The organism is Pseudomonas sp. CFBP 5748 (assembly GCF_053850495.1).
Genome location: NZ_JBSPTN010000007.1, coordinates 226,965 through 284,635, shown reverse-complemented (window position 1 = coordinate 284,635; position 57,671 = coordinate 226,965). Strand labels below are relative to the sequence as shown.

Genomic DNA, 57,671 nt, shown 5'->3' with positions numbered 1-57,671 from the left:
CAATCGCGCTGATCCAGGCGCCGCGTCAGGCGCTGTTGACCAAGCGGCGTAGCGGCTTGCAGACGCAGCTCACTCAGTTGGTTATCCGCCAGCCAGACGCCCAACAGACGGTCCTCGAGCCCGGCGCTTTGTTTGAGTACGAACTGGCTGGCCGACAGCACTGCGGCCGCCAACGTCGCGAAAATCGCCAGGGCGATCATCACCTCCAACAGCGTGAATCCCTGGCAATCGGCGGCCAGCCTGCGAGCGTTACCCATCGATCAGCGGTCCCGCGATGCCATCACTCACGACCTGGGAAATAGTCTGGCCAGCGACTTTGATGAACAGCCTGAACGGACTGATCTCGTCACTGCTGAGCATCAGCAACTGTGGCGGGCCTTGGGTATCATCGAGCGTCAGCACATGACCGTCCTGCTCCAGCCCAAGCGTCAGGTTTTCTGGCAACCGCTGCAACGCCGACACCGCGGTCCAACCCAAGGACTCCAGGCGCAACGCCTGATAACCGCGAGGCTGAACGCGCACACCGTATTCCTGGCCATCCAATACCGCCCGTTCGCGCAACTGCTGGACCACACGGATGAAGTCCTCGGCTTGCTGCCGGGCTTCACGCGCCGGGTTCGGCCCCATGGCGAAGCTGACCATGCCCGCCAATACCCCGATCAACACAATGACGACCATCAGTTCCAGCAAGGTAAAACCCCGGCAATAACGGCCCATGCTCACTCGGCCCAATTGCCGATATCGGCGGCAAACCCATCGCCGCCTGGTACGCCATCGGCGCCCAGCGAGTACAGGTCATAGCTGCCATCGGGGGATTTGAGGCCAGGGTTGATGAACTGGTAGGGCGTGCCCCAAGGATCGATCGGCAGGCTTTTCAGATAACCCTGGGGGTTCCAGCTTTTTGCCACGGGCGTACCGGACGGCCGCTTGCTCAGCGCCTCCAAGCCTTGCTGGGTCGAAGGGTAATGAGCGTTGTCGAGACGGTACATTTCCAGGGCCGTGGCAATCGCCTGGATGTCGGTGCGGGCGGCCGTGACCTTGGCTTGATCGGGCCGGCTCATGAACTGCGGTACGACAATGGCGCCGAGGACGCCGATGATGACCACCACCACCATGATTTCGATCAGGGTGAAGCCGCGCTGAAGGCGTGCAGGTCGGTTGCTTTGAAGTTTCATGGGTCAATTCACCAATTGGTTGAGGCTCAAGATAGGAAGCAGAATGGCCATGACGATCAGCAGCACCACGCCGCCCATCAACACCAACATGGCCGGTTCGAAAAGGCTCACCACCAGCGCGATGCGCGCCGCGAGGCTGGCCTCCTGTTGTTCGGCGGCCCGGGCCAGCATGCGGTCGAGTTCGCCGACACGCTCGCCGCTGGCGATCATGTGCAACATCAGGGGCGGGATATCACCGCCAAGCTCCAGGCCACGGGTCAGGGTCCCGCCCTCGCGGACCGAACGGGCGACGTCGGCCATGCGCGCGCGAATGGTCAGGTTGCCGATCACCTGCGCGGCGATGTGCAGGGCGTCCACCAACGGCACTGCGCTTTTACTCAGGATCGCCAGGGTGCTGGCAAAGCGCGCCGCTTCCATTGCCCGCAGCACCTCGCCCAACAACGGCAGCCTGAGCAACAAGCGATGCCAGCGCAGGCGCCACGCCGATTGGCGCAGGCTCCAGCGCCACAGCCCGAGCAGCCCGGCCAACGCGCCGAGCAGCAGCAGACCGTAGCGGCGCAAGCCGTCGCTCACCGCGATCAGCGCCTGGGTCAGCCAAGGCAAAGGTTGGCCGCTGTCGATGAAAATCTTCACCACGTCCGGCACCACGTAGCCCAACAGAAAAGCGACAATCGTCACGCAGGCCAGCAGCAGAATCAGCGGATACACCAAGGCCAGTTGGATGCGCTGGCGCGACGCCTGGCGCGCCTGGGTGTAGGTCGCCAGTTGCTCCAGCACCTGGCCCAAGTGGCCGGATTGCTCGCCGGCCGCAACGGTGGCGCAGAACAGCTCGGGAAACGCCTGGGGAAATGCCCCCAGGGCGGTCGCCAACGCGTGGCCTTCCATCACACGACCGCGCACCGCCGACAGTAGATGGGCGACACGGCGCTTCTGGCTCTGTTGCGCCACCGCCCCCAGCGCCTCATCGAGGGGCAGGCCGGCCTGGATCAAGGTGGACAGCTGTAACGTCAGCAACGCCAGGTCAGCGGGGCTCAACCGCCCTCCGGCAGGCCGAGCTCCTATGATTCGCTGCTCCCTGGTTTCGTGCAGCTCACTGGGCAGCAAGCCACGCTCGCGCAACAACTGACGGGCATGGCGGGGGCTGTCGCCTTCCACGCGGCCCTTGCAGCGCCGGCCCTGGGCATCTTCGGCCCGGTAGTCGAAGGTCGCCATGGTGCTAATCCTCCTGGGTGATGCGCAGCAGTTCATCGACGCTGGTCAGGCCTTCCAGCACCCGCTGGCGTCCATCCTGAAACAGGCTCCGGGAGGTCTTGCGTGCCTCAAGAGCCAGCGCCTGCTCGGTGGCCCCCTGATGGATCAGCTGCGAGAACGCGGCGCTGACACTCACCAGCTCATAGATGCCGAAGCGCCCGCGATAACCTTTCTGGCATTGATCGCAACCCTGGGCCTTGAACAGCCGTGGCGCAGTGGCGGCGTCGAGTCCCAGGCGTCGGCAGGTGGCGGCGTCGGCCACGTAGGGGGTCTTGCAGGACGGGCACAAGGTCCGCAGCAAACGCTGGGCCACGATGCCGGCCAGGGACGACGCCAGCAGATAGGCGTCCACGCCCATGTCCACCAGCCGCGTGACCGCGCCGACGGCGGTGTTGGTGTGCAAGGTCGAAAGCACCAGATGCCCGGTCAGGGACGCCTGGACCGCGATTTCGGCGGTCTCGCGGTCGCGGATTTCACCGACCATCACCACGTCCGGGTCCTGGCGCAGAATGGCCCGCAAGCCACGGGCAAAAGTCATATCGACTTTCGAGTTGACCGGCATCTGGCCGATGCCCGGCAAGTGATATTCGATCGGGTCTTCGACGGTGAGGATGTTGCGGCTCTGGTCGTTGATGCTGCTCAGCGCCGCGTACAGGCTGGTGGTTTTCCCGGAACCCGTGGGACCGGTCACCAACACGATGCCGTGGGGTTTGCCAAGCAATTGGCGCAGCCCTGCCAGGGTGTCGTCGGGCAAGCCCAGGCGTTGCAGCTCCAGGCGTCCGGCCTGCTTGTCGAGCAGGCGCAACACCACGCGCTCGCCATGGGCCGACGGCAGGGTCGAGACCCGCACATCGACTTCGTGCCCGGCCAATCGCAACGCCATTCGCCCGTCCTGGGGCACGCGCTTTTCGGCGATGTCCAAACGGGCCATGACCTTGATCCGCGACACCAGCAGGCTCGCCAGTTCCCGGCGTGGACGGAGCATTTCCTGCAACTGACCGTCGATGCGCATGCGCACCGACAGGTAGTGCTCGAACGTTTCCAGGTGCACATCCGAAGCGTGTTCACGAACCGCTTCGCTGAGCAAGGCATTGATCAGCCGGATGATCGGCGCATCGCCCTGCTGCTCCAGCAGGTCAGTGGTTTGCGGCACCTGATCGGCCAGGCTGAGCAGGTCCAGTTCCTCGTCCAGCCCTTGGGCAACCTGCTCGGCGGCGCTCTGGCCCTGGCGGTATACGCTGGCCAGACGCGCGGCGAACGGGGCCGGTTCCAAGACCTGGATCGGCAGTTCGCGACCACACAGGCGCCGAACCTCAGCCAGTGCTGTCAGCGGCGCATCACGACGCATCACCAGACTCAAGGCCGCCCCTTCGCCTTCCAGCAGCACGCCAAAGCGTCTGGCGAAACCAAAGGGCAGCGGCGCCTGCGGGTCACTCACAAGTCACCCGAATGCTGTTGGTCCAAATCGGTCATCGGCGCATCCGCAGACGGCTCGAACAACTGGCGCGCCTCCCGAGGCAACAACAGCGAATTGTTCTTTCGCGAGCCCGGCTTGCTCAGCTCCCGTAGTGCGTCGTAGCGCTGGCGACTCACATCGGCCAGGTCTTCCCTGCTGCGTACGATGGTCGGACGCAGGAACACCATCAAATTGCTTTTGGTCTGGGTGTCTCGGTTCCAGCGAAACAGCGCGCCGAGGTACGGAATACTGCGCAGCAGCGGCACGCCGCTTTCCTGGGTCCGGACGCTGTCGCGGATCAGGCCGCCGATCACAATGATTTCGCCATCGTCCGCCAGGATCGTGCTCTTCAAGGCCCGCTTGTTGGTGATCAGGTCCGAGGAGTCCACGCCGGAGACCGACGGCGCGATGTCCGAGACTTCCTGCTGGACTTCAAGGCGCAAGGTGGAGCCCTCGTTGATGTAGGGCTTGATCTTGAGGCTGATGCCGACGTCCTTGCGCTCCACGGTGGTGAATGGATTGTCCGCACCGCTGCTGTTGGTGGCGTAGGAACCGGTCTTGAACGGGACGTTCTGGCCAACGATGATTTCCGCTTCCTGGTTATCCAGGGTCAGCAAGCTGGGCGTGGAAAGCAGGTTGCTGCGGGTATTGCTCGCCAGCGCCGACACCAGCGCACTGAAGCGGTCACCACCCAGGCGCAGGAGCGCGCCTTCCGTCGATTTATCCAGTTTGGCGGCGTCCATCCCGCCGATGATCGGGATGTCGGTTCCCGGGAAATTGATAAAACCTGTCGCGCTGCCACGGTTGAGACCCCACTGCACCCCCAGCGCTTCGGCAGTGTCCCCGGAAATCTCGACGATGGCCGCGTGGATAAGCACTTGGGCGCGGGGCTGGTCCAATTCGCGAACGATGTTTTCGATGGTGCGTACCTGGGCCGGTTCAGCGATCAGCACCAGGGCATTCTGGCTTTCATCGGCCTTGATCATGAACGAACTGGCCGGGGTACTTTCCCGCAGGCCGGTCAGTGCCGGTGTGGTTTTTTTATCCTGGCCGACGGCTTCCAGGACCTCGGCCAGTTGCTTGGCATCGCTGTGGCGCAGGCGGATGACCCGCGCGTTGTCCTGGGAGGCGGTGGCCGGGACGTCGAGGGTCCGGGCCAGGTCGACCAGGCGTTGGCGCACCGTCGGCGCGCCGATGATCACCAGACGATTGCTGCGGGCGTCGGCGATCACCAGGCCCGCGGTGTCACCCTCGCGCTTACCGCCAGAGGCTTCCATGAGCGGCGCGATATCCCCGGCCTGGGCATGGCGCAGGCGCACCACCACATGATTGCGGTTGCGTCCCGAGTCCAACTGCCGCACCACTTTAGTGAGGCGCTGCACATTGGCGGCCGTATCGGTGACCACCACCGCGTTGGATGACACCGAGGGGCCGACGTAACCATGGGTCGACACCAGGGGCCGGACCAGCCCGGCGATATCGGCAGCGATGCTCGATTGCAAGTCGATGACCTGGGTGACGAACTGCGACGGCGTGGCGCTTTTCGCGTCGCTGGTAGCGGCGCGTGTCTTGGCCTCGCTGACCGGGGTGATCAGGATCCGCTCGCCTTCGTCGATCACGGTGAAGTTGTGCGCATCGAGTACCGAATAGAACAACCGACGCACACCTTCGCGGTCCAGCGCCTGGCGGGACATGACGCTAATGCGTCCCGACACTTTGGGATCGAGCACCACGGTCTTGCCCAGAATCCCTGAGATTTCCTCGACCACGTCGCGCAGTTCCGCATTGTTCATCGCCAGTTGCCATTGGGCCTCTTCGGCCCGCAGCGAACCGGGGAGCGTCAGTGGGCCAAGCACGGCAAGACAGAACAGGACACGCGATGCGTGGCCCCGGATGAAACTGTTCATGAATTCGATCACTCTGATTGCCCGGCCACCGGGCGTAGGTATTGCGCGGCCTGAAGCGGTGCAGGCCCCCGGCCTTCGCGGTCCAATCGGCGCAGCAAGGGTTTTGTTTCTTGTTGCAGGGCCAGTCGCTCTTCACGTCCGTTGCGCCACAACATCACATGGCTGGCCTCGACCCGGCGCAACACACTGCCGCCAGGCAAACGCTCCCCCACCTGATAGATGCGCGGGCCTGTGGCGTCGGCCAGCAATGCCCGCGACAAACCCTGGCCAGCGACAAAACTGGCCTGCAACGTCATCGGTTCGGCGCTGGGTGAGTGGGCACCTTCAGGTGTCAGGCCGAGCACCGTCGCCACGGCTTGCACGTTGGGGAGTGCACGAACCGGAACGACCTGTGACTCATCCACCACTGGCACATCACGCGCCAATGCCTGGCGAAAACGCCACTCCTGTCCGGCCAGCAATAAGCCGTACAGCAGCGGCACGAGCACCAGCAACGCCTTCGGCAGACGGCTGCCAATCCAAACGGAAACACTCACCTTTGCGCTCGCTCAAGAGTCGCGCCTGCACGCTTGGCGAACGACATTCGCCGCACCACCCGGCGTCCGGATAACTCATGCCAGAGCACGGCGCACAAATGCAGCGCGATGAGTGTCGAAAGCACCACGCAAGACTGGGTATGGACGGTGTTGGCCAGTTGGATCAGCGATGGATCGTCCAGCGGCCGGGGGATTCGGACGAGCCCGAAAACACTGATGGCGCTTTTCATCATCAGCACGCCCGTCACCAGCACGACGCCGATGCTCAGGTAGATCAGCGTGTGTACCGCCAAGGCCAGCCTTTTGGTCAGTGACAACACCGTTCCACAGGTTTTCGACGCGCAGATAAACAGCCAGGATCGCCACACAAACAGCGGAATGAACACGGTCGTCAGCGACACATTGAGTGACCCGACCCAGTGCTCGGTGGCGGCTGATACCGGGTTGTAAGCGATATAAAACCCGGACACCAACGCCCATAAAATAATGCCGGCCGACAGCCAGTGCAGCAGGACCCGCCGCCGGGAATAATTGGAATGGGAATGCATCAGCGCGTTCTCGTCTGAAGGCTTCAGGCAACCCGTGGGGGCCGCCTGAAGCCATGCCTGTCAGGACTTACAGCTTGTCCCAGGCGCTTTGCCAGGACGCACCGACACCCGGTTCGAAACCGTTCGCCGACTGGCTGTACTGCTTGCAGAAGCCGGACGCAGGGAACGGCTTGCACTCGAAGACTTCGTCAGTCTTGGACTGCAGCACTTTCGTGCCGGCGGTGTAGTCGCCGAGGCCGTCAGGGAACACGAAATCGTATTCGATGCCGGCGCCCTCACCGGTCAGGATGACCGTCTGGGTCTCCTGGCGCGTGGTGCGGCCGTCTTCGGTGGTGCCCACCAGCGTCAGGGTGTGCGTGCCAGGGGCGGCGCCGCGCAAGTCCAGGCTCAGGCCTGTATTGCCTTCACCTACGGTCTGCACGATACCCACCTGCTTGTTCTTCTCATCGAACAACGTGGCTTCAAGGTTCATCCTGCGGTTTGTCTGGGCGGTGAGCGCCATGCTGACCCGACCTTTGTCGAGTACGTACTCTGGCTGCAGGGGGGACAGTTCCATGCTGGCGTTGGCGTCTTCCTGCATATCCAGTTGCACTTGATAGCCGGTCACACCGCTTTCTTTCTGGGCGTACAGCCTGTTGGTACCTTTGACCGGCGCGATATTGCCGTCTTCGTCACGAATACCGGCACGAATCAGGGCATGGGCGTTGTTGATGGCTTCGGCCAGTTTGAACGACCAATTCTCAGGCTTGCCTTCTTCAGCGTTGTCGATACTGATTTCTACGCTGTACTCAGCATTTTCGCCGGTGGCGGAGAAGGCCCGGGCCTTGACCTTGTCACCCGCCAGCAACGGGGTCGATGGCGTAATGCTGCCCACCGGCAACCAACCGCCCGGTAATGCGGCTTCGGCGAGAATGTTCACATCCACCGGGTTGTAGAATGCGTTATCCGTGTCGCCCACTGTCCAGACGGCCAGGATGACGTGATGACCCGATTTACCGTCAGGAATGACGCAGTTGTGCGGGGCACCGCCTACCGGAACTTGATGACCGCCATCCACCGTACAGAACGGCGTGCTGTCGAACGAGGAACGCTTGAGCGCTTGGTTCGGCTTCCAACCGTCGCGGGTAATGAAGTATTCGTGTTTGCTCGTCCGGTGCGGCGCGATATATTGCCATTGAAAGGTAATGTTGCGGTCCCTGATTTCGGTCAGGTGCCAGCGCGAAGCCGATTGCGCATCAAGGGCAGAAAAGTTGGCGTTGCCGCCGCTGGCGATTTTGCCGTCGATAGGGCCTTGCAGCGGCCCGCCACCTGCTCCATTCGGGAAGCCCTTGAAGGTCTCGCCGGTACTATGCGGCTCGTATTGCGCGCCACCGCAGTTCAGGTTGACACCTTTCTGGCACAACAGTGCGCGAGAAGGTGGCACGTCGACGAAACCATGTGCATGCACACCTTGGGACGCCACGATGGCCGACAACAGAACTAACGACGAAGCACACCCCGTTAATACATTGCCCTTATTGAAGTTATTTTTCATATAAGTTCCAGACTACTCATCGAGATTAAAAGACGAATCACCGTCATCTTGAAAGGCCCGCCGGATCGTTCAGCGCCAGACCTCACAAGCGCCGAAACCTTATAGAAAGTTGAACAGTTCCTATGTAGGAAAAATCTCTCAAAATAGAAGGAATGATCTCTGAAGTTATTTCTCTTACATAGCTTGAGAAACTTCTTACGAGCGGAAATAACTATCAAACAAAACCAAACAGACACATCAGACAAAACAACTGACGCTTTACATTTAATAAATAAAAAAACAGGCAAAAAAAAGCCTGTCCGGCACGGGTCCGAACAGGCTGGGTGACGCTGGAAAGCGATTACTGGTGGTATTGCGCCGACAACTCATGCACCGCCCGCAGGAAAGCACCGGCGTGTTCCGGATCGACTTCCGGGGTGATGCCGTGGCCGAGGTTGAACACGTGGCCGCTGCCACTGCCGTAGCTGGCGAGGATACGTCCTACTTCAGCGCGGATGGCTTCAGGCTTGGCGTAAAGCACGGTCGGGTCCATGTTGCCCTGCAAGGCGACTTTATGACCAACGCGCTCGCGGGCGTTGCCGATGTCGCAGGTCCAGTCCAGGCCCAGGGCGTCGGCGCCGGCATCGGCGATACTTTCCAGCCATAGGCCGCCGTTCTTGGTGAACAGGATCACCGGCACTTTACGACCTTCATGCTCGCGGATCAGGCCGCTGACGATCTTGCGCATGTAGGCCAGGGAAAACTCCTGGTACGCCGCCGCCGACAGGTTGCCGCCCCAGGTATCGAAGATCTGCACCGCTTGCGCACCGGCCAGGATCTGGCCGTTGAGGTAAGAGGTGACCGACTGCGCCAACTTGTCCAGCAACAGGTGCATGGCTTGCGGGTTGTCGTAGAGCATCGCCTTGGTCTTGCGAAAATCCTTCGACGAGCCGCCTTCGACCATGTAGGTCGCCAGGGTCCACGGGCTGCCGGAGAACCCAATCAGCGGCACGCGACCGTTGAGCTCGCGGCGGATGGTGCTGACCGCGTCCATGACGTAGCCCAGGTCCTTCTGCGGATCGGGAATCGGCAGGGCTTCGATGTCGGCCAGGGTGCTGACGACTTTCTTGAAGCGCGGGCCTTCGCCGGTCTCGAAGTACAGGCCCTGGCCCATGGCGTCGGGGATGGTGAGGATGTCGGAGAACAGGATCGCCGCATCCAGCTGCGGATAACGATCCAGCGGCTGCATGGTCACTTCGCAAGCGAATTGGGGGTTCATGCACAGGCTCATGAAGTCACCGGCCTTGGCGCGACTGGCGCGGTACTCCGGCAGGTAGCGACCGGCCTGGCGCATCATCCACACCGGGGTGACGTCTACGGGTTGCTTGAGCAGGGCGCGAAGGAAACGGTCGTTCTTCAGGGCAGTCATGTCGGCATCCGGAAAAAAAGTGCGGGCATTTTCTCAGAGCGCGAGGCAAAAGGCACGGCAAGAGCCGTGCCTTTTATCTATCGGGGCAATTTGTCGCGGTAGGTACGCTGGTTTCAACAACACCTTGAAACCAATGTGGGAGCGGGCTTGCTCGCGAATGCGGTGTGTCAGGCAACAAATCCGTCGACTGACACTCCCTCTTCGCGGGCAAGCCCGCTCCCACTATTTGATCGCATTCCAAGGACGGAAAGCGATCAGACCCCCAGATAATCCAGAATCCCTTCCGCCGCATTACGGCCTTCGAAGATCGCTGTCACCACCAGGTCGGAACCGCGGACCATGTCGCCACCGGCGAAGATCTTCGGGTTGCTGGTCTGATGCTTGTACTGGCCTTGCTCCGGGGCCACGACGCGGCCCTGGCTGTCGGTCTGGATGCTGAACTGCTCGAACCACGGCGCCGGGCTTGGGCGGAAGCCGAAAGCGATGACCACGGCATCGGCCGGGATGATCTCTTCGGAACCGGGGATCGGCTCAGGGCTGCGGCGGCCACGGGCGTCCGGCTCGCCGAGACGAGTCTCGACCACCTTCACGCCTTCGACCTTGTCTTCACCGACAATGGCGATCGGCTGGCGGTTGTAGAGGAACTTCACGCCTTCTTCCTTGGCGTTCTTCACCTCTTTGCGCGAGCCAGGCATGTTGGCTTCGTCACGACGGTAGGCGCAGGTCACCGACTTGGCGCCCTGGCGAATCGAGGTGCGGTTGCAGTCCATCGCCGTGTCGCCGCCGCCCAGTACCACGACCTTCTTGCCTTTCATATCGACGAAATCTTCCGGCGACTTTTCAAAGCCCAGGTTGCGGTTGACGTTGGCGATCAGGAAATCCAGTGCGTCGTAGACGCCTGGCAGGTCCTCACCGGCAAAGCCGCCCTTCATGTAGGTGTAGGTGCCCATGCCCATGAATACCGCATCGTACTCTTCGAGCAGTTGCTCCATGGTCACGTCCTTGCCCACTTCAGTGTTCAGGCGGAACTCAATACCCATACCGGAGAAGACTTCGCGGCGATTGCTCAGCACGGTCTTTTCCAGCTTGAACTCGGGGATGCCGAAGGTCAGCAAGCCGCCGATTTCCGGGTTCTTGTCGAACACCACCGGGGTCACGCCGCCACGCACCAACACGTCGGCACAGCCCAGGCCCGCCGGGCCGGCACCGATGATAGCGACACGCTTGCCGGTCGGCTTGACCTTGGACATGTCCGGGCGCCAACCCATGGCGAACGCGGTGTCGGTGATGTACTTCTCCACCGAACCGATGGTCACCGCGCCAAAACCGTCGTTGAGGGTGCACGCACCTTCGCACAGGCGATCCTGCGGGCACACCCGGCCGCAGACTTCCGGCAGGGTGTTGGTCTGGTGGGACAACTCGGCGGCCTGGAGGATGTTGCCCTCGGCCACCAGCTTCAGCCAGTTGGGAATGAAGTTGTGCACCGGGCACTTCCATTCGCAATACGGGTTACCACAACCCAGGCAGCGGTGGGCCTGGTCGGCCGACTGCTGGGGTTTGAAGGGCTCGTAGATTTCCACGAACTCCTTCTTGCGTTGACGCAACAGTTTCTTCTTCGGATCCTTGCGCCCGACATCGATGAACTGGAAGTCGTTATTCAGACGTTCAGCCATTGTTAAAACCTCATCAAACTCTTCAGGCGCATATCACTGCGGGTTGGCACGAGTGCTGGAAAGCAACGACTTCAGGTTGGCAGCCTTGGGCTTGACCAGCCAGAAACGACGCAGATAGTCATCGAGGTTTTCGGCGAGGTTACGCCCCCATTCACTGTTGGTTTCCTCGACGTATTCATCCAGTACGCGTTGCAGGTGGCTGCGGTAGGCTTCCATCGCCTCGCCGCTGATCCGCTGGATTTCCACCAGTTCGTGGTTGACCCGGTCAACGAAGGTGTTGTCCTGGTCGAGCACGTAGGCGAAACCGCCGGTCATGCCAGAGCCGAAGTTGTAACCGGTCTTGCCCAACACGCAGACAAAACCACCGGTCATGTACTCACAGCAGTGATCGCCGGTGCCTTCCACCACAGTGTGGGCCCCGGAGTTACGCACGGCAAAACGCTCGCCTGCGGTGCCGGCGGCGAACAGCTTGCCGCCGGTAGCGCCGTAAAGGCAGGTGTTGCCGATGATGGCACTGTCCTGAGTCTTGTAGACACTGCCCTTGGGCGGAACGATGACCAGCTTGCCGCCGGTCATGCCCTTGCCCACATAGTCGTTCGCGTCGCCTTCGAGGTACATGTTCAGGCCGCCGGCGTTCCAGACACCGAAGCTCTGGCCTGCCGTGCCCTTGAAACGGAAGGTGATCGGCGCCTTGGCCATGCCCTGGTTGCCGTGCTTACGCGCGATTTCGCCGGAGATCCGCGCACCGATGGAGCGGTCGCAGTTGCAGATATCCAGCTCGAACTCGGCACCGCTCAGGTCGTTGATCGCCGAAGCGGCCATGTCGACCATCTTCTCGGCCAGCTCACCCTTGTCGAACGGCGGGTTGCGCTCTACCTGGCAGAACTGTGGTTTGTCTGCCGGAATGTGATCGCTGCCCAGCAACGGGGTCAGGTCCAGGTGATGCTGCTTGGCGGTCTGGCCCTCGAGCACTTCCAGCAGATCGGTACGACCGATCAGCTCTTCGAGCGAGCGCACACCCAACTTCGCCAGCCACTCACGGGTTTCTTCAGCCACGTAGGTGAAGAAATTCACCACCATGTCGACGGTGCCGATGTAGTGGTCCTTGCGCAGCTTGTCGTTCTGGGTCGCCACGCCGGTGGCGCAGTTGTTCAGGTGACAGATGCGCAGGTATTTGCAGCCCAGGGCGATCATCGGCGCGGTGCCGAAGCCGAAGCTCTCGGCGCCGAGAATGGCCGCCTTGATCACGTCCAGGCCGGTTTTCAGGCCGCCGTCGGTCTGCACCCGGACCTTGCCGCGCAAATCGTTGCCACGCAGGGTCTGGTGGGTTTCAGCCAGGCCCAGTTCCCACGGCGCACCAGCGTACTTGATCGAGGTCAGTGGCGATGCACCAGTGCCGCCGTCGTAACCGGAGATGGTGATCAGGTCGGCATAGGCCTTGGCCACACCGGCGGCGATGGTGCCGACGCCCGCTTCCGCCACCAGTTTCACCGAGACCAGCGCCTTCGGGTTCACCTGCTTGAGGTCGAAGATCAGTTGCGACAAATCTTCGATCGAATAGATGTCGTGATGCGGCGGCGGCGAGATCAAGGTCACGCCAGGCACGGCATAACGCAGCTTGGCGATCAGACCGTTGACCTTGCCACCGGGCAGTTGGCCGCCTTCGCCGGGCTTGGCGCCTTGGGCCACCTTGATTTGCAGCACTTCAGCGTTGACCAGGTATTCCGGCGTCACACCGAAGCGGCCGGTCGCCACCTGCTTGATTTTCGAACTCTTGATGGTGCCGTAGCGCGCCGGGTCTTCGCCGCCTTCACCGGAGTTGGAACGCGCACCAAGGCGGTTCATGGCTTCGGCCAGGGCTTCGTGGGCTTCCGGGGACAGGGCACCCAGGGAGATACCGGCGGAATCGAAGCGCTTGAGCACCGACTCCAGCGGCTCCACTTCGCTGATGTCCAGAGGCGTCTCCAGGGTCTTGACCTTGAGCAGGTCACGGATCATCGACACCGGACGGTTGTCCACCAGCGAGGTGTATTCCTTGAACTTGCTGTAGTCGCCTTGTTGCACGGCCGCTTGCAAAGTGTTGACCACGTCCGGGTTGTAGGCGTGGTATTCGCCACCGTGGACGAACTTCAGCAGGCCGCCTTGCTGGATCGGCTTGCGCGGGCTCCAGGCTTCGGCCGCCAGGGCTTTCTGTTCGGCTTCGATGTCGACGAAACGCGCACCCTTGATACGGCTCGGCACGCCACGGAAACTCAGCTCGCAGACTTCTTCGGACAGGCCGATGGCCTCGAACAATTGCGCGCCGCGGTACGAGGCGATGGTCGAGATACCCATCTTCGAGAGGATCTTGAGCAGGCCCTTGGTGATGCCCTTGCGGTAGTTCTTGAACACCTCATAGAGGTCGCCCAGCACTTCACCGGTGCGGATCAGGTCGCCCAGCACTTCGTAGGCCAGGAACGGATACACCGCCGAGGCGCCGAAACCGATCAGCACCGCAAAGTGATGCGGGTCGCGGGCGGTGGCGGTTTCCACCAGGATGTTGGAGTCGCAGCGCAGGCCCTTTTCGGTCAGGCGATGGTGCACCGCACCGGTGGCCAGCGAGGCGTGGATCGGCAACTTGCCCGGCGCGATATGCCGGTCAGTCAGCACGATCTGGGTACGCCCGGCGCGCGCGGCTTCTTCAGCCTGATCGGCGACGTTGCGGATCGCCGCTTCCAGGCCGACGCTTTCGTCGTAGTTCAGGTCGATGACCTGGCGGGCGAAGCCCGGACGGTCGAGGTTGGTCAGCGAGCGCCACTTGGCCGGGGAAATGACCGGCGAGCTGAGGATCACGCGCGAGGCGTGCTCCGGCGACTCCTGGAAAATGTTGCGCTCGGCACCGAGGCAGATTTCCAGGGACATGACGATCGCTTCGCGCAGCGGGTCGATCGGCGGGTTGGTCACCTGGGCGAACTGCTGGCGGAAATAGTCGTACGGCGTGCGCACGCGCTGGGACAGCACGGCCATTGGCGTGTCATCGCCCATGGAACCGACCGCTTCGTAGCCCTGTTCGCCGAGCGGACGCAGCACCTGATCACGCTCTTCGAACGTCACCTGGTACATCTTCATGTACTGCTTGAGCTGATCGACGTCGTAGAAAGCCGAACCGTGGTCGTTGTCTTCCATGGTCGCCTGGATGCGCAGGGCATTCTTGCGCAGCCATTGCTTGTACGGATGACGGGACTTGAGGCGGTTGTCGATCGCATCGGTGTCGAGGATCTGGCCGGTTTCGGTGTCCACGGCAAAAATCTGACCCGGACCTACGCGGCCCTTGGCGATGACGTCTTCGGGCTGGTAGTTCCAGACACCGATCTCCGACGCCAGGGTGATGAAACCGTTGGTCGTGGTGACCCAGCGCGCCGGACGCAGACCATTACGGTCGAGCAGGCACACAGCGTAGCGACCGTCGGTCATGACGATACCGGCCGGGCCGTCCCACGGCTCCATGTGCATGGAGTTGTATTCGTAGAAGGCCCGCAGGTCCGGGTCCATGGTCTCGACGTTCTGCCACGCTGGCGGCACCAGCATGCGCACGCCACGGAACAGGTCGATGCCACCGGTCACCATCAGCTCCAGCATGTTGTCCATGCTCGAGGAGTCCGAGCCCACGCGGTTGACCAGCGGGCCGAGCTCTTCGAGGTCCGGCATCAGGTCGTTGGCGAACTTGGTGCGACGGGCCACGGCCCAGTTGCGGTTGCCGGTGATGGTGTTGATCTCGCCGTTGTGGGCGAGGAAGCGGAATGGCTGGGCCAGCGGCCATTTCGGCAGGGTATTGGTGGAGAAGCGCTGGTGGAACACGCAGATCGCGGTTTTCAGGCGCTCGTCGCTCAGGTCCGGATAGAAGGCGGTGAGGTCCGCCGGCATCATCAGGCCTTTGTAGATGATGGTCTTGTGGGAAAAGCTGCAGATGTAGTGGTCGGTGTCGGCGGCGTTGGCCACGGACGAGCGACGACGGGAGCTGAACAGCTTGATCGACATCTCCTGGTCGCTCAGGCCATCGCCAGCAATGAACACCTGCTCGATCTGCGGCAGGCGCTCGAGGGCCAGGCGGCCGAGGACGCTGGTGTCGATCGGCACTTTGCGCCAGCCCACCAGTTGCAGGCCGGCGGCCAGGATCTCGCGGTTCATGTTCTCGCGAGCCGCCTCAGCCTTCACCGGGTCCTGGTTGAAGAACACCATGCCCACGGCGTACTGCTTGGGCAGGGTCACGCCGAACGTTTCCTGGGCAACGGCACGCAGGAACTCGTCAGGCTTTTGAATCAGCAAGCCACAACCGTCACCGGTCTTGCCGTCGGCGTTGATCCCACCGCGGTGGGTCATGCAGGTCAGGGCCTCAATGGCCGTTTGCAAAAGGGTGTGGCTGGGCTCGCCCTGCATATGGGCTATCAGGCCGAAACCACAGTTATCCTTGAATTCATCTGGTTGGTACAGACCTGCTTTCATAGACACTTTCTCACCAGGCTGCCCCTTATCGAGGCAAATTTCTTTTCAATTCAACCAGTTGCATGCCGCGCCGAACGTACGCCAGCTTTGCGGGGGCAAAAGGGAGGTCATTGTACACACCGACACAGAGGCTCACAAATTTGACGACGAACTGTCGCAAATCCATGTCGCATTTGTGAAAGGTTTAAAGCTATATGCTGTGCTAGTCAAAACTTTTTTGGGTTCGACCGCTACGACTCAAACACTACTGTGACGCAGACACCACAAGGCGCGCGGCCTGAAAGGTCGCTCGCCCCTGCGGAAATTTTGAGGTTGCCGGGAGAGGCGGCCTGGGTAAGGCCGCCGAATCTTCAGCGAGTTGCAGCCAGTTCCTGTTGGACGCTGGCGACAGTGCGAGGCCAAGGTTTACCAGCCTGAACCTTCGCTGGCAAGGCCTTGATGGCGGAAACGGCTGCATCACGGTTGGCAAAGCTGCCGTAGGTGATGACATACAGCGGCTTGCCGTTGAGCACTTTCTTGAAATAACGGTACTCGCCGCCCTGCTCCTTGACGAAGTTCTGTGCCGAGGCTTCGGAGCTGGTGCCAAGGATCTGCACCACGTAGTTGCCCGGCGCCTGGCCGGCGTACCAGCTACCGCCCGTGGCCTTGGCCGGGGCCGCAGGCTTGGCCGCTGGTGCGGGGGTCGGGGCAGGCTTGGCGGTAGCCACTTGCGTAGGGGCCGGAGTCGGCTTGGCCGCAGGAGCAGGCGCAGGCGAAGGTGTCGGCGCCGGACCGGCCGGCACGCCCGCAGGCGGTGCAGTGGTGGTCACGGTCGGTGGCACATCGCTGCTGTCGTCGATCGGCGGCGCTGCGCCGTCGTCGCCTTCAGTGATTCCGCCCGCGGCTTCAGCCAGGGGACCGCGCATGACCGGTTGCGACTGGCCGACCAGCGGCAATGGCATCGGCTGGGTGTTCCCGGCGAATTCAACGGCCGGCGCACCAGCGTTGGGTTGCGGCGTGCCCTGACCGAGGGGCAGTTGTGCCTGTTCGTTGGCAGGTGCGCCGGTGGTCGGCGCTTTGTTGCGACCCGGCATCAGCCAGGCGGCGGCGACCGCGACCACGACCACGGCGGAAATCGCCAATACGTGTTTCTTCGGCATGTTGAACCCCATACTTGGACGCTTCACCGCAGAGCGGCTGGCAATCATGACTTCGATCAGAGCATCGCGGGCAACCTGGTTGATGGTGCCAGGCCAGCCGTCGGAGCTCTCGTGAATCTCAGAGATCTGATCGGCGGAGAAAAGTTCGATACCCCGGCCTGCACCCTCAAGACGCTGGGCCAGGTATTCACGGGTTTCCTCTTCGGTGTAGGGCGCCAGTTCGATGACGTGGAAACGCTCTTCCTCAAGGCTCAGCTGATCCAGATCAGCGATCAGCGAAGACTCGCCAAACAGGAACACATGGGGGCGACCTTCCGGTGCACCGGCAGCCAGGGCCAGCAGGGCTTCCAGGGCCGATTCGTCGAGCTGCTCGGCATCGTCCACCAGCAGATAGACTTCCTGCCCGGTCAGTGCCAACTGCACGATCTGATCGAGAATCGCGCCGATCTCGGCCTGGGCGACGTTCAGCGCCTGGGCCACCTGGCGCAATATACCGGCGGCGTCACCGGCACCACGGGCCGAGACCACCACGCTTTGCACCGACTGCTTGTTGGTGCTGGCCACCAGGGCCTGGCGCAGCAAGGTCTTGCCGCTGCCCTGGGGGCCGGTAACCACCAGGAGCAGTTGGCTGTAGCGCGCCAGATGATGCAACTGGCCCAGGACCGGCTTGCGCTGGGCAGGGAAGAATTTGAAGCCCGGGACCCGTGGAGCAAAAGGGTCATGACTTAACTGGAAATGGCCGAGGAAAGCCTCGTCGGCATGCAAACTAGTCATCGGAATCTTATTAACCTTTAAGCTGAGCCAAGGCGCGGTAGTCCGCTCCCAGCGTGGCCTGTAGAACCTCTTTCGGATAATCGTCGGTCACCACCGCTTCGCCCATGTGGCGCAGCAGCACCAGACGCAGACGACCGTCGATCACTTTTTTGTCGATTGCCATGTGTTCAAGAAAATCCGCCTCGCTCATTTCCTCGGGCGGAATCACCGGCAGCCCGGCGCGCTGGAACAGGCGAATACCGCGATCGCGTTCCTGTTCGCTGATCCAGCCCAGGCGCGCAGACATCTCCAGGGCCATGACCGTACCGGCGGCAACCGCCTCGCCATGCAGCCAGACACCATAGCCCATGTGGGTTTCGATGGCATGGCCAAAGGTGTGGCCCAGGTTGAGCGTGGCACGCACCCCCGACTCACGCTCATCGGCACCCACCACGGCGGCCTTGGCGGCGCAGGAGCGCTCGATGGCGTAGGTCAGGGCCGTTTGATCCAGCGCACGCAGGCGGTCGATATTTTCTTCGAGCCAGCCCAGGAACGGCTCGTCGCAGATCAACCCATACTTGATGACTTCCGCCAGCCCCGCAGACAGTTCGCGAGCCGGCAGGGTGTTGAGGGTGGCGGTGTCGATCAGCACCACGTTGGGCTGGTAGAAAGCGCCTACCATGTTCTTGCCCAGCGGATGGTTGATCCCGGTCTTGCCGCCCACCGACGAATCGACCTGGGACAGCAGCGTGGTGGGGATCTGGATGAAATCGACGCCGCGCTGATAGCAGGCCGCGGCAAAACCGGCCATGTCGCCGATCACTCCGCCACCCAGGGCGACCACCGTGGTGCGGCGATCATGCCGTGCGGTCAGCAGGCCGTCGAAAATCAACTGCAGGGTTTCCCAGGTCTTGAACGCTTCTCCATCGGGCAACACCACGGAAATGACCGAGAAAGCCGACAGGCTACGGGTCAGACGTTCCAGATACAAAGGTGCGACGGTTTCGTTGGAGATGATCGCCACTTGCCGCCCGGCAATATGCGGTGCCAGCAGTTCAGGCTGGTCCAGCAAACCTTCGCCAATGTGAATCGGGTAGCTGCGCTCGCCCAGGTCGACCTTAAGTGTCTGCATGTGTCCCCACAGTGAAGATGGAATCAGGCGTCCTGCCTGCAATTAACGAAAGTCCCGGGTGCTTGCCCTGGCGCCATATATGGCTATCCGCCACGCTCCGAGCGGGCTCCGACGGGACGTCGAGGATAGCGCATTTCGCGAGGCGCATTAACGGGGAGGCAGTTGCTGCAGACGTTCGAGAATGTCCAGCACCACCATCCGCGGCGGCCGTTCGTCGGTCTCCACCACCAGATCGGCGATTTCCCGGTACAGCGGATCACGCAGCGCGAGCAGGTCCCGCAGGGTCTTGGCCGGGTCGGCGGTGCGCAACAGCGGCCGGTTGCGATCCCGGGCGGTGCGACCGACCTGCTGTTCGACGGAGGCGTGCAGATAGACCACTCGTCCGCCGGCATGCAATGCCCGACGATTGGCTTCGCGCATGACCGCGCCGCCACCAGTGGCAAGCACCACGCCATCGAACGCGCACAGCTCGGCGATCATCGCCTGCTCACGATCACGAAAGCCCGGCTCGCCTTCCTTGTCGAAAATCCATGGGATATTGGCGCCCGTGCGCAATTCAATTTCCTTGTCGGAATCTTTGAATGGCAGGCGCAGCTCTTTGGCCAGCAAACGGCCGATGGTGCTTTTTCCAGCGCCCATCGGCCCAACAAGAATCAAATTTCGCACAGAATCAACGACTCACAGCAATCGCCTGGTTATTCATGATACGCGGAGTGAGGAACACCAGCAGCTCGGATTTTGTCTCCGAAACCACATCACGCCGGAAAAGGCGGCCAAGATACGGCACATCGCCAAGAAATGGCACCTTATCTACAACCTTGCTCTGAGTATTTGAGAAAACCCCGCCAATCACAATGGTCTCGCCATCATTGACCAGGACCTTGGCGTTGACCTCGTTTTTCTTGATCGGCGGCACATCCTGCACTTTGTTCAGGTAGTCCGGCTCATCCTTGGTGACCTTGACCTCCATGATGATGCGGTTGTCCGGGGTGATCTGCGGCGTCACTTCCAGCGACAGCGAGGCCTCCTTGAACGACACCGAGGTGGCACCGCTGGAGCTGGCTTCCTGATAGGGGATTTCCGTGCCCTTGAGGATTTTGGCCGTCTCCTTGTCGGACGTCACCACCTTGGGCTGGGAGACGATTTCGCCGTTGCCGGTTTTCTCCATGGCCGTCAGTTCCAGATCCAGCAACACGTTGTCGGTGATGAACGCAATGCCGATTCCGGAGGTGTTGCCCGACGCGCCCAGATCGACAAACGGCTGGTTGGTGCTGGTGCTGCCCGGCGTGCCAATGGTGGTGGAGTCGCCGGTGGTGACCCCGGAGGAGCTCCAGTTGCCCTTGTTCTGGATCGAGCCGCCCCAACGCACACCCAGGCTTTTGTCGTAATCGACATTGGCCTCGACGATCCGCGCCTCGATCATCACTTGACGCACCGGAATATCCAGCTGCGCCACGATCCGGCGTAGCTCGTCGAGTCGGTCCTGGGTCTGGTAGGCAATGATGTTGTTGGTGCGCTCATCGACCGTGATCGTGCCGCGCTCATCGGCTTTCGCCTCGGCACTGGTCACCGACTGGAACAGCTTGGCGATGTCCGCCGCCTTCGCATAGTTGACCTGCAACAGCTCACGCCGCAGCGGCGCCAGGTCGGCGATCTGCTTCTGGGACTCCAGCTCCTGGCGTTCGCGGGCCGCAATTTCATCGGCCGGCGCCACCAGCAACACGTTACCGACCTTGCGCTTGTCCAGCCCTTTGGTCTTGAGCACCAGATCCAGCGCCTGGTCCCAAGGCACATTCTGCAAGCGCAGGGTGATACCGCCCTGCACCGTATCGCTGGCCACCAGGTTCAGGTTGGTGAAATCGGCGATCAGTTGCAGGACCGAACGCACTTCGATGTCCTGAAAGTTGAGGGAGAGTTTCTCACCGCTGTAGGCGGCGCGATCGGAATTGCGTTTTTGCAGGTCCTCGACCGTCATCGGCCGGACGCTGACGGTCAGCTTGTTGTCGGTCTGGTAGGTGGAATAATCGAAGGTGCCGCTGGGTTCGATGCTGATGGTCGCCCGGTCGCCGCCGGCAATGGCATTGACGAACTGCACCGGGGTGGCGAAGTCCTTGACGTCCAGGCGCACCCGCAGCGGCTCGGGCAACTGGGTCCTGGCGAAATTGAGGATGATCTTGCCTTCACGCTCCTGGATGTCCGGAGCGATGGAAGGGTCCGACAGATCGATCACCACATTGCCTTCACCCTGGGTTCCGCGCTGGAAATCCACGCCACGGATAGCCTTGCCCACCGGCGCACTGGCCCTGGCAGGTGCGGCACTGGCGACCGCCGGACGCGCAGCCTGGGTCTTGGGCGCGACGCCTTTGCCAACCACCACGAACAGGTTGTTGCCTTCGATCCGGGTGTCATATGGCGCCAGTTGGGTAAGGCCGATGATCAGCCGCGTCCGGTCGCCCGCCTCGACCACGGTGGCGCTACGCGCATTGCCACCGCCCAGATCACGGCGCTTGCTGGCCAGTTGATTGGTCACGCCAGGCAGGTCCAGCGCGATCCGGGCCGGTTGATCGGTGGTGTAGCCCCGGGGCGTCGGCGGTGGCCCGTCGAAGGTGAGTTTCAACTCGACGCGATCACCCGGCAACGCCGCGACATCCAGCGTCTTCAGGCTGGCCGCATGAACCATCGGCGACAACAGCGCTATCCATAGCGAAATACCGAGGACTGAAAAAATCCTGTTCATTGTTCGACTTCCACTATGAGTGCTCTTTCAAAGGAATGGTCCGTGGTCGTTCCAGCCAGGCACCCTCGCCATCGGGAACGATTTCGACCACATCGACCTGAGTGGCGCTGATCGCGACAATTCGCCCATCGTTGCGCCCCAGATAGTCACCGACCTTGAGCCGATGCACCCCGCCCGCGCCGCGTAACAGCGCGAAGGAGCCGCTGGCATTGGAGATCGTACCGACCATTTCAAATTGCTCGATGTTGAAGCCTTCCAGGTATTGCTTGACACGGCTGGGGTCGGGCCGCACGTTGCGCGAACCCTGTTGCCGACTGGCCTGGTCCACCCGGACCTGCCTGGTAAAAGGGCTGCGCAGGTTGGCGGCGCTGTAGGTAAAGGTTTCGTAGGGCCTGAACGTCGGCGTCGGCTCGATCTTGCCGGGCGGACGCAGGCGCACTTCGTTCATGTAGGCGTCCAGGTCGCCAAAACCGCTGTTGTTGTCACAGCCCGCCAGCGCGACCAGCGCTGCCAGCAGGCAAATGCGGCAGACCGGCCTCATGGCTGAGCCTCCTGCTCGTTGTACCGGTAGGTCTTGGCCTGGATACTCATGTGCAGCTTCGCGCCCGCCTCGGGCTCCATTGGCGCGATCTCGAAATCGTGCAACGTGACGATCCGGGGCAACCCGGCCACACCACTGACGAACGTCGCCAGATCATGGTAGCCGCCGGTCACAGTGATCTGGATCGGCAGCTCGATGTAGAACGGCTGGGTGACCTCCGGCAGCAGTTTGATTTCTTCAAACTCCAGGCCGCTACCCAGGCCGGTGCGGGTAATGTCTTCCAGCAGGCCCGGAACCTCGGTGTCACTGGGCAATTGGCGCAACAGCACACCGAAAGACGTTTCCATCTGCTTCATCTGCTCGGTGTAGCGCTCCAGGTTTGCCGCCATGTGGGCCTTGCCCGCAAATTGCGCCTTGAGCGTGCTCTCTTGCTCGCGCACTTGCTGTAACTGGCTCTCCAGGTCACTCAAGGCAAAGTTATAGCCCAGCCCAAGCACCAGGAGCACCAGCAGGACGCCGGCCAGCCACTTGACCGGGCTCGGCCAGGCACCGATGTTGTTGGTGTCCAGGTCACTGATGTCGATCTTGCGCAGCGCGTCGAACCACTCCCCCGGCTTCATTGGGCGTCCTCCTCATCGGCCGGGCGGGTCTGGCGAACCGTCAGTTGGAAAACATTGGCCTGGTCGAGCTGACCAGCCGTGGTGGCCTTGACCTCCGTCAAGCTGGGCGCATCGAACAGGTCCGATGCGTCCAGATTGCGCATGAGGTCCGAGACCCGGTTGTTCGATTCCGCAGCACCTTTGATAGAGAGTGTCTTGTCTTCCATTTTCACTTCGGTGAAATACACCCCGTCCGGTAGAGTCCGCGCCAGTTGGTCGAAGATGCGCCCGCTGACCGGCCGGTTCCCCTGCAGGTCCTGGATGATGCGCATGCGCTCCAACAGTTGCTGGCGACGGGCTTTCAGTTCGCTGATCTGCTTGATGCGCTCGTCGAGCACGGCGATCTGCTCGGAGAGATGACTGTTACGCGCCACTTGATGGCCAATGGCACTATTGAGGTACTGGACCGCGATCAGCATCAAGCCCACCGCCCCCACCAGCGCGCCCACCAATGCCAGCAAAAAGCGTTTGCGACGCTCTTCGCGCAACTCTTCGCGCCAGGGGAGAAGGTTGATCCGCGCCATCAGTCGAAACTCCTGAGGGCCAGCCCGCAGGCAATCATCAGCGCCGGAGCATCACTGGCCAGGGCACCGGCATTGACCTTGCTGCTCAGGGCCATATTGGTAAACGGGTTGGCCACCTGGGTCGGTGTGCCCAGGCGCTGTTCGATCAGCCGATCAAGGCCGGCCACCGACGCTGAGCCGCCGGCCAATAAAATGTGGTCCACCGTGCTGTACTGGCCCGAAGCGAAGAAAAACTGCAAGGACCGCGAGACCTGCTGCACCAGGGCCTCGCGAAAGGGCTGCAGCACCTCGCTGAGGTAATCGTCCGGCAGTCCACCCTGCTTCTTTGCCTGACCAGCCTGCTCAGCCGTCAGGCCATAGCGGCGCTGGATTTCCTCGGTAAGTTGGCGGCCGCCGAACAATTGCTCGCGGGTATAGATGATCCGCCCGTTGTGCAGCACGCTGAGGGTGGTCATGGTGGCACCGATGTCGATGACCGCCACGGTCAGCCGCTCCTGGGACGCGGCCAGTTGCGTGGCGAGCAGGCCAAAGGCGCGCTCCAGCGCGTAGGCTTCAACATCGACCACCCGGGCCGTCAGCCCGGCCAGCGCCAGCGCAGCCTCGCGAACCTCGACGTTTTCCTTGCGGCAGGCCGCCAGCAGCACCTCGACCCGCTCGGCGCTGCGCGGTGACGGGCCGAGGACCTCGAAATCGATGGCCACCTCATCCAATGGATAGGGAATGTATTGGTCGGCCTCGATCTTGAGCTGGTTTTCCATGTCGTCGTCGGAGAGGCCGGCGTCCATCTCGATGGTCTTGGTGATCACCGCCGAACCCGCCACGGCCACCGCCACGCTGCGCGAGGTCGTTTTGGCCTTGGCCAGCACACGCGACAATGCCTGGCCCACCCCTTCGAGCTCGGCGATGTTCTTTTCGACCACGGCGTTGGCCGGCAACGGTTCGACCGCGTAAGACTCGACGCGGTATCGGTCACCCTGGCGGCTCAACTCAAGCAGCTTCACCGACGTGGAGCTGATGTCTATCCCCAGAAGCGTATGGGCTTTTTTATTGAAGAGTCGTAGCACTACCAATTCCCTATGACTATCCGTGAGTTACGGACTCTCTAATATGCATTGCGTTCAATCACCCCAGCCCGACGGACGTCCGGATGGCGTTTTCGACGAAAAAAAATGCTTATAATGCCCAGCGTTTTTTTTCGCTTTGTTGCTCGCACGGGTCCTTCCCTGCACCTGGCGCCTTTTTCATTCTTTGCCTGGATATCCAAAAGCCTTGATTCGTCTGCTGAAATTTTTCGGATGGTCCATCGTCGCCGTTTTCTGCGGACTGCTCTTGGGTCTGAGCGGTGCGTTTCTTTACCTTAGTCCGGGTTTACCGTCCGTGGAGGCGCTGAGAAGTATTCAGTTGCAGATTCCCCTGCGGGTGTACAGCAGCGACAACAAGTTGATCGCCGAATTTGGCGAAATGCGCCGCACGCCGATCCGTTTCGCCGACATTCCCCCCAATTTCATCAATGCGTTACTAAGTGCTGAAGACGACAATTTCGCCAATCACTACGGCGTCGACCCGGGCAGCCTCATGCGAGCCGCCAGCCAGTTGATCAAGAGCGGTCACATCCAGTCCGGCGGCAGCACCATCACCATGCAGGTCGCCAAGAACTTCTTCCTGACCAGTGAGCGCAGCTTCTCGCGCAAGACCACCGAAATCCTCCTGGCCCTGCAAATCGAGCGGCAGCTGACCAAGGATGAAATCCTCGAGCTGTACGTAAACAAGATTTACCTGGGTAACCGCGCCTACGGCATCGAGGCGGCGGCGCAGGTGTATTACGGCAAGTCGATCCGTGATGTGAGCCTGGCGCAGATGGCGATGATCGCCGGCCTGCCCAAGGCACCGTCGCGCTTCAACCCACTGGCCAACCCGACACGCAGCAAGGAACGTCGCGACTGGATCCTGGGGCGCATGTACAAGCTCGGCAAGATCAGCGAAGCCGACTACACCATGGCGATCAACGAGCCATTGAACGCCAGCTATCACGTACCGACCCCGGAAGTGAACGCGCCGTACATCGCCGAGATGGCCCGTGCCGAGATGGTCGGCCGCTATGGCAGCGACGCCTACACCGAAGGTTTTCGCGTAACCACCACAGTACCGAGCAATTTGCAGGAAATGGCCAACACCGCCCTGCACGAGGGCCTGATGAGCTACGACCAGCGCCATGGCTATCGTGGACCTGAGTCGCGCCTGCCGGGCAAGACCAAGGAAGCCTGGGCCCTGGAGCTGACCAAGCAGCGCGCCATCAGCGGCCTGGAACCTGCCATTGTCACTTCGGTGGACAAGGACGGCCTCAAGGTCCTGACCCGCAACGGCGAGCTGGAAGAACACGTGGCCTGGGACACCATGAAATGGGCGCGCCCGTTCCTCAATACCAACAGCATGGGGCCCAACCCCCGGCAGCCGTCTGACGTTGCCCAGGTTGGCGATCTGATCCGGGTGCAACGCCAGGCGGACAATACCCTCAAGTTCAATCAGATTCCCGCCGCCCAAGGTGCACTGGTGTCCCTTGACCCGCAGAACGGCGCCATCCGCTCGTTGGTGGGTGGCTTCGCCTTCGAGCAGAGCAACTACAACCGCGCACTGCAGGCTAAGCGCCAGCCAGGTTCGAGCTTCAAGCCATTCGTCTACAGCGCCGCCCTGGACAATGGTTACACCGCCGCCAGCCTGGTGAACGATGCGCCGATCGTGTTTGTCGATGAATACCTGGACAAGGTCTGGCGACCGAAGAACGACACCAACACGTTCCTGGGCCCGATCCGCCTGCGCGAAGCGTTGTACAAATCCCGCAACCTGGTATCGATCCGCCTGTTGCAGGCGCTGGGCGTGGATCGCACCATCGACTACATCAGCAAGTTCGGCTTCAACAAGCAGGACCTGCCGCGCAACCTGTCCCTGGCCCTGGGCACCGCGACCCTGACACCGATGGAAATCGCCACGGGCTGGAGCAGCTTCGCCAACGGCGGATACAAAATCACCCCGTACATCATCGACAAGATCGAAAGTCGTAACGGTGAGACGCTGTTCGTCGCCAACCCGCCTCGCGTGCCTACCGGCGAGCAGGCCAGCGATGGTGTTGCCGCGCCGGCCGCCGAGACGTTCACGGTCAATGCGACCCCGGGCGAAGCCACGACGGCCCCGGCGCTACCGCAAGCGCCGGCCATCGCCGAGCGCATTGTCGATGGCCGTACCACCTACATCCTCAACAGCATGCTGCAGGACGTGATCAAGCTCGGCACCGGTCGCCGCGCTCTGGCCCTGGGCCGCACCGACCTGGCGGGCAAGACCGGCACCACCAACGAATCCAAGGACGCCTGGTTCTCGGGCTATAACGCTGATTACGTGACCACCGTCTGGACCGGTTTCGACCAGCCCGAAAGCCTGGGTCGTCGCGAGTTCGGTGGCACGGTCGCACTGCCGATCTGGATGAGCTACATGGGCGCTGCCCTCAAGGACAAGCCGCCTCACACCCAGCCGGAGCCGGAAGGCATCCTCAGCCTGCGGGTCGACCCGGTCAGCGGCCGTGCGGCCACGCCAGGCACCCCAGGGGCGTACTTCGAACTGTTCAAGAGCGAAGACACCCCGCCATCGGTCAACGAGCTGGGCAACGGCGTTGCGCCAGGCAGCCCGCTGCCGGCGGACGAAGCGGCGCCGATTGATTTGTTCTGATCAGCGACAATCTTGAAAGCCCCGCCTTCGCAAGAAGTGCGGGGCTTTTTTGAGCCGCACTACCCCTGTGGGAGCCGAGCTTGCTCGCTCCCACAGGGGTTTGTGGTGGTCATACACAACCGGTGGCCAATAAAAAACCCCGACTCACACGAGCCGGGGTTTTTCGTTGAAGCGCTACAACGGTTTAGCCGTTGAACACGTCATCCACGCTCTTGAGCGGGTAGTTCTTCGGATACGGCAGGGTGGCCACGCCAGTCTCGATCGCGGCCTTGGCCACGGCGTCGGAGATCAGGGTGATCAGGCGGGCGTCCATTGGTTTCGGAATGATGTACTCACGACCGAATTCCAACTTGATGCCGCCGTAGGCGTCGCACACTTCCTGAGGCACCGGCAGCTTGGCCAGTTCGCGCAGGGCGTTGGCTGCCGCGACTTTCATTTCTTCGTTGATGCGCTTGGCGCGAACGTCCAGGGCACCGCGGAAGATGAACGGGAAGCCCAGTACGTTGTTGACCTGGTTCGGGTAGTCCGAACGACCGGTGGCCATGATCACGTCGTTGCGGGTAGCGTGAGCCAGTTCCGGAGAGATCTCCGGGTCCGGGTTCGAGCATGCGAACACGATTGGGTTCGGCGCCATGCGCAGCAGGTTTTCCGCGCTCAGCAGGTTCGGACCCGACAGGCCGACGAACACATCGGCACCGTCCAGCGCGTCCGCCAGGGAGCGCTTGTCGGTCGCGTGGGCAAACACGGCCTTGTACTGGTTCAGGTCGTCACGGCCGGAGTGGATCACGCCGGTACGGTCGACCATGAAGATGTTTTCGATCTTGGCGCCCATGCTCACCAGCAACTTCATGCAGGAGATGGCCGCAGCGCCGGCGCCGAGGCAGACGATCTTGGCTTCAGGCAGGGTTTTGCCAGCAATTTCCAGGGCGTTGATCATGCCGGCCGCGGTCACGATCGCGGTACCGTGCTGGTCATCGTGGAACACCGGAATGTCGCATTGCTCGATCAGGGCGCGCTCGATCTCGAAGCACTCAGGGGCCTTGATGTCTTCCAGGTTGATGCCGCCGAAAGTAATGGAGATACGCTTGACGGTGTCGATGAAGGCTTGCGGGCTTTCGGAGTCAACTTCGATGTCGAACACGTCGATACCGGCGAAGCGCTTGAACAGCACGCCCTTGCCTTCCATGACTGGCTTGGAAGCCAGTGGGCCAAGGTTACCCAGGCCGAGGATCGCGGTGCCATCGGAAATGACTGCCACCAGGTTGCCCTTGCCGGTGTATCTGTAGGCCAGTTCAGGGTCGCGAGCAATTTCGCGTACCGGTTCGGCTACGCCGGGGCTGTAGGCCAGCGACAGATCGCGGGCAGTAGCGGTGGCCTTGGTGAGCTCGACACTCAGCTTCCCTGGACGAGGATTAGCGTGATATTCGAGAGCGGCAGTTTTCAGATCAGACATGTGGGCATTCCGCTTTTTACTGTGTTGGACAGACGGACCGCCGAGGATACGCGCCTCGCAAAGTCCCGACAAGACTGACCAGTCACCCCTGTCAAGCGCCCAGCCCTACGACTTTGGGCCAAGGGCCGCTAAACACAGGGGCTACATGCATACAATCAAGCATGAAAATGTCTACAATTTTTATTGAGATATCACGCTTAACATGGCGGGATCGGTCAAAGGCAGCAACCAGCGCGCCTGTCCGGATTTCAAACCACCTTGGCGCGAACGATCGAGCACCCAACCACGCGCCTCGACGTGTTTGCCCTTGAGCGTTTCAAGAACTGCGACGTCGAACTGCGCGAGCAAAGTGGGTGCAACGCGCAATACAACCGAGTCCTGCAACTCGATCCAAACGCCACCACGATTGCGCTGAACCTTGCTCACACGGCCACTGAGCAAGACGAAACCGGAGGCGCTTATCTGCGCAGCTTTGAGTACAGGTGATTGCCGCCACACACCAAGCCTGGCCTGACGAGCAACGCGTTCGGCGGCGTGCTGGCAACTGACCAAATCAACGTTCGGCGCGACCGCCACCTGGAAACCGAGGCCTTCGGCGAGCAGCTGCGCTTCGAAGTTAGTGCCATCGGCACCATAGACATGGGCCAGCGTGCGACCGTAGCGATCCTTGCGCTCTTTACCCAGCAACAAACCGACGCGCCCGTTGCTGGCGCCTACCAACGCTTCCAGGCGCTTGCGAGCAACCACGGCGAACGGCTCGTCGGAACGACCCCGCTTACCCAGCTCAGGCGTGTTCAAGCCAATCATGCGCACATTGCGCCCATCGGCCAGGCGCAAGGTATCGCCATCCACGACCCGCTGTACCGCGACGGACGTCAGGCTGCCCGGTGTCGGACAGAAGGCCTGGGCACTGGACAACCAAATCACAGACACAAAAAAGGCGCCCACAAGGGGCGCCTTCTTCATCAGTCTGGAGAAGCCGGAACGACTTTCCAAAATGATCAGCCTCAGGCTTTTGGAGCAGCTTTGCCGAAAGCACCGAAACGATCGGCGAACTTCTGAACGCGGCCGCCGGTATCCAGAGTCTTTTGCTTACCGGTGTAGAACGGGTGGCATTCGTTGCAAACGTCGATCGCCAGGGCTTTGCCGTAGGTCGAACGAGTTTCGAACTTGTTGCCGCAGCTGCAAGTTACGGCAATGGCCGGGTATTCTGGATGGATATCGGTTTTCATGCTGTTTTCCTCAGGCTAGCGTGCCGCCACCCAACACTATTGTTGAATACCGCACGTAATTAGGCCGCGGATTCTACCAGACATCGTCATTCGCGCAAGCTGTCGCTTATACCAACCGTCTGCTAGGCTCGCGCCCTCAAGCACAATCCCTGTGGGAGCGAGCTTGCTCGCGATAGCGACGGTACAGTCGACATCACCGTGACTGACCCACCGCTAATCGCGAGCAAGCTCGCTTCCACATTGAATCGCGCTCAGCCTTGCGAATTTGTCCGCCTACCGAGATCCCCCGCGTGCCCGACGCCATCCTGCGCCTCGCCCTGCCTTCGCCCCTGCGCCGCCTGTTCGACTACCGCGCCCCGGCCGGGGTCCTGCGCGCCCAGTTGCACCCAGGCATGCGTCTGCGGGTGCCATTCGGCCGACGGGAAATGATCGGAATTCTGGTGGAGGTCACCGACCACAGCGAAGTGCCGGCCGACAAGCTCAAACCGGCCCTGGCCCTGCTCGATGCCACGCCACCGCTGCCCGCGTCGCTGTTCAAGCTGTGCCTGTGGACCTCCCAGTATTATCAGCACAGCCTCGGCGACACCCTGAGCTGGGCGCTGCCGGTGCTGCTGCGCCAGGGCGAACCGGCCGAGGCGCGCCAGGAGCGGTTCTGGTCAGTGGCGCCGGGCGCTTCGATGGACGACCCGCGCATCGCCCGCGCCCCGCGCCAGCGCGAGGCCTTGGCGACTCTGGCCCAGCATCCCCACGGCGTGGCCCATCAGTTGCTGAGCAAACTGATGCTCAGCAAGGACAGCCTCGATCTGCTGCTGGCCAAGGACCTGGTCCAGGTGGAAGTGCGCAGGCATGCCCCGGGCCTGCGCCATGAACATTGGCTGGCCCAGCCGGAACTGCCGCTCAACGCTGAGCAGCGGGCCGCTTGCGAGGCAATTCGCGCAGGTTTCGACAGTTATCACGCCTTTCTGCTGGCGGGCGTCACCGGCAGCGGTAAGACCGAAGTCTATCTGCAGCTGATCCGCCAGACCCTGGAAGCCGGCAAGCAAGCCCTGGTACTGATTCCGGAAATCAACCTCGGCCCGCAAACCCTGGCGCGCTTCGAGCAACGCTTCAACGCCCGGATCGCCCTGGTGCACTCGGGGGTCAACGACCGCGAACGCCTGGAAGCCTGGCTCGCCGCCCGGGACGGCGAGGCCGACATTATCATCGGCACCCGCTCGGCACTGTTCACACCGATGAAAAACCCCGGTCTGATCATCATCGACGAAGAACACGACGGCTCCTATAAACAGCAGGAAGGCCTGCGCTACCACGCCCGCGACCTGGCGCTGGTGCGCGCCCGCCAGGAAAACATCCCCATCGTCCTCGGTTCGGCGACACCGTCCCTGGAAAGCCTGCATAACGCCTACACCGGCCGCTACGGGCTGCTGCGCCTCAACGAACGGGCCGGCGGCGCCAAGCAGCCGCGCTTCCTGCGCCTGGATGTGAAAAGCCGTCCGCTGGACAGCGGCATTTCCGGGCCGATGCAACAGGCCATCGGGCAGACCCTGGCGGCCGGGCAACAGGTCCTGGTGTTTCTCAACCGCCGGGGTTTCGCCCCAACCCTGCTGTGCCATGACTGCGGCTGGATGTCCGGCTGCGAGCGCTGCGATGCGCGGATGACCGTGCATCAGCGTCATGGCGAACTGCGCTGTCACCATTGCGGCCACGCCGAGCGGGTGCCCAGGCACTGCCCGCAATGCGGCAAAGTCGACTTGCGCCCGGTCGGCGCCGGCACCGAGCGCGCCGAAGAGCGTTTGGGCATCCTGTTTCCCGATTACCCGGTACTGCGGGTGGACCGCGACAGTACGTCGCGCAAGGATGCGATGAACCAGCTGTTCGCCACGATCCAGAAGGGCCAGCCGTGCATCCTGGTGGGCACGCAGATGCTCGCCAAAGGGCATCACTTCCCCCGGGTCACGCTGGTGTCGATCCTCGACGCCGACGGCGGCCTGTTCTCCGGTGACTTCCGCGCCAGCGAGCGCATGGCCCAGTTGATCGTCCAGGTCGCCGGGCGCGCCGGGCGGGCCGAGGAGCCGGGCAAAGTGATTATCCAGACCCATCTGGCGGACCACCCACTGCTGATCCAACTGACCGAGCAAGGCTACTTCGCCTTCGCCGAGCAGGCCTTGAGCGAACGGCGCGGCGCCGGCTTGCCGCCGTTTGCGCACTTGGCGTTGTTGCGGGCCGAAGCCCACAAGCCGGGGCAAGCGGAAGCGTTCCTCGACGAGGCCTGCAGCGAGGCCGAGCGTTTGCTCGCGCAACAGAATCTCACCGGCATCGAACTATTGGGCCCGGTGCCAGCTCCGATGGAACGGCGGGCCGGACGTTATCGGGCACAACTTTTATTACAGGCCAATGCCCGGGCGCCGCTGCATCGGCTATTGAGTGCCTGGCTGCTACTGTTGGAACAGATGCCCAGCGGGCGGGCGGTGCGCTGGTCGCTGGATGTGGATCCGGTGGATTTGTATTGATTGAGCAGAGCGCAAGCTTTGCCCCCTGTGGACCGAGTGCATCCAGGCCACCAAGAATAGTCACCACATATCCCCACCCGACCCGCTACAGTTGGCAAGCCCGCCTTCGCCACGGATAATGCCCAGTTTTTCCACCAGCGCATCGAAGCGCCGCCGCGCCTGCGGTTGAAAGAGAAGACCATGAAAGACACCATTCGCCAGCTCATCCAGCAAGCCATCACCCAACTCGTCGCTGAAGGTGTGCTGCCAGAAGGCCTGTCGCCGGCGATTCAGGTCGAAAACACTCGCGACAAGACCCACGGCGACTTTGCCAGCAACATCGCGATGATGCTCGCCAAACCGGCCGGCATGAAACCGCGGGACCTGGCGGAGAAAATCATCGCCGCGCTGCCCGCCGACGATAACGTCAGCAAGGCAGACATTGCCGGCCCAGGCTTCATCAATTTCTTCCAGAACACCCAGGCCCTGGCCTCGCGCCTGGACGCGGCCCTGGCCGACGCGCGCATCGGCGTGCGCAAGGCCGGCCCGTTGCAGCGCACCGTGGTCGATCTCTCGGCGCCCAACCTCGCCAAGGAAATGCACGTCGGTCATCTGCGTTCGACCATCATCGGCGACGGCGTGGCCCGGGTCCTGGAGTTTCTCGGCGACACGGTGATCCGCCAGAACCACGTTGGCGACTGGGGCACCCAGTTCGGCATGCTGATGGCCTACCTGCAGGAAAACCCGATCACCAGCGACGAGCTGTCGGACCTGGAGAACTTCTACCGCGCCGCCAAGCAACGTTTCGACGAGTCGCCCGAGTTCGCCGACCGTGCCCGTGGCCTGGTGGTCAAGCTGCAGGCCGGCGACGCCGAGTGCCTGGCGCTGTGGAGCAAGTTCAAGGACATCTCCCTGTCTCACTGCCAGAAAATCTACGAGCTGCTGAACGTCAAATTGACCATGGCCGACGTGATGGGCGAAAGCGCCTACAACGATGACCTGATCAACGTGGTCAACGACCTCAAGGCCAAGGGCATGCTGGTGGAAAGCAACGGCGCCCAGTGCGTGTTCCTCGACCAGTTCAAGACCGCCGACGACGAGCCACTGCCGGTGATCATCGTCAAGGCCGATGGCGGCTACCTGTACGCCACCACTGACCTGGCGGCCGTGCGCTATCGCAACCGCGTGCTCAAGGCCGATCGGGTCCTGTATTTCGTCGACCAGCGTCAGGCCCTGCACTTCCAGCAAGTGTTCGAAGTGGCGCGCCTGGCCGGCTTCGTGACCCATCCGATGGAAATGGAACACATGGGCTTCGGCACCATGAACGGCGCCGACGGTCGTCCGTTCAAGACCCGCGACGGCGGCACGGTGAAGCTGATCGACCTGCTGACCGAAGCCCAGGACCGCGCCTACACCCTGGTCAAGGGCAAGAACCCGGACCTGGCCGAGGACGAACTGCGCCAGATCGCCAAGGTGGTGGGCATCGACGCGGTGAAATACGCTGACCTGTCCAAGCACCGCACCAGCGACTACAGCTTCAATTTCGACCTGATGCTCAATTTCGAAGGCAACACCGCGCCATACCTGCTGTACGCCTACACCCGCGTGGCGGGGGTGTTCCGCAAGCTCGGCAAGAGCTTCAGTGAAGTGGACGGCCAGATCGTGCTTGAGGCCGCTCATGAGCAGGAGCTGGCCGCGAAACTGGCACAGTTCGGTGAAGTGCTGAACAACGTCGCCGACAAGGGCACGCCGCACACGCTGTGCGCATACCTGTACGATGTCGCCGGCCTGTTCTCCAGCTTCTACGAGAACTGCCCGATCCTCAGCGCCCAAACCCCAGAGCAAATGCAGAGCCGCCTGCGCCTCGCCGCGCTGACCGGGCGTACGCTCAAGCAAGGCCTGGAACTGCTGGGCCTAGAAACCCTGGAGCGCATGTAAGTTGGCTGCCAAGAAAAAACCTGCACCCAAGCGCGGCGCCAGTCGTTACCAGGCCCCGGCCAAAAAGCCGATTCCGGGCTGGTTGTGGATGGCCATCGGCCTGACCGTTGGCGCTTTCATTGTGTTCCTGATGAAACTGGACCCAGGCCAGGGCGATGACGTCAAGCGCGTCCGGCAAGAGCAGCAGAAAGCCACGCGCATCGCCGAGGCCAACAAGACCCCGCCGAGCCCGACGCAACCGGTGAAGCCGAAATACGACTTCTACACCCTGCTGCCGGAATCGGAAGTCATCGTGCCGCCCGACGCAGTGCCGGAGAAAACCCTGCCGACACCGCAAGTGCCCACCACCCCAGTGACCCCGGCGGAAGCGGCGAAAATCGACACCGCCCGCGCCCAGGCGGCACTGGCCGGCATTACGCCGCCACCGGCCCCACCGGTGCAGAAGGCCGCGCCGGTAACGAAGTTCTTCCTCCAGGCCGGTTCGTTCCGCAAGGAAGCCGATGCGGACAAGGTTCGGGCGCAGATCATTTTGCTGGGTCAGTCGGTGGCGGTGGAGTCCGGGACTGTGAAGGACGAAACCTGGTACCGGGTACTGGTCGGTCCGTTCAGCAACCGCGAAGAGCTGACCAAGGCCCAGAAACAACTGGCCGGCAGCGGCTTCAGTAACCTGTTGTTACAACAACGCCAGAGTCGCTGATCTCTGCCGAGAACACCTGTGGTTATGGTTTTTTTGTGGCGAGGGAGCTTGCTCCCGCTGGGCCTGTAGGAGCTGTCGAGCGGAGCGAGGCTGCGATCTTTCCCTTTTAGCTTGAGTCTCGAGCGGAAGATTAAGATCAAAAGATCGCAGCCTCGCTCCGCTCGGCAGCTCCTACGTGACTCGCACCACTCGTCCCCTCCCCCGCCCCACAGTTGAAAAAACCCGCGCCACCCCCATATGAGTTCCATCCGGGCATTTTCGCCCCGCTGCGTGGAGACTCTCCCTTGACCACCATCGTTTCAGTCCGCCGTCATGGCAAAGTCGTCATGGGCGGCGACGGCCAGGTTTCACTGGGCAACACCGTGATGAAAGGCAACGCGAAGAAAGTCCGCCGCCTATATCACGGCGAGGTCATCGCCGGGTTCGCCGGGGCCACCGCCGACGCTTTCACCCTGTTCGAACGTTTCGAAGGCCAGCTGGAGAAACACCAGGGTCATCTGGTCCGTGCCGCCGTGGAACTGGCCAAGGAGTGGCGCACCGACCGCTCCCTGAGCCGCCTCGAAGCCATGCTCGCAGTCGCCAACAAAGACGCCTCGCTGATCATCACCGGCAACGGCGACGTCGTTGAGCCCGAGGATGGCCTGATCGCCATGGGCTCCGGCGGCGCCTACGCCCAGGCCGCGGCCAGCGCCCTGTTGAAAAAGACTGACCTGTCGGCCCGTGAAATCGTCGAGACTGCCCTGGGCATTGCTGGCGACATCTGTGTCTTCACCAACCACACCCAAACCATTGAGGAGCAGGATCTCGCGGAATAAGCCTGTTTCGGCTCAACGCCACGGCTCATTCTTGCTTGAGGACCGCCAATTATTATGTCCATGACTCCCCGCGAAATCGTCCACGAACTCAACCGCCATATCATCGGCCAGGACGATGCCAAGCGCGCCGTCGCCATCGCCCTGCGTAACCGCTGGCGTCGGATGCAACTGCCCGAAGAACTGCGCGTCGAAGTAACCCCCAAGAACATCCTGATGATCGGCCCGACCGGTGTCGGTAAAACCGAGATCGCCCGGCGCCTGGCCAAACTCGCCAACGCACCGTTCATCAAAGTCGAAGCCACCAAGTTCACCGAAGTCGGTTATGTCGGTCGCGACGTCGAATCGATCATCCGTGACCTGGCCGATGCCGCCATCAAGCTGCTGCGCGAACAGGAAATCACCAAGGTTCGCCACCGCGCCGAAGACGCCGCCGAAGAGCGCATCCTCGATGCCCTGCTACCGCCGGCGCGCATGGGCTTCAACGCCGACTCCGCCGCGACCCAGGACTCCAACACCCGCCAGCTGTTCCGCAAGCGCCTGCGCGAAGGTCAGCTGGACGACAAGGAGATCGAGATCGAAGTGGCCGAAATGGCCGGCGTCGATATTTCCGCGCCGCCGGGCATGGAAGAAATGACCAACCAGTTGCAAAGCCTGTTCGCCAACATGGGCAAGGGCAAGAAGAAAAGCCGCAAGCTCAAGGTCAAGGACGCGCTGAAACTGGTGCGCGATGAAGAAGCCGGCCGCCTGGTCAACGAAGAAGAGTTGAAGGCCAAGGCGCTGGAGGCGGTCGAGCAGCACGGCATCGTGTTCATCGACGAAATCGACAAGGTCGCCAAACGCGGCAATGTCGGCGGCGCCGATGTCTCCCGTGAAGGTGTGCAACGCGACCTGCTGCCGCTGATCGAAGGCTGCACGGTCAACACCAAGCTGGGCATGGTCAAGACCGACCACATCCTGTTCATCGCTTCCGGCGCGTTCCACCTGAGCAAGCCGAGCGACCTGGTGCCGGAGCTGCAAGGCCGCCTGCCGATTCGTGTCGAACTCAAGGCGCTGACGCCGGAAGACTTCGAACGCATCCTGAGCGAACCCCATGCCTCCCTCACCGAACAGTATTGCGCGCTGCTCAAGACCGAGGGCCTGAACATCGAGTTCACCCCGGAAGGTATCAAGCGCCTGGCGCAGATCGCCTGGCAGGTCAACGAGAAGACCGAGAACATCGGTGCCCGTCGCCTGCACACGCTGCTCGAACGCCTGCTCGAGGAAGTGTCGTTCAGCGCTGGCGACCTGGCCAGCACTCACAACGAAGCGCCGATCCTGATCGACGCCGAGTACGTCAACAGCCACCTGGGTGAATTGGCACAGAACGAAGATCTGTCGCGGTATATCCTGTAAGGAGCAATTACAGGCGAACGCAGACCTGTGGGAGCGGGCTTGCTCGCGAATGCGGTGTAACAGTCAACATTGCTGTGACTGACACTGCGCATTCGCGAGCAAGCCCGCTCCCACATTTGACTGTGTCGTTTTATAGATCAAGGCTCCCTTCAGAAACGGATCAGAAGCCATGACCAAACTCCCCACCGCCATCAACCTGCACAAAGCCTCCAAAACCCTGACGCTGAAATACGCGCCGGACGAGGAGTATCACCTGCCCGCCGAATTCCTGCGGGTGCATTCGCCTTCCGCCGAGGTCCAGGGCCATGGCAAACCCATCCTGCAATACGGCAAGCTCAACGTCGGCCTGAGCAAGGTTGAACCGGCCGGCCAGTACGCACTGAAACTGACCTTCGACGACGGCCACGACAGCGGACTGTTCACCTGGGACTATCTCTATCAGTTGGCGGTACGCCAGCAAGACTTGTGGAACGATTATCTTGCGGAGCTCAAGGCAGCCGGAAAAACCCGTGACCCGAACGAATCTGTCGTCAAGCTAATGCTCTAACTCAAGGGCTGGCGCTTTAGGGCGAATTTTCTAGACTCATCTGCTTGAATGCCCGCGCGGCAACGTCAATGACTGGCCTGCTTGCGAAAAAAATTAAACTCGGGTAACCAATGGAGCTGGCAAGTTCCCTGCAAAGGAACCGTCGAGTTCCTTGCACAAGTTTCCTCATTGGCCTCGATGCGGAATTAACGGTCACCCGAGCAGCGTACCTGGAATTGGCTGTGTGGCTTTACGGCACAGTCCGGGTACTCGTCTGAAGGACAATGGAGCGTCGTAGATGAGCAACAAGAACAACGATGACCTGAAGTACCAGGCCTCGGAAAATACCCTGGGGTTGAATCCTGTCGTCGGCTTGCGCAGAAAAGATCTGCTGGCCTCTGCCCGAATGGTGCTGACCCAGGCCATCAAGCAACCGCTGCACAGCGTCAAGCACGTCGCCCATTTCGGCGTAGAACTCAAGAACGTCCTGTTCGGCAAATCCGCACTGCAACCCTCGAGCGATGACCGTCGTTTCGCCGACCCGGCGTGGAGCCAGAACCCGCTCTACAAACGTTATCTGCAAACCTACCTGGCGTGGCGCAAGGAGCTGCACGCCTGGATCGACGACAGCAACCTCTCGCCGGCGGACATCAGCCGCGGGCATTTCGTGATCAACCTGATGACCGAAGCCATGGCCCCGACCAACTCGGCAGCCAACCCGGCGGCGGTCAAGCGTTTCTTCGAAACCGGTGGCAAGAGCCTGCTGGACGGTCTGTCCCACTTGGCCAAGGACCTGGTGCACAACGGCGGCATGCCGAGCCAGGTCGACATGGGCGCATTCGAAGTCGGCAAGAGCCTGGGCGTGACCGAAGGCGCCGTGGTGTTTCGCAACGATGTGCTGGAACTGATCCAGTACCGCCCCATCACCGAGCAGGTCCACGAGCGCCCGCTGCTGGTGGTACCGCCGCAGATCAACAAGTTCTACGTCTTCGACCTCAGCCCGGACAAGAGCCTGGCGCGGTTCTGCCTGCGCAGCAACGTACAGACCTTCATCGTCAGCTGGCGCAACCCCACCAAGGAACAGCGTGAGTGGGGCCTGTCGACCTACATCGAGGCGCTCAAGGAAGCGGTGGACGTGGTCACGGCCATCACCGGCAGCAAGGACGTGAACATGCTGGGCGCCTGCTCGGGCGGTATCACCTGCACCGCGTTGCTGGGTCACTACGCCGCCCTCGGCGAAAAGAAGGTCAACGCCCTGACCCTGCTGGTCAGCGTGCTCGACACCACCCTGGACACCGACGTTGCGCTGTTCGTCGACGAACAGACCCTGGAAGCGGCCAAGCGTCACTCTTACCAGGCCGGCGTGCTCGAGGGCCGCGACATGGCCAAGGTTTTCGCCTGGATGCGCCCCAACGACCTGATCTGGAACTACTGGGTCAATAACTACCTGCTGGGCAACGAGCCGCCGGTATTCGACATCCTGTTCTGGAACAACGACACCACGCGACTGCCGGCAGCGTTCCACGGCGACCTCATCGAGATGTTCAAAAACAACCCGTTGATCCGACCCAATGCACTGGAAGTGTGCGGCACGCCGATCGACCTCAAGCAGGTCACTGCCGACATCTTTTCCCTGGCGGGCACCAACGACCACATCACACCGTGGAAGTCCTGCTATAAGTCGGCGCAGCTGTTTGGTGGAAAAGTGGAATTCGTGCTGTCGAGCAGCGGTCATATCCAGAGCATCCTCAACCCGCCGGGCAATCCCAAGTCACGCTACATGACCAGCGAAGACATGCCAGCCAAGGCCGAGGATTGGCAGGAGAACTCCACCAAGCACACTGACTCCTGGTGGCTGCACTGGCAGGCCTGGCAGGCCGAGCGCTCGGGCAAACTGAAGAAAGCCCCCCCCGTGTTGGGCAACAAGGCTTATCCGGCCGGTGAAGCGGCGCCCGGCACTTATGTGCATGAGCGGTAACGGATGCAAGTTGTTTGGTATAGGGGTGGGTTTGCTCACGAAAGCATTCCGGCAGCCGACATTGATGTTGAATGCAGGGCCGTCTTCGCGAGCAAGCCCGCTCCCACATTTGGATCGACCGCGAACCTGAAACTAATGTTCACACCGAACCCCATGTGGGAGCGGGCTTGCTCGCGAAGGCAGCGACTCGGTCTGACAGATCGAACACAGGTAAACCGAGACATGACCCACAGGGCTTGAAGCATGCCGCAACCGTACATTTTCCGTACCGTCGATCTGGATGGCCAGACCTTGCGCACCGCGGTACGTCCCGGCAAGCCTCACTTGACGCCCCTGCTGATTTTCAATGGCATCGGCGCCAACCTGGAACTGGTATTCCCGTTCATCGAGGCTCTGGACCCGGACCTGGAAGTCATCGCCTTCGATGTGCCCGGTGTCGGCGGTTCGTCGACGCCCAACCGGCCGTATCGCTTTCCAGGCCTGGCGAAACTCACCGCGCGCATGCTCGATTACCTCGACTATGGGCAGGTCAACGTGATCGGTGTGTCCTGGGGTGGTGCCCTGGCCCAGCAGTTCGCCTATGACTACCCTGAGCGCTGCAAGAAACTGGTACTGGCGGCCACCGCCGCCGGAGCGGTGATGGTCCCGGGCAAGCCGAAAGTGCTGTGGATGATGGCCAGCCCCCGGCGCTATGTTCAGCCATCCCATGTGATGCGTATCGCCCCGCTGATCTACGGCGGCTCGTTCCGTCGCGACCCGAGCCTGGCGGCCAGTCACGCGGCCAAGGTCCGTTCGGCGGGCAAGCTCGGTTATTACTGGCAACTGTTCGCCGGCCTGGGCTGGACCAGCATCCACTGGCTGCACAAGATCCACCAGCCGACCCTGGTGCTGGCCGGCGACGATGACCCGCTGATCCCGCTGATCAACATGCGCATGCTGGCCTGGCGCATTCCCAACGCCCAGCTGCACATTATCGATGATGGCCATCTGTTCCTGATTACCCGGGCCGAGGCCGTGGCACCGATCATCATGAAGTTTCTGGAGGAAGAACGTCAGCGCGCGGTCATGCACCCGCATCCCGCGCCACAGGGTGGTGGCTGACACCACCCATAGCGCCTGGCAGGACGCCGGATCGCGCAACAACCCGAAACAGCGACTATGTTGTCTGGTTCGGTGTGTTTGTTTTTAGCTTGATGACGAAGGAGTTGACTCATGCGCGACAAACCGGCGAAGGGCTCCATGCCCACCCCTGCCAACTTCATCAATGCACAAAGTGCAATCACTGGCCTGCGCGGCAGGGACCTGCTGTCTACTTTGCGCAGCGTAGCCGCACACGGCTTGCGCAACCCGATTCACAGCGCCCGGCATGCATTGCGGTTGGGCAGCCAGTTGGGCCGTGTGCTGCTGGGAGAAACCCTGCACCCTACCAACCCCAACGACCAGCGCTTCGCCGATCCCACCTGGCAGCTCAATCCGTTCTACAGCCGCAGCCTGCAGGCATACCTGAGCTGGCAGAAACAGGTCTGCAGCTGGATCGACGAAAGCGACATGAACCCGGATGACCGTGCCCGCGCGCATTTTGCCTTCGCCCTGCTCAATGACGCCGTATCGCCCTCCAACACCTTGCTCAACCCGCTGGCACTCAAGGAACTGTTCAACTCCGGCGGCAGCAGCCTGGTGCGTGGCATCAGCCACATGGTGGACGACCTGCTGCACAACGACGGCTTGCCGCGACAAACCACGCCCCATGCCTTCGAAGTCGGCAAGAGTCTGGCCACCACCCCCGGCGCGGTGGTGTTTCGCAATGAGATGCTGGAGCTGATCCAGTACAAGTCCATGAGCGAAAAGCAGTACGCCAAACCACTGCTGATCGTGCCGCCGCAGATCAACAAGTTCTACATCTTCGACCTGAGCCCCTCCAACAGCTTCGTCCAGTACGCCCTGAAAAACGGCTTGCAGGTGTTCATCATCAGCTGGCGCAACCCTGACGTGCGCCACCGCGAATGGGGCCTGTCCAGCTACGTCGAGGCCACGGAAGAGGCCATGAACGTCTGCCGGGCGATCACGGGGGCCCGCGAGGTCAACCTGATGGGTGCCTGCGCCGGCGGAATGACCATTGCAGCCCTGCAAGGCCACCTGCAAGCCAAACGTCAGCTACGCCGGGTGGCGAGCGCCACCTACCTGGTGAGCCTGCTGGACAGCCAGATCGACAGCCCCGCCACGCTGTTCATCGATGAGCAGACCCTCGAAGCCGCCAAACGGCGCTCCTACCAGAAAGGCATCCTCGATGGCCGCGATCTGGCCCGGGTATTCGCCTGGATGCGCCCCAACGACCTGATCTGGACGTACTTCATCAATAACTATCTGCTGGGCAAGGAACCGCCAGCCTTCGACATCCTCTACTGGAACAACGACTGCACCCGGCTGCCAGCAGCCCTGCACGGCGACCTGCTGGACTTCTTCAAGCACAACCCCCTTACCCACCCTGGCGGCCTGGAGGTCTGCGGCACGCCGATAGACCTGCAGAAAGTGACGGTGGACAGTTTCAGCGTGGCCGGTATCAACGACCACATCACGCCGTGGGATGCGGTGTATCGCTCGACGCTGCTACTCGGTGGCGAACGGCGCTTCGTGCTGTCCAACAGCGGTCACGTCCAGAGCATCCTCAACCCGCCGAACAACCCCAAGGCCAATTACGTTGAAAGCCCGAAACTGAGCAGCGATCCACGGGCCTGGTACTACGACGCCAAGCACGTCGACGGCAGTTGGTGGACCCCATGGCTGAGCTGGATCCAGGAACGCTCCGGTGCCCAGCATGAAACCCTGATGACCCTGGGCAACGCCAACTACCCCCCCCAGGAAGCGGCTCCCGGAACCTATGTGCGCGTGCGCTGAACGCCTCACTCCACGACCGGGTTGGCGGTCGTGGCACGACTCCATCACTAAGAAGACCGGATGAAAACCCGCGACCGCATCCTTGAATGCGCCCTGCAGTTATTCAATGACAAGGGCGAACCGAATGTTTCCACCATGGAAGTTGCCAACGAAATGGGCATCAGCCCCGGCAACCTCTACTACCACTTTCATGGAAAGGAACCGCTGATCCTCGGGCTGTTCGAGCGATTCCAGGCCGAGCTGGCACCACTGCTGGACCCACCCGCCGATGTGCAATTGGCGCCGGAAGACTACTGGCTATTCCTGCACCTGATCGTCGAGCGCCTGGCGCAGTACCGGTTTCTGTTCCAGGACCTGTCGAACCTGGCCGGGCGCCTGCCGAAACTGGCCAAGGGCATCCGTCAGTTGCTCAATGCCCTGAAGCGCACCCTGGCATCGCTGCTGGCGCAGCTCAAGGCCCAGGGCATGCTGGTCAGCGACACCCAGGCGCTGGGACAGTTGGTCGAACAGATCACCATGACCTTGCTGTTCTCGCTGGACTATCAGCGGATCCTCGATCGCGAGGGCGAAGTCCGGCTGGTGGTCTACCAGATCATGATGCTGGTGGCGCCGCACCTCCCGCCAGCGACCAAGGTGGCGACCGAGCGACTGGCATTGCGGTACTTGGAAGAGCACGAATAAGTAACCTGTGGGAGCGAGCAAGCCCGCTCCCACATTTGGATCTGCTGTACATTCAAACGCACACTCAAATAAAAACGCCCGACCTTCACAGGCCGGGCGTTTTTGCGTGTCCTTAAAAATCAGGACTGGGTGGGAGGCGTCGATGGAGCCGGCGCGGTAGTCGGAGTGGCGACTGGGGTCGGAGCTGCGGCGGAGTTCGCTGTGCTCGTCGGGGTCACCGGCTTGGCGGCCGCGGTCGGCGCCTTCGGTGCAGCTACTTTTGGCGCGGTCGGTTTTTTCACCGCCGGTTTTTTCGCCACGGCAGGTTTGGCAGCCGCTTTTGCCGCAGGCTTGGCGGCTGGTTTCGCTGCAGGTTTGGCCGCAGCAGGTTTGGCCGCCACAGTTTTAGCGGCTGGCTTGGCTGCCGCTTTGACCGCGGGCTTGGCCGCTACCGGTTTGGCAGCAGCTTTCGCGGCAGGCTTGGCAGCAGCGGTTTTAGCCGCTGGCTTGGCCACTGCTTTTGCCGCCGGTTTGGCGACGGCTTTTGCCGCGGCCTTGACCAGTGGCTTGGCCGCCGCTTTGGTGGCCGGCTTGGCTGCTGCTGTCTTGGTCGCTACCGGTGCGACCTTGGCCCCAGTGAGTTTTTCGATCTGCTTGGTCAGGGTATCGACCTTGCTGTGCAGCGCCTTGACTTCATTGCGGCTCGGCACGCCCAGACGCGAGATCGCACTGTTCAGGCGCTTGTCGAAAGCCCCTTCCAGTTCGTCCCACTTGCCCAGTGCCCGATCCTTCACGCCGCCAATTCGCGACTTGGCGGACTCGGCAGAGTCCTTGGCCGCATCGACTTGTTTGCCGACCGCCGTCTTGGTGAGTTTTTCGGCCTTCTCGCCGTCCTTAACCAGGGCCTCGAAGAGCTTGCTGCCGTCAGTGTCGATCTTCGAGTACACGCCTAAACCAGCAAGCCAGATTTTGCGGGAGTATTTTTCAATCTTCCCAGCCCACGAGCTGCCTTCTTTTTCGGTGATTTTTTTACCAGCCATCCCGTTCTCCTTAATGTTTACGCGCGACACGTTCGAGCAATGCTGTCAGCTCATCGAGCTTAGCAGAGAGTGTCTCAACGTCATGTTTAGACGGAATGCCGATACGATTCAAGGCACTTGCAACACGGGCATCAAATACCTTCTCGACTTTATCGAGCTGCACTTCAACCCGGGCCTTGAAAGTATTGACGTCTGTCTTGACTTCACTCAACTCGCTGTTGGCTGCTTCAAGTTTTCCGGCAATGTTCTTTTTGCCTTTTTTTTCAATAACTTCGCCAGCTTTTACCAGCTCCTGAAAGTACTCGGTACCTTCCTGCCCGACCTTGGTGTAGGCGCCCAGGCCCGCCAGCCAGATCTTGCGCGCGTACGTTTTCACGTCGCTGAGCGTGGAAGATTCAACGTCGGTTTTTTTCTTCAGAATAACTTTGGCCATGGTGCACCTCACTCGAAAACAGGTTTGAGGAACTGCCCGCACACGGACGGGCTCAGGCACAAAGTAGTGAGAATATTTAGAAAGGGCACCCTAACAACTGACAGACATCCTATTGGCGATGACTTCTCTGTGGGAGCGAGCAAGCCCGCTCCCGCAGAGTAGGTGGTGAAATTAAGCGTTGTATCCACCCACTCTTCCATCCAATCAGGCCAACGCCTTATCCAACGCCTTTTCGATTTCCGCCTTGATCGTGCCGCTCATGGCCGACATCAACATGCCCAGCTCTACATCGACGCGGATCGAATCCTCGCCCACATGCACTTCGCCCTTGACCCCGGAACGCTTGAGTTTCAAGGTATCGCCCACCCAATGCGGCTCCAGGCCATAGCTGTCGGACAGCTTCTGCGCCAACTTGTCGGCTTTCTCACGTGCCGCTTCCTTGCCCAACTCATGGGCACGCTCAACCGTTATACGGGCCATCTGATGACTCCTGTTTTATCGAGACTTGCCTGTACGTTTCAGACCAAGGCTGCGTCAAAACGTCCCGGCGATGGCTCATCTTACCTGCAGCCTTGCCAAGACAAAGCCCTCCACCGGGATTAGAATGTCCCGCATTCTTTTTTGGTGACCGCGATATGACTGATCAGCGCAAAGGCAGCGATGCCGAACCCACCACTCACTTCGGCTTCAAGAACGTGCCGGAAAGCCAGAAGGCGGAAAAAGTCGCTGAGGTTTTCCACTCGGTAGCCGCCAAGTATGACTTGATGAACGACCTGCTCTCGGGCGGCATGCACCGTCTGTGGAAGCGTTTCGCGATTGAACTGTCGGGCGTGCGCAGCGGCAATCGTGTGCTGGATATCGCCGGCGGTACGGGCGACCTGACGAAGAAGTTTTCCCACATCGTCGGACCGACCGGCCAGGTGGTGCTCGCCGACATCAACGAGTCCATGCTCAAGGTCGGTCGCGACCGCCTGCTGGACCTGGGTGTGGCCGGCAATGTCGAGTTCGTCCAGGCGGACGCTGAAAAACTGCCGTTCCCCGACAACCATTTCGACTGCGTGACCATCGCTTTCGGCCTGCGCAACGTCACCCACAAGGAAGACGCCCTGCGTTCGATGTTGCGGGTGCTCAAGCCCGGTGGCCGCCTGTTGGTGCTGGAATTCTCCAAACCGACCAACGCGCTGATGTCCAAGGCCTACGACGCCTACTCATTCGCGTTCATGCCGCTGATGGGCAAGCTGATCACCAACGACTCGGAAAGCTATCGTTACCTGGCCGAATCGATCCGCATGCACCCGAATCAGGAAACCCTGAAATCGATGATGGTCGAGGCCGGTTTCGACCGCGTGACCTACCACAACATGACCGCAGGCATCGTGGCCCTGCACCGCGGTATCAAACCCTGATGCTGCTCACCGGCCTGCTCGCCAGCGTCGAACTCGGTATCAACCGCGTGCTGCGCCTGGACAGCACGGCGCTAGCGCGCCTGGCGCACTTGAGCGGCAAAGTGATTGCCCTCGACTGCCGTAGTCCGGCGTTGCAGTTGTTCATCCTGCCCAGCGACGAAGGCCTGTTGCCCGCCGCGCATTGGGCAGCCGAAGCGGACTGCACCTTGCGCGCCCCGGCGTCGAGCCTGCTGAGCCTGGCCCTGAGCAAGGACAAGACCGCGGTGCTGCACAGCCCCGACGTGGAGCTCGACGGCGACAGCGGCGTGCTGCTGGAACTGGCGGCGATTCTCCAGGACCTGGAGCTGGATTGGGAATACGAAGTGTCCCGCTGGATCGGTCCGGTGGCCACACAATTGCTAAGCGGTCATCTGCGCAGCCGCAGCCGCTGGTATCGCCAGGGCTTCGCCAGCCTGGGGCAGAATCTGAGTGAATACCTGGCCGAAGAATCGCGTACTCTCGTAGGTCAACGCGAAGCGCAAGCCCGTTTTAATGAACTGGACCAGATCAAACTTGACCTGGAACGTCTCGAGGCGCGTTTCGAGCGCCTTTCCCGAACCCTTGAAACCAAGCGATAACGCATGAAGCTGCTTGCCGTCCGCCGTTTGTTGCGCATCCAGCGCGTCGTGATTCGCTACCGCCTCGATGACCTGCTGTTCGCCCTGCCGCTGCCCTGGTTTCTCCTGGCACTGCGCTTCGTGCTGCCGTGGCGCTGGTTTCCCCGCCGAACGCTGGAGCTGAGCCGCGGCGCGCGCCTGCGCCTGGCCCTGCAGGACCTGGGCCCGATCTTCATCAAGTTCGGACAGATCCTCTCGACCCGGCGCGATCTGTTGCCTGAAGACATCGCCGATGAACTGATGAAGTTGCAAGACCGTGTGCCACCGTTCGATTCCAAGGTATCGGTGGCGTTGATCGAAGAGCAACTGGGCAAGAAGATCAGCGAGGTCTTCAGCCGTTTCGACGTCGAGCCCCTGGCCTCGGCCTCCGTGGCCCAGGTTCACGCGGCGCAGCTCAAGAGCGGCGAAGAAGTGGTAGTCAAGGTCATCCGCCCGGGCCTCAAGCCGATCATCGCCCAGGACCTGGCGTGGCTGTTCATCCTCGCCCGCGCCGCCGAGCGGCTGTCGGCCGACGCACGGTTGCTGCATCCGGTGGACGTGGTCCAGGATTACGAAAAGACCATCTACGACGAGCTCGACCTGCTGCGCGAAGCCGCCAACGCCAGCCAGTTGCGCCGCAACTTCGAAGGCTCCCCGCTGCTCTATGTGCCGCAAGTCTACTGGGACTGGTGCCGCCCGAAAGTGTTGGTGATGGAGCGCATCTACGGCATCCAGGTCACCGACCTGGCGACCCTGGCCGACCAGCGCACCGACATGAAACTGCTGGCCGAGCGCGGCGTGGAAATCTTTTTCACCCAGGTGTTTCGCGACAGCTTCTTTCACGCCGACATGCACCCCGGCAACATCTTCGTCAGCACCGTGCAGCCGTGGAGCCCGCAATACATTGCGATTGACTGCGGCATCGTCGGCAGCCTGACCCCCGAAGACCAGGATTACCTGGCGCGCAACCTGTTCGCCTTTTTCAAGCGCGACTACCGGCGTGTCGCACAACTGCACATCGACTCCGGCTGGGTGCCGGCCGAGACCAAGCTCAACGAATTCGAAGCGGCGATCCGCACCGTATGCGAACCGATTTTCGAAAAACCGTTAAAGGATATTTCCTTCGGCCAAGTGCTGATGCGCCTATTCCAGACCGCACGGCGCTTCAACATGGAGGTTCAGCCACAGCTGGTGCTGCTGCAGAAAACCCTGCTGAACATCGAGGGCCTCGGGCGCCAGCTGTACCCGGACCTGGACCTGTGGAACACCGCCCAGCCGTTCCTCGAACGCTGGATGCGTGAGCGCGTCAGCCCGCGCACCTTACTGGGCAACGTGCAGAGCCAGTTCGAGCAGATCCCGCACCTGGCCAACATGACCCGCGACCTGCTCGAACGCATGTCCCAGCCGCATGCCCACGATCCTGCGCCACCCTGGCATAAGCGCCGGGACGACTGGCTCCTGCGCCTGCTGGGTGCGGCTCACCTGGGGGGCGGGGCGGTATTGGCGACTGGTGGGCCGTTGAGCCAACTGGGGCACTGGCCGGCCGGTATCATGATAATCGTCGGTTTGTATCTGGTCGTTCGCCGATAGCCAGCACCGGTTCGCGCTGGCACACTGTTTCAACGCTGGGCCCGCCGACTTGAAGTGCGCGGCCCATTGTCGGAGTCGAAGATGAAAAACTGGCAGGACGAGATCAAATGGGACGCTGACGGCCTGGTGCCGGCCATCGCCCAGGATCACAAGACCGGGCGCGTGCTGATGATGGCCTGGATGAACCGCGAAGCGCTGTCCCTGACCGCCGCCGAGAACCGCGCCATCTATTGGTCACGTTCCCGTGGCAAGCTGTGGCGCAAAGGTGAAGAGTCCGGGCATGTGCAGCATCTGCACGAGATGCGCCTGGATTGCGACGGCGACGTCATCATCCTGATGGTCGAACAAGTCGGTGAAATTGCCTGCCACACTGGCCGTCAAAGCTGCTTTTATCGCGTCTTCGAGAACGGCGACTGGAAAACCGTCGACCCGGTGCTCAAGGACCCGCATGCCATTTATTCAGGACATACCCATGAGTGACACCCTTATCCGCCTGGCCCAGGTGCTGGAAGAGCGCAAGGGCGCCGCGGCCGACAGTTCCTATGTCGCCAGCCTGTACCATAAGGGTTTGAACAAGATTCTGGAGAAAGTCGGCGAAGAGTCCGTGGAGACCATCATCGCCGCCAAGGACGCCGCCATAAGCGGCGATTGCAGCGACGTGATCTACGAGACCGCCGACCTGTGGTTCCACAGCCTGGTCATGCTCGCCCAACTGGGGCAGCACCCGCAGGCCGTACTGGATGAACTGGACCGTCGTTTCGGTCTATCCGGACACGTCGAGAAAGCCTCGCGTCCGTCCGCCTGATCAACTTACAAGAGGAATAGCCACATGGGTATTTTTGACTGGAAACACTGGGTCGTCATTCTGGTTGTCGTGGTCCTGGTGTTCGGCACCAAGAAACTGAAAAACCTCGGCACCGACGTCGGTGAGTCCATCAAGGGCTTTCGCAAAGCCATGAACGATGACGAAAAACCGACCGATCCGACAGCCGCTCCTGCTCAATCGGCGCAGCCGACCCAACCGGTCCCCCCTCAGGCCGCCCAGCCTGTAAATGCGCCGCACACCATCGACGTGCAGGCACAAAAAGTCGAAGAGCCCGTCCGCAAAGACTCGTGAGCACTGACTAATGTTTGGGATCAGCTTCACTGAACTGCTGCTCGTCGGCCTCGTCGCCTTGCTGGTGCTGGGCCCCGAGCGCCTGCCGGGTGCTGCGCGCACCGCTGGTCTATGGATCGGGCGTCTGAAGCGCAGCTTCAATGCGATCAAACAGGAAGTTGAACGTGAAATCGGTGCCGACGACATCCGTCGGCAGCTTCACAACGAACACATCCTGTCCCTGGAGCAGGAAGCGCGGAAAATCTTCACACCGGCCCAGGAGGAACCGACCCCGGTCCAGCCTGCGGCGCAGCCGACGATTGCTCCCCAGGCGCCGGTGAATACCACGGCACCGGTGGTGGCCGAACCCGCGACAACCGAGCCCGCGAAACCGCTGGAGCCAGCCCCGACGGTGGCAACGCCAGCCGTTCCTAACGACCCTACATTGCCGCCGCGAGCCCCATGAGCAATATCCCAGAGAACGACCAGCCAATGCCGCTGGTATCGCACCTCACCGAGTTGCGCACCCGCCTGCTGCGTTGTGTCGCGGCGGTTTTCGTCATTTTCGCCGGGCTGTTTGCCTTCACCCAGCAGATCTACACCTTCGTCTCCACGCCGCTGCGCGAGTATTTGCCGGTCGGCGCGACGATGATCGCCACCGATGTGTCGTCGCCGTTCCTGACGCCGCTGAAGCTGACGATGATGGTCTCGCTGTTCCTGGCGATCCCGGTGATCCTGCACCAGATCTGGGGGTTCATCGCACCCGGCCTGTACAAACATGAAAAACGCATCGCCGTGCCACTGCTGGTGTCCAGCATCCTGTTGTTCTACACCGGCATGGCCTTCGCCTATTTCTTCGTGTTTCCGCTGATCTTCAAGTTCTTCGCCGCCGCCACCCCTGCGGGCGTGGAGATGATGACCGACATCACCAGCTACCTGGATTTCGTCATGACGCTGTTCTTCGCCTTCGGCGTGGCGTTCGAAATTCCCGTAGCGGTGGTACTGCTAGTGTGGATCGGCGTGGTCAACGTTGCGTACCTGAAGAAAATCCGTCCGTACGTGATCATCGGCTGCTTCGTGGTCGGCATGATCCTGACCCCGCCGGACATCTTTTCCCAGACCCTGCTGGCCGTGCCGATGTGGCTGCTGTTCGAGATTGGCATCCTGTTCGGTGGCCTGATCCGCAAGCGCAGCGAAGACCCACAAGAGCCAGCGGCCGACGATCACAACGACCAGCCGCCAGCGACCCAAGCGTGAACCTGCTGCTGCTCGAAGAGGCCGACTTCATTGGGCCTGACCGGGTCGTGCTGAGCGATCGCCGATTGACCCACATGCAGGAAGTCCATCGCAGCGCTGTCGGCGACAGCCTGCGGGTCGGACGCATTGGCGGCTTGATGGGCACGGCCCAGGTGCTGCGCCTGGAAGCCCGCGAAGCCGAACTGCAAGTGACCCTCGACCAGCCACCGCCGGCCAAACTGCCGCTCACACTGGTGCTGGCGCTGCCTCGCCCGAAAATGCTTCGCCGGGTGTTCCAGACCATCGCCACCATGGGCGTGCCCCGCGTGGTGCTGGTCAATAGCTACCGCGTGGAAAAGAGCTTCTGGCAGACCCCCTTCCTGGAACCCGAAGCCATTCGCGAGCAACTGATTCTGGGCCTGGAACAGGCCAGGGACAGTGTGTTACCGGAAATCGTCATTGAGAAGCGCTTCAAACCCTTCGTCGAAGACCGCCTCCCCGCCATCGTCGATGGCACCTTGGGCCTGGTGGGTCATCCCGGCAACTACCCGCCCTGTCCCCGAGCACTGGCGGAGCCAGTCACCTTGGCGATCGGCCCGGAGGGTGGCTGGATTCCCTACGAGATCGACCTGCTGGCCAAGGCAGGCCTGCAGCCGGTGCAACTGGGCGATCGGATCCTGCGGGTCGAGACCGCGGTTACAGCACTGCTCGCACGACTGTTCTGATCCAGTGGCTTGCCACGGTATTCCAAACTCATCTAACTCATTTCTCCAGTTACCCCCTGATGGGCCGATAGTGCTTATACAAAGCAGTTCCGCCCTTCAAGGGAGTATCAGCATGTTCCGATGGCTAGATAACGTAGGCGTTAATCGCAAACTCGGCTTCGGCTTCGGTCTGGTGCTGTTCCTAACCTTGATGATCGCTTTCACCGGATGGACCGGCCTGAGCAATGTAATTGCACGCGGCGACACGCTGGGGTTCATCGCCAGCCTGAACGACCTGACCAAAGACCTGCGCTCGGCGCGCATGGATTATGACGCGACCCGCGGCGAAAAGGGCCCAGGTGACATCAACGATCTCCTCGGTAAATTGGAGCCTGGGCTACAGACCGCCCGCCAATTGATCGAGCAACCGGCCGACGTGGCGATCATCGACAAGCAACTGGCGGCGGTCGCCGAGTACAGAGTTGCCGTCGCCGAATTGATCCGCGCCACCGCCAGTCGTGAGGATGCGCGCAGCAAATTGGGCGCCAACGCCGATAACGCCGTGGCCCGCGTCGCCAACGTTGAAAACGCCATTCGGCAAAGCGACAACGTTGCTCAGTTCGACAGCGTGGTAAACCTGAGCAAGGCAATCCAGCAAGCCCGCTATCAGGTTCGCGGCTATACCTACAGCGGCAAGGCCGAGGCCGAGCAACCGGCCCTGGATGCCATCGATAACGCGTTGAAAACCCTCGGCAGCCTGCCGGCCCAACTGCCCGATGAGCACGCCGCCAACCTGCAACAGGCCAGCGAATCGTTCAAGACCTATCGTGCTGCGGTCAGCCAGTTCCATGACGCCCAGACCGCCAACGCTGCCGCCATCAAGCGCATGTCCGACCTGGGGGTTGTGCTACGCGAGGCCAGCGGAAACCTCACCCTGTCCCAGACGGCCGTGCGCGACCATGATGCAACCCAAGCCAACATTTTCCTCATCTCGGCCGCCGCGCTGGCCCTGCTGTTCGGGGTGATCGCAGCCATGGCGATCACCCGACAGATCGTCAACCCGCTGGAGCAGACCCTCAAGGTCGCCGAGCGCGTGGCGGCAGGTGACTTGACCCACAACCTCAGTTCCGAGCGCCGCGACGAACTGGGCCAACTGCAACGTGCCATGCAGAGCATGACCGTGGGCCTGCGCCAATTGATCGGCGGCATCAGCGAAAGCGTCACGCAAATCGCCAGCGCCGCCGAACAGCTCTCGGCCGTCACCGAACAGACCAGCGCCGGGGTCAACAGCCAGAAAGTGGAAACCGACCAGGTCGCCACTGCCATGCACGAAATGACCGCCACAGTGCAGGAAGTGGCACGTAATGCCGAGGAAGCCTCCGAAGCGGCCGTCGCCGCTGACCAACAAGCTCGCGAAGGCGAAAAAGTGGTGGGCGAAGCCATCGCCCAGATCGAACGCCTGTCCAAGGAAGTGGGCAACTCCACCGAAGCGATGGGTCATCTCAAACGCGAAAGCGACAAGATCGGCAGCGTGCTGGACGTGATCAAGTCCGTGGCCCAACAAACCAACCTGCTGGCTCTCAACGCGGCCATCGAGGCGGCTCGTGCCGGTGAAGCCGGGCGTGGTTTTGCGGTGGTGGCCGACGAGGTGCGCAGCCTGGCCCAGCGTACCCAGAAGTCCACCGAAGAAATCGAAGCGCTGATCGGCAGCCTGCAATCGGGCACCGAACAAGTCGCGACCACCCTGGACAACAGCCGCAACCTGACCGACAGCAGTGTCGAACTGACCCGCCGCGCCGGCGGGTCACTGGAAAACATCACCCGCACGGTCTCGGCCATCCAGTCGATGAACCAACAGATCGCCGCCGCGGCCGAGCAACAGAGCGCCGTGGCCGAAGAGATCAACCGCAGTGTCGTGAATGTTCGCGATGTGTCCGAACAGACCGCGGCATCCAGTGAAGAAACCGCCGCCTCCAGCGCCGAACTGGCGCGGCTGGGGATTCATCTGCAGACGCTGGTAGGACGTTTCAAAGTCTAAGCACCGAAAAAGCGGCAACACGTGGCGAGGCAGCTTGCTCGCGACGCAAAGCAACTGACGCCTATTCACTACAGATCCCTTCCAACCGGTCGATATAGCTCCCAGCATATAAACTCAACGCTGCAGGGAGTAACGGCATGTTCCGATGGCTAGGTAACGTAGGCGTCAATCGAAAACTTGGTTTCGGCTTCGGCCTGGTGCTGTTCCTGACCGTGATGATCGCCTTCACCGGCTGGAGCGGCTTGGGTAACGTGATCAGCCGTGGCGACAAACTGGGGTTCATTGCCAGCCTGAACGATTTGACCAAGGACTTGCGCCTCGCCCGCATGGACTACTACACCACACGGGGCGAGAACGGCCCGCAGCAAGTCAACGACCTGCTCGGCAAACTCGAAGCTGGGCTCCAGACCGCTCGCCAACTGATCGAGCAACCAGCCGATGTAGCGCTGATCGACAAGCAATTGGCCGCCGTCGCCGAGTACAAAAGCGCCTTCGCCGAGATGACCCGCGCCACCGTGAGCCGTGAAGATGCCCGCAGCAAACTTGGCGCCAGTGCCGACAACGCCGTGGCCCGCGTCGCTGAAGTGGAGAAATCGCTACTGCAAGGCGACAGCGTCGCCCAGTTCAACAGCGTTGTGACCCTGAGCAAGGCGGTCCAGCAAGCGCGCTATCAAGTTCGCGGCTACACCTACAGTGGCAAAAGCGAAGCCCAGCAACCGGCTCTCGAGGCCATCGACACGGTCCTCAAACTGCTCGCCCGCTTGCCGGAGCAGGTACCCGAGGAGCACGCCGCCAACCTGCAACAGGCCAACGACTCGATCAACGCCTACCGCGCAGCGGTCAGTCAATTCCGTGACTCCCAGATCGACAATGCCGCTGCACTCAAGCGCATGACAGAACAAGGCGACGTGTTGCTCGACGCCAGCCAAAAGCTGACAGTGTCCCAGACGGCCGTTCGCGACCACGACGCAGCCAAGGCCAAGACCTTCCTGGCATCGGCTGCCGTGCTCGCGTTGCTGTTCGGTGTCATCGCGGCCTTGGTCATCACCCGGCAGATCGTCGGCCCCCTGGGCCAGACCCTCAAGATCGCCGAACGTGTGGCGGCGGGCGACTTGACCCACAACCTCAACTCCGACCGCCGCGACGAACTGGGCCAGCTACAGCGCGCCATGCAGAGCATGACCGTGGGCCTGCGGCAATTGATCGGCGGCATCAGCGAGGGCGTCACGCAAATCGCCAGCGCCGCCGAGCAACTCTCTGCAGTCACCGAACAGACCAGCGCCGGGGTCAACAGCCAGAAAGTGGAAACCGACCAGGTCGCCACCGCCATGCACGAAATGACCGCCACGGTGCAGGAAGTGGCCCGCAATGCCGAAGAAGCCTCCGAGGCCGCAGCCGCTGCCGATGCCCAGGCGCGCGAAGGCGACAAGGTGGTCGGAGAAGCGATTGCCCAGATCGAACGCCTGGCACTCGAAGTCGGTAACTCCACCACCGCCATGGGCGATCTGAAGCGAGAAAGCGACAAGATCGGCAGTGTGCTGGATGTGATCAAATCCGTCGCCCAGCAAACCAACCTGCTGGCCCTCAACGCCGCCATCGAGGCGGCCCGGGCCGGTGAAGCCGGTCGTGGTTTCGCCGTGGTGGCCGACGAGGTTCGCAGCCTGGCCCAGCGCACTCAGAAGTCCACTGAAGAAATCGAGCAACTGATCGTCGGCCTGCAATCAGGCACCGAACAGGTCGCGACCACGCTGGACAACAGCCGCAACTTGACCGACAGCAGCGTCGAACTGACCCGTCGCGCCGGAGGCTCGTTGGAAAACATCACCCGTACCGTCTCGGCGATCCAGTCGATGAACCAACAGATCGCCGCCGCCGCCGAGCAGCAGAGTGCCGTGGCCGAAGAGATCAACCGCAGTGTGCTGAATGTACGTGATGTGTCGGAGCAAACGGCGTCGTCCAGTGAAGAGACTGCCGCTTCGAGCGCTGAACTGGCGCGGTTGGGGGTTCATTTGCAGACGTTGGTGGGGCGGTTCAGGGTTTAACCTGCATCCCGAGCCTCTGAAGCCGAAGACGTTCTGGCGAGGGAGCTTGCTCCCTCGCCATGAGTTTATCCCCCTCCCTTTAAATGAACAGTACCGCCCTCCTTGAAGAAGGCCTATTGATCTCGTCGCTGGTTCTTTATTTCATCCCCCCACACTATCGAAACGATTAAATAACCCGTAGACGACTTTAATAGCCAAACACAGGGCAATTATCACTGCAAAAAAATAAATCAAAACAAATGGAGTCAACCCGTTATATAACCCATCCAATGCAACGGATGCGAATACAATCATAGGCAAAGTCGCAACAAAAAAGTACAGGACCACTTTCGAATAAAAAGCCGCTGGTAACAACGCAAATGTAAAAATGGATGAATGTATATAATCAACGGGCAAGTCTCGCTGCGTGATAAAGGAAAACGAGTTCAAGGTCAAAATAAAAGCAATACTTGCCAGCACGCCAACCACCAGACAAACAATATACACAAGCGTATTAACAGCGCTCATCAAAAAAGGTTCAAAGTTGATTTTCCCCGAGAGAACAAAGAAAACGATCAACAACAAAGCCACCCATAAGTAATACACCTGACACCATCTAAACAATATCAGCACAAACAAGTTAACAGGCCGCACCAAAAGTACATCGACCCTTCCCTGAGTAAGCTGTCGAAAAAAACCGGCGATGGCTGAGCTGAAAAAACTCACCAACAAGCCTCCTAATGCGTACGTCATGAAAAAAATAAGAAACCAGTTAATACCGACCTCTTCAGTGATCACAAACGAACTTATTACGTCAAAAAAAACGAACTGCAAACCGTATAGCATGAGCAGCGCCAAGACCCCACCAAACAAATTAACTTTATAGCGAGCCTCTTCTTTTACAGCATTTCCAAGCAACGCCAGAATATGCATTTAACCTCCGGCTCCCGAGTATCTGTTAGTGGCGTACCTAAATGTAACTTTGCAAGCCAGCCACACCACGACCGACCAGAAAACATAAAGACACAGAAGTTCCACAAGCAAGGCATTGCTTGGGCGTAACAAAAACTCCGCTGGACCACTGATTATCAGCCGAAAAGGATTATATTTCATTAAAGGCTGCAGATAATCCGGCCAATAAGCGATAGGCAATAGCGTGCCACCGATCACGCTGGCCAAGATAACCTGAAAAGCAAGCGTCATATCGGGTCGAGTTAACCAAAACGTCGACAATGACATCAAAAAGCCCAGCAAGAAACAAAAGAGCAAATTAACCAAGCTCAGCACGACAAATCCAAGAACACCTGTCCACTCCCCTCCCGTAACCATTACAAAAACTGAAATAATCAGAACAGGAATATAGTAGAGAACACTTTCACCAAAGAAGACAAATAAATTGTACGTAAAATAACTAATCGGCTTTATAAATATCCCCTCTAGCCGGCCTTCATGCACATGGGTTGAGACTCTTACAATCAGATCGTAGGCATTGTTCAATCGATTGAGAGCCAACACCGCAACATAATAGAGGTAGGTTTCTTCCAAGGTATATTCAGGCAATGCACCGGCGCGCTCGCCTGTATAAACAAAGCGCCAGATAGCAAACTGTATAAAGAAAGGCACCCCGGTGGCGATTACCAAGTCGGTAATTAACATGGACCGGTCCCTATACACCGAAAGCAAACCGGCCTGCATAAGCTTTAAATAAGCAACACTGTTCACAACTCACTCACCCGACCAGGTCTTGAAAAGATTAACTACATTATTTTCAAAATCCACAGGGGAGACCTCCAAATCGTAAACCCCCTCTCGAAACATCTCAAAAATCGAACTCAAAGAGGCCTTGGGGACAAGGTAAGTCGCCTGATGGGCGCCATCGTTAAGAACACTTATATTCGAAAATCTGCCGATGATCTCCTTAAACTCCAACAGCCCCCGCTCGCTCCAAGCGGGGTCTTGCGTACTGACAGTCAACTTTATATTCGCTTTAAAATTCGCACTTAGTTCGCGCATGGAGCCATCAAAACGTATTTTCCCTTTATCAATAATAATCGCATCGTCGCAGCAGGATTCGATATCGCCCAAATCGTGACTTGTAAGAAAGACTGATAGATTATCTTCCTTTCTTTTATAATTCAGATATCTACGGATCTCATATTTAGACGTAACATCCAGCCCAACCGTCGGCTCATCCAAAAAAATCAACTTCGGTGCATGCAGGAGAT

50 protein-coding genes and 1 pseudogene (2 of these 51 cut by a window edge) are annotated in these 57,671 nt (G+C 61.0%); 22 read left to right on the top strand and 29 right to left on the bottom strand.

What is annotated here, in order from left to right:
- From gspI to ACWNZ1_RS18280, 20 genes are all read right to left on the bottom strand, one after another.
- On the bottom strand, positions 1 to 257 hold the 5' portion of the coding sequence (gspI, locus tag ACWNZ1_RS18375) for a type II secretion system minor pseudopilin GspI (RefSeq protein ID WP_135843325.1). The gene continues 130 nt to the left of window position 1, outside the view; only the first 257 of its 387 coding nucleotides appear in the window; its start codon is at positions 255 to 257; its stop codon lies beyond the left edge, outside the window.
- Positions 250 to 717, bottom strand: a complete 468-nt coding sequence (gspH, locus tag ACWNZ1_RS18370; protein WP_256454112.1) for a type II secretion system minor pseudopilin GspH — start codon at positions 715 to 717, stop codon at positions 250 to 252. The genes gspI and gspH overlap by 8 nt, the downstream gene beginning before the upstream one ends.
- Positions 718 to 719: 2 nt before the next feature.
- Entirely contained in the window at positions 720 to 1,175 is a 456-nt protein-coding gene (gene gspG / locus ACWNZ1_RS18365; RefSeq protein ID WP_135843323.1) for a type II secretion system major pseudopilin GspG, read from the bottom strand.
- A gap of 3 nt (positions 1,176 to 1,178) precedes the next feature.
- Positions 1,179 to 2,387 carry a type II secretion system inner membrane protein GspF gene (gspF, locus tag ACWNZ1_RS18360; RefSeq protein WP_256454111.1) on the bottom strand — a complete coding sequence of 403 codons (1,209 nt, stop codon included), beginning with the start codon at positions 2,385 to 2,387 and terminating at the stop codon, positions 1,179 to 1,181.
- Between the two features lie 4 nt (positions 2,388 to 2,391).
- Positions 2,392 to 3,864, bottom strand: a complete 1,473-nt coding sequence (gene gspE, locus ACWNZ1_RS18355; RefSeq protein WP_135843321.1) for a type II secretion system ATPase GspE — start codon at positions 3,862 to 3,864, stop codon at positions 2,392 to 2,394.
- On the bottom strand, positions 3,861 to 5,789 hold the full coding sequence (gspD, locus tag ACWNZ1_RS18350; RefSeq protein ID WP_178084232.1) for a type II secretion system secretin GspD: 1,929 nt from the start codon (positions 5,787 to 5,789) through the stop codon (positions 3,861 to 3,863). Before gspD ends, gspE begins: the two co-directional genes overlap by 4 nt.
- Before the next feature lie 8 nt (positions 5,790 to 5,797).
- Positions 5,798 to 6,325 carry a type II secretion system protein N gene (locus ACWNZ1_RS18345; protein WP_135843319.1) on the bottom strand — a complete coding sequence of 176 codons (528 nt, stop codon included), beginning with the start codon at positions 6,323 to 6,325 and terminating at the stop codon, positions 5,798 to 5,800.
- Entirely contained in the window at positions 6,322 to 6,873 is a 552-nt protein-coding gene (locus tag ACWNZ1_RS18340; protein WP_135843318.1) for a cytochrome b, read from the bottom strand. Before ACWNZ1_RS18340 ends, ACWNZ1_RS18345 begins: the two co-directional genes overlap by 4 nt.
- Before the next feature lie 67 nt (positions 6,874 to 6,940).
- On the bottom strand, positions 6,941 to 8,407 hold the full coding sequence (gbpA, locus tag ACWNZ1_RS18335; protein WP_280944625.1) for an N-acetylglucosamine-binding protein GbpA: 1,467 nt from the start codon (positions 8,405 to 8,407) through the stop codon (positions 6,941 to 6,943).
- 340 nt (positions 8,408 to 8,747) lie between these two features.
- Positions 8,748 to 9,815 carry a uroporphyrinogen decarboxylase gene (hemE, locus tag ACWNZ1_RS18330; RefSeq protein ID WP_063323298.1) on the bottom strand — a complete coding sequence of 356 codons (1,068 nt, stop codon included), beginning with the start codon at positions 9,813 to 9,815 and terminating at the stop codon, positions 8,748 to 8,750.
- Between the two features lie 254 nt (positions 9,816 to 10,069).
- Entirely contained in the window at positions 10,070 to 11,488 is a 1,419-nt protein-coding gene (locus ACWNZ1_RS18325) for an FAD-dependent oxidoreductase (protein ID WP_265072616.1), read from the bottom strand.
- A 33-nt stretch (positions 11,489 to 11,521) separates the two neighbouring features.
- Positions 11,522 to 15,970, bottom strand: a complete 4,449-nt coding sequence (gltB, locus tag ACWNZ1_RS18320) for a glutamate synthase large subunit (RefSeq protein WP_135843316.1) — start codon at positions 15,968 to 15,970, stop codon at positions 11,522 to 11,524.
- A gap of 350 nt (positions 15,971 to 16,320) precedes the next feature.
- Complete coding sequence (locus ACWNZ1_RS18315; protein WP_256454109.1) at positions 16,321 to 17,883, bottom strand: AAA family ATPase; 1,563 nt, start codon at positions 17,881 to 17,883, stop codon at positions 16,321 to 16,323.
- A gap of 10 nt (positions 17,884 to 17,893) precedes the next feature.
- Positions 17,894 to 18,994, bottom strand: a complete 1,101-nt coding sequence (gene aroB, locus ACWNZ1_RS18310; protein WP_256454108.1) for a 3-dehydroquinate synthase — start codon at positions 18,992 to 18,994, stop codon at positions 17,894 to 17,896.
- 147 nt (positions 18,995 to 19,141) lie between these two features.
- Positions 19,142 to 19,660, bottom strand: coding sequence for a shikimate kinase AroK (gene aroK / locus ACWNZ1_RS18305; RefSeq protein ID WP_123345370.1), 519 nt, complete (start codon positions 19,658 to 19,660; stop codon positions 19,142 to 19,144).
- A 4-nt stretch (positions 19,661 to 19,664) separates the two neighbouring features.
- Positions 19,665 to 21,731, bottom strand: a complete 2,067-nt coding sequence (gene pilQ / locus ACWNZ1_RS18300) for a type IV pilus secretin PilQ (RefSeq protein ID WP_135843314.1) — start codon at positions 21,729 to 21,731, stop codon at positions 19,665 to 19,667.
- A gap of 13 nt (positions 21,732 to 21,744) precedes the next feature.
- Positions 21,745 to 22,272, bottom strand: a complete 528-nt coding sequence (locus ACWNZ1_RS18295; RefSeq protein ID WP_135843313.1) for a pilus assembly protein PilP — start codon at positions 22,270 to 22,272, stop codon at positions 21,745 to 21,747.
- Positions 22,269 to 22,892, bottom strand: a complete 624-nt coding sequence (gene pilO, locus ACWNZ1_RS18290) for a type 4a pilus biogenesis protein PilO (protein ID WP_135843312.1) — start codon at positions 22,890 to 22,892, stop codon at positions 22,269 to 22,271. Before pilO ends, ACWNZ1_RS18295 begins: the two co-directional genes overlap by 4 nt.
- A complete protein-coding gene (locus ACWNZ1_RS18285; RefSeq protein ID WP_135843311.1) occupies positions 22,889 to 23,455 on the bottom strand; it encodes a PilN domain-containing protein in 567 nt (188 codons plus the stop codon). The genes pilO and ACWNZ1_RS18285 overlap by 4 nt, the downstream gene beginning before the upstream one ends.
- Positions 23,455 to 24,519, bottom strand: a complete 1,065-nt coding sequence (locus ACWNZ1_RS18280; RefSeq protein WP_135843310.1) for a pilus assembly protein PilM — start codon at positions 24,517 to 24,519, stop codon at positions 23,455 to 23,457. Before ACWNZ1_RS18280 ends, ACWNZ1_RS18285 begins: the two co-directional genes overlap by 1 nt.
- 205 nt (positions 24,520 to 24,724) lie before the next feature.
- On the opposite strand from ACWNZ1_RS18280, the gene ACWNZ1_RS18275 reads away from it, so the two are divergent.
- Entirely contained in the window at positions 24,725 to 27,172 is a 2,448-nt protein-coding gene (locus ACWNZ1_RS18275) for a penicillin-binding protein 1A (protein WP_456027790.1), read from the top strand.
- A gap of 184 nt (positions 27,173 to 27,356) precedes the next feature.
- Here ACWNZ1_RS18275 and ACWNZ1_RS18270 read toward each other — a convergent pair whose 3' ends face one another.
- From ACWNZ1_RS18270 to rpmE, 3 genes are all read right to left on the bottom strand, one after another.
- Complete coding sequence (locus tag ACWNZ1_RS18270) at positions 27,357 to 28,625, bottom strand: malic enzyme-like NAD(P)-binding protein (protein ID WP_135843308.1); 1,269 nt, start codon at positions 28,623 to 28,625, stop codon at positions 27,357 to 27,359.
- A 180-nt stretch (positions 28,626 to 28,805) separates the two neighbouring features.
- Positions 28,806 to 29,591, bottom strand: coding sequence for a thermonuclease family protein (locus ACWNZ1_RS18265; protein WP_135843307.1), 786 nt, complete (start codon positions 29,589 to 29,591; stop codon positions 28,806 to 28,808).
- A gap of 41 nt (positions 29,592 to 29,632) precedes the next feature.
- On the bottom strand, positions 29,633 to 29,857 hold the full coding sequence (gene rpmE / locus ACWNZ1_RS18260) for a 50S ribosomal protein L31 (protein WP_135843306.1): 225 nt from the start codon (positions 29,855 to 29,857) through the stop codon (positions 29,633 to 29,635).
- Positions 29,858 to 30,147: 290 nt separating this feature from the next.
- Between rpmE and ACWNZ1_RS18255 the strand changes: the two genes are divergently transcribed.
- The 10 genes from ACWNZ1_RS18255 (at position 30,148) to ACWNZ1_RS18210 (ending at position 43,268) form a co-directional block, all read left to right on the top strand.
- The gene (locus ACWNZ1_RS18255) at positions 30,148 to 32,367 is read left to right on the top strand and encodes a primosomal protein N' (protein ID WP_456027789.1); all 2,220 of its coding nucleotides are present in this window, start codon (positions 30,148 to 30,150) and stop codon (positions 32,365 to 32,367) included.
- A 180-nt stretch (positions 32,368 to 32,547) separates the two neighbouring features.
- Positions 32,548 to 34,284, top strand: a complete 1,737-nt coding sequence (gene argS / locus ACWNZ1_RS18250) for an arginine--tRNA ligase (RefSeq protein WP_256454105.1) — start codon at positions 32,548 to 32,550, stop codon at positions 34,282 to 34,284.
- A gap of 1 nt (position 34,285) precedes the next feature.
- Entirely contained in the window at positions 34,286 to 34,981 is a 696-nt protein-coding gene (locus ACWNZ1_RS18245) for an SPOR domain-containing protein (protein WP_135843303.1), read from the top strand.
- Positions 34,982 to 35,265: 284 nt separating this feature from the next.
- Entirely contained in the window at positions 35,266 to 35,796 is a 531-nt protein-coding gene (gene hslV, locus ACWNZ1_RS18240; RefSeq protein WP_003196958.1) for an ATP-dependent protease subunit HslV, read from the top strand.
- A gap of 54 nt (positions 35,797 to 35,850) precedes the next feature.
- Entirely contained in the window at positions 35,851 to 37,188 is a 1,338-nt protein-coding gene (gene hslU / locus ACWNZ1_RS18235) for an ATP-dependent protease ATPase subunit HslU (protein WP_135843302.1), read from the top strand.
- A gap of 169 nt (positions 37,189 to 37,357) precedes the next feature.
- Positions 37,358 to 37,735 (top strand): gamma-butyrobetaine hydroxylase-like domain-containing protein, encoded by a 378-nt coding sequence (locus ACWNZ1_RS18230; RefSeq protein ID WP_135843301.1) that lies wholly within the window; start codon positions 37,358 to 37,360, stop codon positions 37,733 to 37,735.
- Positions 37,736 to 38,012: 277 nt separating this feature from the next.
- Positions 38,013 to 39,692: a class II poly(R)-hydroxyalkanoic acid synthase gene (phaC, locus tag ACWNZ1_RS18225; RefSeq protein ID WP_456027788.1), complete on the top strand. Its 1,680-nt coding sequence runs from the start codon at positions 38,013 to 38,015 to the stop codon at positions 39,690 to 39,692.
- Positions 39,693 to 39,935: 243 nt separating this feature from the next.
- Positions 39,936 to 40,793 (top strand): poly(3-hydroxyalkanoate) depolymerase, encoded by an 858-nt coding sequence (gene phaZ, locus ACWNZ1_RS18220; protein ID WP_135843299.1) that lies wholly within the window; start codon positions 39,936 to 39,938, stop codon positions 40,791 to 40,793.
- Between the two features lie 111 nt (positions 40,794 to 40,904).
- The gene (gene phaC, locus ACWNZ1_RS18215) at positions 40,905 to 42,587 is read left to right on the top strand and encodes a class II poly(R)-hydroxyalkanoic acid synthase (RefSeq protein ID WP_135843298.1); all 1,683 of its coding nucleotides are present in this window, start codon (positions 40,905 to 40,907) and stop codon (positions 42,585 to 42,587) included.
- 60 nt (positions 42,588 to 42,647) lie between these two features.
- On the top strand, positions 42,648 to 43,268 hold the full coding sequence (locus ACWNZ1_RS18210; protein WP_135843297.1) for a TetR/AcrR family transcriptional regulator: 621 nt from the start codon (positions 42,648 to 42,650) through the stop codon (positions 43,266 to 43,268).
- A gap of 119 nt (positions 43,269 to 43,387) precedes the next feature.
- Here ACWNZ1_RS18210 and ACWNZ1_RS18205 read toward each other — a convergent pair whose 3' ends face one another.
- The 3 genes from ACWNZ1_RS18205 to ACWNZ1_RS18195 form a co-directional block, all read right to left on the bottom strand.
- Entirely contained in the window at positions 43,388 to 44,287 is a 900-nt protein-coding gene (locus ACWNZ1_RS18205; RefSeq protein ID WP_135843296.1) for a phasin family protein, read from the bottom strand.
- 10 nt (positions 44,288 to 44,297) lie between these two features.
- A complete protein-coding gene (locus ACWNZ1_RS18200) occupies positions 44,298 to 44,720 on the bottom strand; it encodes a phasin family protein (protein WP_135843295.1) in 423 nt (140 codons plus the stop codon).
- A 204-nt stretch (positions 44,721 to 44,924) separates the two neighbouring features.
- Positions 44,925 to 45,200: a polyhydroxyalkanoic acid system family protein gene (locus ACWNZ1_RS18195; protein ID WP_256454103.1), complete on the bottom strand. Its 276-nt coding sequence runs from the start codon at positions 45,198 to 45,200 to the stop codon at positions 44,925 to 44,927.
- A 155-nt stretch (positions 45,201 to 45,355) separates the two neighbouring features.
- Here ACWNZ1_RS18195 and ubiE point away from each other — a divergent pair, with 155 nt between their 5' ends.
- From ubiE to ACWNZ1_RS18140, 11 genes and pseudogenes are all read left to right on the top strand, one after another.
- On the top strand, positions 45,356 to 46,126 hold the full coding sequence (gene ubiE / locus ACWNZ1_RS18190; protein ID WP_003196937.1) for a bifunctional demethylmenaquinone methyltransferase/2-methoxy-6-polyprenyl-1,4-benzoquinol methylase UbiE: 771 nt from the start codon (positions 45,356 to 45,358) through the stop codon (positions 46,124 to 46,126).
- Positions 46,126 to 46,750, top strand: a pseudogene (locus tag ACWNZ1_RS18185) (ubiquinone biosynthesis accessory factor UbiJ). The gene ubiE and the pseudogene ACWNZ1_RS18185 overlap by 1 nt, the downstream one beginning before the upstream one ends.
- Positions 46,747 to 48,351, top strand: a complete 1,605-nt coding sequence (gene ubiB, locus ACWNZ1_RS18180; RefSeq protein ID WP_135843292.1) for a ubiquinone biosynthesis regulatory protein kinase UbiB — start codon at positions 46,747 to 46,749, stop codon at positions 48,349 to 48,351. Before ACWNZ1_RS18185 ends, ubiB begins: the two are co-directional and overlap by 4 nt.
- An 81-nt stretch (positions 48,352 to 48,432) precedes the next feature.
- Complete coding sequence (gene hisI, locus ACWNZ1_RS18175; RefSeq protein ID WP_135843291.1) at positions 48,433 to 48,831, top strand: phosphoribosyl-AMP cyclohydrolase; 399 nt, start codon at positions 48,433 to 48,435, stop codon at positions 48,829 to 48,831.
- Positions 48,824 to 49,156 carry a phosphoribosyl-ATP diphosphatase gene (locus ACWNZ1_RS18170; RefSeq protein WP_134922501.1) on the top strand — a complete coding sequence of 111 codons (333 nt, stop codon included), beginning with the start codon at positions 48,824 to 48,826 and terminating at the stop codon, positions 49,154 to 49,156. The genes hisI and ACWNZ1_RS18170 overlap by 8 nt, the downstream gene beginning before the upstream one ends.
- Positions 49,157 to 49,180: 24 nt before the next feature.
- Entirely contained in the window at positions 49,181 to 49,468 is a 288-nt protein-coding gene (locus ACWNZ1_RS18165) for a twin-arginine translocase TatA/TatE family subunit (RefSeq protein ID WP_135843290.1), read from the top strand.
- A 10-nt stretch (positions 49,469 to 49,478) separates the two neighbouring features.
- Complete coding sequence (tatB, locus tag ACWNZ1_RS18160; protein ID WP_135843289.1) at positions 49,479 to 49,913, top strand: Sec-independent protein translocase protein TatB; 435 nt, start codon at positions 49,479 to 49,481, stop codon at positions 49,911 to 49,913.
- Positions 49,910 to 50,704, top strand: a complete 795-nt coding sequence (tatC, locus tag ACWNZ1_RS18155; RefSeq protein ID WP_135843288.1) for a twin-arginine translocase subunit TatC — start codon at positions 49,910 to 49,912, stop codon at positions 50,702 to 50,704. Before tatB ends, tatC begins: the two co-directional genes overlap by 4 nt.
- Complete coding sequence (locus ACWNZ1_RS18150) at positions 50,701 to 51,408, top strand: 16S rRNA (uracil(1498)-N(3))-methyltransferase (RefSeq protein ID WP_135843287.1); 708 nt, start codon at positions 50,701 to 50,703, stop codon at positions 51,406 to 51,408. The genes tatC and ACWNZ1_RS18150 overlap by 4 nt, the downstream gene beginning before the upstream one ends.
- Before the next feature lie 112 nt (positions 51,409 to 51,520).
- The gene (locus tag ACWNZ1_RS18145) at positions 51,521 to 53,425 is read left to right on the top strand and encodes a methyl-accepting chemotaxis protein (protein WP_135843286.1); all 1,905 of its coding nucleotides are present in this window, start codon (positions 51,521 to 51,523) and stop codon (positions 53,423 to 53,425) included.
- 137 nt (positions 53,426 to 53,562) lie between these two features.
- Positions 53,563 to 55,467, top strand: a complete 1,905-nt coding sequence (locus ACWNZ1_RS18140; RefSeq protein WP_135843285.1) for a methyl-accepting chemotaxis protein — start codon at positions 53,563 to 53,565, stop codon at positions 55,465 to 55,467.
- Positions 55,468 to 55,608: 141 nt separating this feature from the next.
- Here ACWNZ1_RS18140 and ACWNZ1_RS18135 read toward each other — a convergent pair whose 3' ends face one another.
- From ACWNZ1_RS18135 to ACWNZ1_RS18125, 3 genes are all read right to left on the bottom strand, one after another.
- Positions 55,609 to 56,379 carry an ABC-2 family transporter protein gene (locus tag ACWNZ1_RS18135; protein ID WP_256454101.1) on the bottom strand — a complete coding sequence of 257 codons (771 nt, stop codon included), beginning with the start codon at positions 56,377 to 56,379 and terminating at the stop codon, positions 55,609 to 55,611.
- The gene (locus tag ACWNZ1_RS18130) at positions 56,380 to 57,102 is read right to left on the bottom strand and encodes an ABC-2 family transporter protein (RefSeq protein WP_265072612.1); all 723 of its coding nucleotides are present in this window, start codon (positions 57,100 to 57,102) and stop codon (positions 56,380 to 56,382) included.
- A 69-nt stretch (positions 57,103 to 57,171) separates the two neighbouring features.
- Positions 57,172 to 57,671: the 3' end of an ABC transporter ATP-binding protein gene (locus tag ACWNZ1_RS18125; RefSeq protein WP_256454099.1), read on the bottom strand. 511 nt of this gene lie beyond the right edge of the window; the window shows 500 of its 1,011 coding nt (coding positions 512-1,011); the start codon falls outside the window, past its right edge — the gene reads right to left on this strand; its stop codon occupies positions 57,172 to 57,174.

Coding starts and splice junctions, on each gene's coding strand:
- gspH (WP_256454112.1), bottom strand. CDS start 717: ATGGGCCGTTATTGCCGGGGTTTTACCTTGCTGGAACTGATGGTCGTC.
- gspG (WP_135843323.1), bottom strand. CDS start 1,175: ATGAAACTTCAAAGCAACCGACCTGCACGCCTTCAGCGCGGCTTCACC.
- gspF (WP_256454111.1), bottom strand. CDS start 2,387: ATGGCGACCTTCGACTACCGGGCCGAAGATGCCCAGGGCCGGCGCTGC.
- gspD (WP_178084232.1), bottom strand. CDS start 5,789: ATGAACAGTTTCATCCGGGGCCACGCATCGCGTGTCCTGTTCTGTCTT.
- ACWNZ1_RS18340 (WP_135843318.1), bottom strand. CDS start 6,873: ATGCATTCCCATTCCAATTATTCCCGGCGGCGGGTCCTGCTGCACTGG.
- gbpA (WP_280944625.1), bottom strand. CDS start 8,407: ATGAAAAATAACTTCAATAAGGGCAATGTATTAACGGGGTGTGCTTCG.
- hemE (WP_063323298.1), bottom strand. CDS start 9,815: ATGACTGCCCTGAAGAACGACCGTTTCCTTCGCGCCCTGCTCAAGCAA.
- ACWNZ1_RS18325 (WP_265072616.1), bottom strand. CDS start 11,488: ATGGCTGAACGTCTGAATAACGACTTCCAGTTCATCGATGTCGGGCGC.
- gltB (WP_135843316.1), bottom strand. CDS start 15,970: ATGAAAGCAGGTCTGTACCAACCAGATGAATTCAAGGATAACTGTGGT.
- ACWNZ1_RS18315 (WP_256454109.1), bottom strand. CDS start 17,883: ATGACTAGTTTGCATGCCGACGAGGCTTTCCTCGGCCATTTCCAGTTA.
- aroB (WP_256454108.1), bottom strand. CDS start 18,994: ATGCAGACACTTAAGGTCGACCTGGGCGAGCGCAGCTACCCGATTCAC.
- pilQ (WP_135843314.1), bottom strand. CDS start 21,731: ATGAACAGGATTTTTTCAGTCCTCGGTATTTCGCTATGGATAGCGCTG.
- ACWNZ1_RS18295 (WP_135843313.1), bottom strand. CDS start 22,272: ATGAGGCCGGTCTGCCGCATTTGCCTGCTGGCAGCGCTGGTCGCGCTG.
- pilO (WP_135843312.1), bottom strand. CDS start 22,892: ATGAAGCCGGGGGAGTGGTTCGACGCGCTGCGCAAGATCGACATCAGT.
- ACWNZ1_RS18285 (WP_135843311.1), bottom strand. CDS start 23,455: ATGGCGCGGATCAACCTTCTCCCCTGGCGCGAAGAGTTGCGCGAAGAG.
- ACWNZ1_RS18270 (WP_135843308.1), bottom strand. CDS start 28,625: ATGTCTGATCTGAAAACTGCCGCTCTCGAATATCACGCTAATCCTCGT.
- ACWNZ1_RS18265 (WP_135843307.1), bottom strand. CDS start 29,591: ATGAAGAAGGCGCCCCTTGTGGGCGCCTTTTTTGTGTCTGTGATTTGG.
- rpmE (WP_135843306.1), bottom strand. CDS start 29,857: ATGAAAACCGATATCCATCCAGAATACCCGGCCATTGCCGTAACTTGC.
- argS (WP_256454105.1), top strand. CDS start 32,548: ATGAAAGACACCATTCGCCAGCTCATCCAGCAAGCCATCACCCAACTC.
- hslU (WP_135843302.1), top strand. CDS start 35,851: ATGTCCATGACTCCCCGCGAAATCGTCCACGAACTCAACCGCCATATC.
- ACWNZ1_RS18230 (WP_135843301.1), top strand. CDS start 37,358: ATGACCAAACTCCCCACCGCCATCAACCTGCACAAAGCCTCCAAAACC.
- phaC (WP_456027788.1), top strand. CDS start 38,013: ATGAGCAACAAGAACAACGATGACCTGAAGTACCAGGCCTCGGAAAAT.
- phaZ (WP_135843299.1), top strand. CDS start 39,936: ATGCCGCAACCGTACATTTTCCGTACCGTCGATCTGGATGGCCAGACC.
- phaC (WP_135843298.1), top strand. CDS start 40,905: ATGCGCGACAAACCGGCGAAGGGCTCCATGCCCACCCCTGCCAACTTC.
- ACWNZ1_RS18210 (WP_135843297.1), top strand. CDS start 42,648: ATGAAAACCCGCGACCGCATCCTTGAATGCGCCCTGCAGTTATTCAAT.
- ACWNZ1_RS18205 (WP_135843296.1), bottom strand. CDS start 44,287: ATGGCTGGTAAAAAAATCACCGAAAAAGAAGGCAGCTCGTGGGCTGGG.
- ACWNZ1_RS18200 (WP_135843295.1), bottom strand. CDS start 44,720: ATGGCCAAAGTTATTCTGAAGAAAAAAACCGACGTTGAATCTTCCACG.
- ACWNZ1_RS18195 (WP_256454103.1), bottom strand. CDS start 45,200: ATGGCCCGTATAACGGTTGAGCGTGCCCATGAGTTGGGCAAGGAAGCG.
- ubiE (WP_003196937.1), top strand. CDS start 45,356: ATGACTGATCAGCGCAAAGGCAGCGATGCCGAACCCACCACTCACTTC.
- ubiB (WP_135843292.1), top strand. CDS start 46,747: ATGAAGCTGCTTGCCGTCCGCCGTTTGTTGCGCATCCAGCGCGTCGTG.
- hisI (WP_135843291.1), top strand. CDS start 48,433: ATGAAAAACTGGCAGGACGAGATCAAATGGGACGCTGACGGCCTGGTG.
- ACWNZ1_RS18170 (WP_134922501.1), top strand. CDS start 48,824: ATGAGTGACACCCTTATCCGCCTGGCCCAGGTGCTGGAAGAGCGCAAG.
- ACWNZ1_RS18165 (WP_135843290.1), top strand. CDS start 49,181: ATGGGTATTTTTGACTGGAAACACTGGGTCGTCATTCTGGTTGTCGTG.
- tatB (WP_135843289.1), top strand. CDS start 49,479: ATGTTTGGGATCAGCTTCACTGAACTGCTGCTCGTCGGCCTCGTCGCC.
- tatC (WP_135843288.1), top strand. CDS start 49,910: ATGAGCAATATCCCAGAGAACGACCAGCCAATGCCGCTGGTATCGCAC.
- ACWNZ1_RS18145 (WP_135843286.1), top strand. CDS start 51,521: ATGTTCCGATGGCTAGATAACGTAGGCGTTAATCGCAAACTCGGCTTC.
- ACWNZ1_RS18140 (WP_135843285.1), top strand. CDS start 53,563: ATGTTCCGATGGCTAGGTAACGTAGGCGTCAATCGAAAACTTGGTTTC.
- ACWNZ1_RS18135 (WP_256454101.1), bottom strand. CDS start 56,379: ATGCATATTCTGGCGTTGCTTGGAAATGCTGTAAAAGAAGAGGCTCGC.
- ACWNZ1_RS18130 (WP_265072612.1), bottom strand. CDS start 57,102: ATGTTAATTACCGACTTGGTAATCGCCACCGGGGTGCCTTTCTTTATA.